The 49,991-nt window shown below is 60.3% G+C and carries 48 protein-coding genes (1 of these 48 only partly in view); 18 read left to right on the forward strand and 30 right to left on the reverse strand.

Features of this window, described 5'->3' with window-relative positions:
* A protein-coding gene (locus HV770_RS28390) for an ABC transporter substrate-binding protein (protein ID WP_175164876.1) crosses the window boundary here: on the reverse strand, positions 1 to 599 show its 5' portion. It extends 193 nt beyond the left edge of the window; only the first 599 of its 792 coding nucleotides appear in the window; its start codon is at positions 597 to 599; its stop codon lies off the left edge, out of view.
* A 342-nt stretch (positions 600 to 941) separates the two neighbouring features.
* On the opposite strand from HV770_RS28390, the gene HV770_RS28395 reads away from it, so the two are divergent.
* Both HV770_RS28395 and HV770_RS28400 read left to right on the forward strand, forming a co-directional pair.
* Entirely contained in the window at positions 942 to 1,937 is a 996-nt protein-coding gene (locus HV770_RS28395) for a succinylglutamate desuccinylase/aspartoacylase family protein (protein WP_175164877.1), read from the forward strand.
* Between the two features lie 366 nt (positions 1,938 to 2,303).
* Positions 2,304 to 3,173: a LysR family transcriptional regulator gene (locus HV770_RS28400; protein WP_175164878.1), complete on the forward strand. Its 870-nt coding sequence runs from the start codon at positions 2,304 to 2,306 to the stop codon at positions 3,171 to 3,173.
* A 55-nt stretch (positions 3,174 to 3,228) separates the two neighbouring features.
* Here HV770_RS28400 and HV770_RS28405 read toward each other — a convergent pair whose 3' ends face one another.
* Together HV770_RS28405 and HV770_RS28410 are read right to left on the reverse strand one after the other, a co-directional pair.
* Entirely contained in the window at positions 3,229 to 4,215 is a 987-nt protein-coding gene (locus HV770_RS28405) for a zinc-dependent alcohol dehydrogenase family protein (RefSeq protein ID WP_175164879.1), read from the reverse strand.
* Between the two features lie 174 nt (positions 4,216 to 4,389).
* Complete coding sequence (locus HV770_RS28410; RefSeq protein WP_175164880.1) at positions 4,390 to 4,962, reverse strand: NAD(P)H-dependent oxidoreductase; 573 nt, start codon at positions 4,960 to 4,962, stop codon at positions 4,390 to 4,392.
* A gap of 330 nt (positions 4,963 to 5,292) precedes the next feature.
* Here HV770_RS28410 and HV770_RS28415 point away from each other — a divergent pair, with 330 nt between their 5' ends.
* Together HV770_RS28415 and HV770_RS28420 are read left to right on the forward strand one after the other, a co-directional pair.
* Positions 5,293 to 6,207, forward strand: coding sequence for a helix-turn-helix domain-containing protein (locus HV770_RS28415; protein ID WP_175164881.1), 915 nt, complete (start codon positions 5,293 to 5,295; stop codon positions 6,205 to 6,207).
* A gap of 134 nt (positions 6,208 to 6,341) precedes the next feature.
* Complete coding sequence (locus tag HV770_RS28420; protein ID WP_175164882.1) at positions 6,342 to 7,931, forward strand: ATP-binding protein; 1,590 nt, start codon at positions 6,342 to 6,344, stop codon at positions 7,929 to 7,931.
* Positions 7,932 to 7,935: 4 nt separating this feature from the next.
* Here the strand turns inward: HV770_RS28420 and HV770_RS28425 are convergent, their stop codons facing one another.
* From HV770_RS28425 to HV770_RS28435, 3 genes are read right to left on the reverse strand one after another with little or no spacing between them, the layout of a single operon-like run.
* Positions 7,936 to 8,949, reverse strand: coding sequence for an XdhC family protein (locus HV770_RS28425; protein ID WP_175164883.1), 1,014 nt, complete (start codon positions 8,947 to 8,949; stop codon positions 7,936 to 7,938).
* A 12-nt stretch (positions 8,950 to 8,961) separates the two neighbouring features.
* Complete coding sequence (locus HV770_RS28430; RefSeq protein WP_175164920.1) at positions 8,962 to 9,669, reverse strand: HD domain-containing protein; 708 nt, start codon at positions 9,667 to 9,669, stop codon at positions 8,962 to 8,964.
* Between the two features lie 25 nt (positions 9,670 to 9,694).
* Positions 9,695 to 10,672 carry an aldo/keto reductase gene (locus HV770_RS28435; RefSeq protein ID WP_175164884.1) on the reverse strand — a complete coding sequence of 326 codons (978 nt, stop codon included), beginning with the start codon at positions 10,670 to 10,672 and terminating at the stop codon, positions 9,695 to 9,697.
* 277 nt (positions 10,673 to 10,949) lie between these two features.
* Here HV770_RS28435 and HV770_RS28440 point away from each other — a divergent pair, with 277 nt between their 5' ends.
* From HV770_RS28440 to HV770_RS38955, 4 genes are all read left to right on the forward strand, one after another.
* The gene (locus HV770_RS28440) at positions 10,950 to 11,282 is read left to right on the forward strand and encodes a hypothetical protein (RefSeq protein WP_175164885.1); all 333 of its coding nucleotides are present in this window, start codon (positions 10,950 to 10,952) and stop codon (positions 11,280 to 11,282) included.
* A gap of 144 nt (positions 11,283 to 11,426) precedes the next feature.
* Entirely contained in the window at positions 11,427 to 12,368 is a 942-nt protein-coding gene (locus HV770_RS28445; RefSeq protein WP_175164886.1) for a LysR family transcriptional regulator, read from the forward strand.
* A 20-nt stretch (positions 12,369 to 12,388) separates the two neighbouring features.
* Positions 12,389 to 13,405: a LysR family transcriptional regulator gene (locus tag HV770_RS28450; RefSeq protein ID WP_246291239.1), complete on the forward strand. Its 1,017-nt coding sequence runs from the start codon at positions 12,389 to 12,391 to the stop codon at positions 13,403 to 13,405.
* A gap of 164 nt (positions 13,406 to 13,569) precedes the next feature.
* Positions 13,570 to 14,088: a DUF4148 domain-containing protein gene (locus HV770_RS38955; protein ID WP_246291242.1), complete on the forward strand. Its 519-nt coding sequence runs from the start codon at positions 13,570 to 13,572 to the stop codon at positions 14,086 to 14,088.
* A gap of 58 nt (positions 14,089 to 14,146) precedes the next feature.
* Here HV770_RS38955 and HV770_RS28460 read toward each other — a convergent pair whose 3' ends face one another.
* Together HV770_RS28460 and HV770_RS28465 are read right to left on the reverse strand one after the other, a co-directional pair.
* A complete protein-coding gene (locus tag HV770_RS28460; RefSeq protein ID WP_175164887.1) occupies positions 14,147 to 14,449 on the reverse strand; it encodes a hypothetical protein in 303 nt (100 codons plus the stop codon).
* Between the two features lie 160 nt (positions 14,450 to 14,609).
* Positions 14,610 to 15,347 (reverse strand): SDR family oxidoreductase, encoded by a 738-nt coding sequence (locus HV770_RS28465; RefSeq protein WP_175164888.1) that lies wholly within the window; start codon positions 15,345 to 15,347, stop codon positions 14,610 to 14,612.
* A gap of 174 nt (positions 15,348 to 15,521) precedes the next feature.
* Here HV770_RS28465 and HV770_RS28470 point away from each other — a divergent pair, with 174 nt between their 5' ends.
* A complete protein-coding gene (locus HV770_RS28470; protein WP_175164923.1) occupies positions 15,522 to 16,169 on the forward strand; it encodes a DsbA family oxidoreductase in 648 nt (215 codons plus the stop codon).
* Between the two features lie 63 nt (positions 16,170 to 16,232).
* Positions 16,233 to 17,579 (forward strand): MFS transporter, encoded by a 1,347-nt coding sequence (locus HV770_RS28475; protein ID WP_246291258.1) that lies wholly within the window; start codon positions 16,233 to 16,235, stop codon positions 17,577 to 17,579.
* Positions 17,580 to 17,673: 94 nt separating this feature from the next.
* On the opposite strand, the gene HV770_RS28480 is transcribed toward HV770_RS28475, so the two are convergent.
* Positions 17,674 to 18,354, reverse strand: a complete 681-nt coding sequence (locus HV770_RS28480; protein ID WP_246291261.1) for an alpha/beta fold hydrolase — start codon at positions 18,352 to 18,354, stop codon at positions 17,674 to 17,676.
* A gap of 283 nt (positions 18,355 to 18,637) precedes the next feature.
* Positions 18,638 to 19,189 carry a hypothetical protein gene (locus tag HV770_RS28485; protein ID WP_175164891.1) on the reverse strand — a complete coding sequence of 184 codons (552 nt, stop codon included), beginning with the start codon at positions 19,187 to 19,189 and terminating at the stop codon, positions 18,638 to 18,640.
* 664 nt (positions 19,190 to 19,853) lie between these two features.
* On the opposite strand from HV770_RS28485, the gene HV770_RS28490 reads away from it, so the two are divergent.
* Together HV770_RS28490 and HV770_RS28495 are read left to right on the forward strand one after the other, a co-directional pair.
* The gene (locus HV770_RS28490) at positions 19,854 to 20,105 is read left to right on the forward strand and encodes a hypothetical protein (RefSeq protein WP_175164892.1); all 252 of its coding nucleotides are present in this window, start codon (positions 19,854 to 19,856) and stop codon (positions 20,103 to 20,105) included.
* A gap of 75 nt (positions 20,106 to 20,180) precedes the next feature.
* The gene (locus HV770_RS28495; protein ID WP_175164893.1) at positions 20,181 to 21,218 is read left to right on the forward strand and encodes a LysR family transcriptional regulator; all 1,038 of its coding nucleotides are present in this window, start codon (positions 20,181 to 20,183) and stop codon (positions 21,216 to 21,218) included.
* Between the two features lie 72 nt (positions 21,219 to 21,290).
* Here HV770_RS28495 and HV770_RS28500 read toward each other — a convergent pair whose 3' ends face one another.
* The 4 genes from HV770_RS28500 to HV770_RS28515 all read right to left on the reverse strand — a co-directional run bounded on the left by HV770_RS28500 (position 21,291) and on the right by HV770_RS28515 (position 25,545).
* Entirely contained in the window at positions 21,291 to 22,745 is a 1,455-nt protein-coding gene (locus HV770_RS28500) for a sodium:solute symporter family protein (RefSeq protein WP_217468655.1), read from the reverse strand.
* Positions 22,746 to 22,768: 23 nt separating this feature from the next.
* A complete protein-coding gene (locus HV770_RS28505) occupies positions 22,769 to 22,996 on the reverse strand; it encodes a DUF3311 domain-containing protein (RefSeq protein ID WP_343048340.1) in 228 nt (75 codons plus the stop codon).
* Positions 22,997 to 23,125: 129 nt separating this feature from the next.
* Positions 23,126 to 23,674: a cupin domain-containing protein gene (locus HV770_RS28510; protein ID WP_343048339.1), complete on the reverse strand. Its 549-nt coding sequence runs from the start codon at positions 23,672 to 23,674 to the stop codon at positions 23,126 to 23,128.
* Between the two features lie 179 nt (positions 23,675 to 23,853).
* A complete protein-coding gene (locus HV770_RS28515; protein WP_175164895.1) occupies positions 23,854 to 25,545 on the reverse strand; it encodes an ATP-binding protein in 1,692 nt (563 codons plus the stop codon).
* Positions 25,546 to 25,766: 221 nt separating this feature from the next.
* Between HV770_RS28515 and HV770_RS28520 the strand changes: the two genes are divergently transcribed.
* On the forward strand, positions 25,767 to 26,213 hold the full coding sequence (locus tag HV770_RS28520) for a hypothetical protein (RefSeq protein ID WP_175164896.1): 447 nt from the start codon (positions 25,767 to 25,769) through the stop codon (positions 26,211 to 26,213).
* 25 nt (positions 26,214 to 26,238) lie between these two features.
* On the opposite strand, the gene HV770_RS28525 is transcribed toward HV770_RS28520, so the two are convergent.
* The 14 genes from HV770_RS28525 to HV770_RS28590 all read right to left on the reverse strand — a co-directional run bounded on the left by HV770_RS28525 (position 26,239) and on the right by HV770_RS28590 (position 39,983).
* The gene (locus HV770_RS28525) at positions 26,239 to 26,874 is read right to left on the reverse strand and encodes a glutathione S-transferase family protein (protein ID WP_175164897.1); all 636 of its coding nucleotides are present in this window, start codon (positions 26,872 to 26,874) and stop codon (positions 26,239 to 26,241) included.
* 53 nt (positions 26,875 to 26,927) lie between these two features.
* On the reverse strand, positions 26,928 to 28,139 hold the full coding sequence (locus HV770_RS28530; protein ID WP_217468656.1) for an MFS transporter: 1,212 nt from the start codon (positions 28,137 to 28,139) through the stop codon (positions 26,928 to 26,930).
* A gap of 69 nt (positions 28,140 to 28,208) precedes the next feature.
* Positions 28,209 to 29,171, reverse strand: a complete 963-nt coding sequence (locus HV770_RS28535) for an MBL fold metallo-hydrolase (protein ID WP_175164898.1) — start codon at positions 29,169 to 29,171, stop codon at positions 28,209 to 28,211.
* Positions 29,172 to 29,264: 93 nt separating this feature from the next.
* Positions 29,265 to 30,008 (reverse strand): SDR family oxidoreductase, encoded by a 744-nt coding sequence (locus HV770_RS28540; protein WP_175164899.1) that lies wholly within the window; start codon positions 30,006 to 30,008, stop codon positions 29,265 to 29,267.
* A 294-nt stretch (positions 30,009 to 30,302) separates the two neighbouring features.
* Positions 30,303 to 30,935 (reverse strand): hypothetical protein, encoded by a 633-nt coding sequence (locus HV770_RS28545; RefSeq protein WP_246291246.1) that lies wholly within the window; start codon positions 30,933 to 30,935, stop codon positions 30,303 to 30,305.
* A 45-nt stretch (positions 30,936 to 30,980) separates the two neighbouring features.
* Positions 30,981 to 31,763 (reverse strand): molybdopterin-dependent oxidoreductase, encoded by a 783-nt coding sequence (locus HV770_RS28550; RefSeq protein WP_175164900.1) that lies wholly within the window; start codon positions 31,761 to 31,763, stop codon positions 30,981 to 30,983.
* 3 nt (positions 31,764 to 31,766) lie between these two features.
* Positions 31,767 to 32,363 carry a cytochrome b/b6 domain-containing protein gene (locus tag HV770_RS28555; RefSeq protein WP_175164901.1) on the reverse strand — a complete coding sequence of 199 codons (597 nt, stop codon included), beginning with the start codon at positions 32,361 to 32,363 and terminating at the stop codon, positions 31,767 to 31,769.
* 117 nt (positions 32,364 to 32,480) lie between these two features.
* Positions 32,481 to 33,308, reverse strand: coding sequence for an oxidoreductase (locus HV770_RS28560; protein ID WP_175164902.1), 828 nt, complete (start codon positions 33,306 to 33,308; stop codon positions 32,481 to 32,483).
* A gap of 157 nt (positions 33,309 to 33,465) precedes the next feature.
* Positions 33,466 to 34,755: a cytochrome c gene (locus HV770_RS28565; protein ID WP_175164928.1), complete on the reverse strand. Its 1,290-nt coding sequence runs from the start codon at positions 34,753 to 34,755 to the stop codon at positions 33,466 to 33,468.
* A gap of 35 nt (positions 34,756 to 34,790) precedes the next feature.
* Positions 34,791 to 37,055 (reverse strand): xanthine dehydrogenase family protein molybdopterin-binding subunit, encoded by a 2,265-nt coding sequence (locus tag HV770_RS28570; protein WP_246291249.1) that lies wholly within the window; start codon positions 37,053 to 37,055, stop codon positions 34,791 to 34,793.
* 1 nt (position 37,056) lies between these two features.
* On the reverse strand, positions 37,057 to 37,512 hold the full coding sequence (locus tag HV770_RS28575) for a (2Fe-2S)-binding protein (RefSeq protein WP_175164904.1): 456 nt from the start codon (positions 37,510 to 37,512) through the stop codon (positions 37,057 to 37,059).
* A gap of 65 nt (positions 37,513 to 37,577) precedes the next feature.
* Complete coding sequence (locus tag HV770_RS28580; protein WP_175164905.1) at positions 37,578 to 38,210, reverse strand: response regulator; 633 nt, start codon at positions 38,208 to 38,210, stop codon at positions 37,578 to 37,580.
* A complete protein-coding gene (locus HV770_RS28585; RefSeq protein ID WP_175164906.1) occupies positions 38,210 to 39,058 on the reverse strand; it encodes a sensor histidine kinase in 849 nt (282 codons plus the stop codon). Before HV770_RS28585 ends, HV770_RS28580 begins: the two co-directional genes overlap by 1 nt.
* A gap of 13 nt (positions 39,059 to 39,071) precedes the next feature.
* Positions 39,072 to 39,983: an SDR family NAD(P)-dependent oxidoreductase gene (locus HV770_RS28590; RefSeq protein WP_246291252.1), complete on the reverse strand. Its 912-nt coding sequence runs from the start codon at positions 39,981 to 39,983 to the stop codon at positions 39,072 to 39,074.
* Positions 39,984 to 40,152: 169 nt separating this feature from the next.
* Here HV770_RS28590 and HV770_RS28595 point away from each other — a divergent pair, with 169 nt between their 5' ends.
* The 3 genes from HV770_RS28595 to HV770_RS28605 all read left to right on the forward strand — a co-directional run bounded on the left by HV770_RS28595 (position 40,153) and on the right by HV770_RS28605 (position 45,758).
* Entirely contained in the window at positions 40,153 to 43,062 is a 2,910-nt protein-coding gene (locus HV770_RS28595; RefSeq protein WP_175164907.1) for an ATP-binding protein, read from the forward strand.
* Between the two features lie 338 nt (positions 43,063 to 43,400).
* Positions 43,401 to 44,513 (forward strand): alkene reductase, encoded by a 1,113-nt coding sequence (locus tag HV770_RS28600; protein ID WP_175164908.1) that lies wholly within the window; start codon positions 43,401 to 43,403, stop codon positions 44,511 to 44,513.
* A gap of 300 nt (positions 44,514 to 44,813) precedes the next feature.
* Positions 44,814 to 45,758 (forward strand): LysR family transcriptional regulator, encoded by a 945-nt coding sequence (locus HV770_RS28605; protein ID WP_175164909.1) that lies wholly within the window; start codon positions 44,814 to 44,816, stop codon positions 45,756 to 45,758.
* Positions 45,759 to 45,863: 105 nt separating this feature from the next.
* Here HV770_RS28605 and HV770_RS28610 read toward each other — a convergent pair whose 3' ends face one another.
* A complete protein-coding gene (locus HV770_RS28610) occupies positions 45,864 to 47,312 on the reverse strand; it encodes a catalase (RefSeq protein ID WP_175164910.1) in 1,449 nt (482 codons plus the stop codon).
* A gap of 63 nt (positions 47,313 to 47,375) precedes the next feature.
* A complete protein-coding gene (locus HV770_RS39850) occupies positions 47,376 to 47,828 on the reverse strand; it encodes a DUF3331 domain-containing protein (protein ID WP_175164911.1) in 453 nt (150 codons plus the stop codon).
* Between the two features lie 417 nt (positions 47,829 to 48,245).
* On the opposite strand from HV770_RS39850, the gene HV770_RS28620 reads away from it, so the two are divergent.
* Together HV770_RS28620 and HV770_RS28625 are read left to right on the forward strand one after the other, a co-directional pair.
* Complete coding sequence (locus HV770_RS28620; protein WP_246291263.1) at positions 48,246 to 49,565, forward strand: Nramp family divalent metal transporter; 1,320 nt, start codon at positions 48,246 to 48,248, stop codon at positions 49,563 to 49,565.
* 119 nt (positions 49,566 to 49,684) lie between these two features.
* The gene (locus HV770_RS28625) at positions 49,685 to 49,912 is read left to right on the forward strand and encodes a type 2 periplasmic-binding domain-containing protein (protein ID WP_175164913.1); all 228 of its coding nucleotides are present in this window, start codon (positions 49,685 to 49,687) and stop codon (positions 49,910 to 49,912) included.
* The last annotated feature ends 79 nt before the right edge of the window (positions 49,913 to 49,991 follow it).

Here is a 49,991-nt window from a genome sequence, read left to right on the forward strand (position 1 = left end):
CCGTTCGCCTGGTTCAGGAAGCCCAGACTGGCGGCCGTCGCATCGACGAAGGTGGCATCGATACGGCCCGCCACCAGGTCGTCGTACGCATGGTCCTGCGTCTGGTAAGACTGCACGTCCACATTTTTCGGCGCCCACATCTGAATGGCGTACTGCTCCTGGATTGAGCCTTGCAGCACCCCGACCTTGTGGCCGGTCAACGATTCCGCACTCGGCAGCAACGCGCTTCCTTTCTTCGCCACCAGTTGGGCGGGCGTCAGATAGAGCGGGACTGTGAAGTCCACCTGCTCGGCGCGCTTTGCATTGATGTTCATCGCGGAATCGATCGCGTCGAACTTCCGCGCTTTCAGCGCCGGGATGAGACCGTCGAACGAATTTTCGACCCACACACATTTCGCCTTTAGCTGTGCGCAAAGCGCATTGCCAAGGTCGATATCAAAACCTTGGAGCTGCCCACTCGCCGTTTTGGATTCAAACGGGGGATAAGCGGCTTCGACGCCGAACCGGATAGTCGCCAGACTCTTTACCTGCGCCGGAATCGGAAACGCGCTCGCCAACAATGCAAAAGCGGCTATCGCACGTAATGCCTGCTGCTTCATGATCAACCTCACTCTTTCTGGGGAAGACCCCAAATATCTTTGTATCGGTTTCGGCAGCATCTCGGGATAGTCGGCGCGACGTGAAGGGCGGCTCATCGCGCGGCCGGCAGGTGTTGTCAAATCTGTACCACTCGGTATAGACTAGACTTTCTTGTACAGAAAGTCAAACACCTTTGATCAGAGCGTATTCGACTCGCCGCGGGATTTGCAGGGGATCGTCAGCGAATGCGTCCGTGCCCCTCGCTGTCGGGCGTGCCGTCGATCTGGACTTTTTGTCTATTTTTTGAAGCATAGGCAGCGCGCCGCGCGCAGGCCAACCACCCAAACCGTGATGGAGGTTCTATGGGGCGCCTTAACATCAACTGGGAACGCGACGGTCGTCAAGCCGCCTACCTCGAACTGCCAAGCTCGACCAACACGAGCGCGTGGCAAAACTTGCGAATACCGGTTTTTTATTTCAGACGTGGCGATGGACCCAGAACGCTTCTGATTGGCGGTAGCCACGGCGACGAGTACGAAAGTCAGGTGGCATTGTCAAAGCTTGCGCACACCCTCGACCCGCACACACTGATCGGTTCGATTCTCGTCATCCCGTCGCTGAATCTGCCTGCGGCACTTGCGGGGGCGCGCCTGTCCCCAATCGACGGAGGCAATCTCAATCGTGAGTTTCCCGGTGACGCGCGAGGGTCTGTCACGCAGCGCATGGCTCACTTCGTTAGCCATGAACTGGTGCCGCGTGTCGACAGCGTGGTCGACCTGCATTCGGGTGGACGCACCCTCCGGTTTCATCCCTGCACCTTCGTTCACGGACAGGCAGACCCGGCGCGCACGGCGGCCTTCCTCGCCGCGGCCAGGAGTTTTCGGGCGCCACTGACCGTCATCCTTCGGGAAGACCATGCGGACGTCATGCTGGACGATGTCGTGGAGCGCGCGGGAAAGTTAATGTTAGCAAGTGAGCTTGGTGGAAGTGCCCTGGTGACACGGGATACTGTCCACCTCACATCTGAAGGCCTGCGGCAGCTTCTACAGCATCTAGGGCATATGAGTGGCGCGCAATCGTCGCCTACAACCGTAGCGCCCTCAAGGGTGGTCTGCGTGCCAGGGCCGGAATACTATCTGCATGCAGATGACACCGCACTGTTCGAGCCCGTACTGGAGCTCGGAGAAGCCGTTCGGGAGGGTGCTGTCGTCGGCTTTTATCACTACATCGACCGAGTAGACCGTGCGCCCGTTCCGCTGTACGCCCCGCGGAGTGGCCTGCTGTTGTGCGTCAATGGACAGGCATTGGTCCATCGCGACGACGCGGTCGCCGTAATCGCGGTCGACTACGAGGGCTAACCGTCTTGCCTGGCGCGTCGTTTTTTTATGTGGCGTTCCGATCTTTGCGCCGGTCAACGTCCGCATAAGCAGCATCGCCTTCAGGCGGTTGCTCGGCCTTTTCAGTCAGCTGGCAGCGGGTAAAGGTGCGTCCGGTCCGCTTGCGCCTGCGGTTCTGCGTCGAGGCAAAAACCTGCATCAGAAAAAGCTCAACCCTTTTAATAAGGCAAGTCGTCGCTGTACGCGATCCGATACAACCCAATCAGGCAATGCCCGCGAGCGCATCAGCAATATCGGCATCGCGTGCCGAGGCCATCAGATCATCGCCTGACGCCAAACTTGGATTTTCGGTACGATAAGTCGCCTGTCGCACGAGCAAACATTCCTATGAACGAAATGACAATGGATTGGGGCGATGTCCGCGTGTTTCTCGCGATCGCCCGTTGCGGCACACTCGGCGCCGCCGCGCGCCAACTGGGGCAGACCCAGCCCACCATGGGGCGCCGGCTTCGTGCGCTCGAAAGCGCGGTCGGCCAGGCGCTGTTCCAGCGCACCGCCGACGGCTTCGTACTGACCGACGAAGGCACTGCGGTGTTGAGTTTCGCGGAGCGAATGGAAGAAGAAGCGCTCGCGTTCACACGTTCGCTCGCAGGGACCACGCAGCACTTGACGGGGTCGCTGCGCGTGTCGTCCTCGGACTGGTTCGGCATTCATGTGCTCACCCCCGTGTTCGCCGCGTTTCTCTCGCGGCATCCGCAGCTCTCGATCGAGTTGGTCACCGATTCGCGACGCTACAGTCTTTCACGCCGTGAAGCGGATCTCGTGTTTCGCATCACGCCGTTCGACGAACCCGATGTCATCCAGCGAAAGATCATGGATCTGAACTACGCGCTGTACGGGCACGTCGACCTGGTTGCGCCGCAGGCCGGCGATGGCGCAGGGCAGTCGCTCATCACGATGGACAGCGCCTTTGAGGCCTTGCCCGATGTGACGTGGATCCGCCGCATGCTGCCAAATGCGCGGGTCGCGTACGCCAGCAACAATCGTGGCGTCCAGGCGCGCATGTGCGCCGAGAACGGCGGCTTCGCGGTCCTGCCTTGCGCGCTTGGCGACAACACGCCAGGCCTGCGGCGCATCGACCTCGGCGAAACGCCGCCGGGCCGCGAGGTCTGGCTCGGCTACCATCGCGACCTTCGTCGGCTGGGGCGGTTGCGGGCGTTGATCGACGTTGTCGTCGACAAACTCGCCAACGCGTAATTGACATCTGGCCGCCGCTGAAATCACTTACGATTGCCGACCCGCGCGGCCAGCGTCACTCGATATCGACGACGATCTTGCCCCGCGCGCTGCGATCGGTGATTGCGTCGTACCCTTGTTCCGCCGAGCGAAGATCGAAGCGGCGCGAATCGAGCCGCGGCGTCAATTGACCCGCTTCGGCAAGGCGCGTCGCCTCGCCAAGCATCTCGCCGTGATGCGCCCGATTCTCGCCGGTCAGCAGCGCATGCAGGGTGAACACTCCGGAGTAGGTCGCCTCGCGAAACGACAGCGGTGCAAGTGCATGGGTGCCCCAGCCGAGCGCGCTGACGACATGGCCAAAATGCTTGACCGCCGCGAACGATGCATCGAGCGTCGCTCCGCCGACCGTGTCGGCGACAAGATCGAAACCCGCGCCGCCCGTATGCTGGGCGACGTATTGCTCGACGTTCTGCGCGGCGTAATCGATCGGCGTGGCGCCGAGGCGCGTGAGCTCGTCGTGATCGCGCGAACTCGCCGTGGCGAACACCCGCGCCCCGAGCGCCCGCGCCAGTTGCACCGACACGTGACCCACCCCACCCGCACCGCCCTGGACAAGCACGGTCTGACCGGCCTGAAGCTTCGCGCGATCTACGATCCCCATGTAGGCGGTGATGAATGCCAACGGCAGCGCGGCGGCTTCGCGCATCGACAGATTGGAGGGCTTCAGTGCAAGCAGATCTGCGTCGACCGCGGCATATTGCGCGAGCGAACCCTGGATGCCGCCAACGCCGCCCGTCATGCCGTAGACCCCGTCGCCAGCTTTGAAGCGGGTCACGCCAGCGCCCACCGCCTCAACCACACCGGCCATGTCGATGCCGAGCACCAGCGGCAGCGGATGTTTTGCGTGGGCGGCGCCGCCTGCGCGGATTTTTGTGTCGAGCGGATTCAGACCGGCTGCCGCGATGCGCACCAGCACCTGGCCGGACAATGGCTCGGGGCGCGCCAGGGCGGTGAGTTCGAGCGGTCCGTTGTACTGGGAGAGAACGAGGGCCTGCATAGTCATGGTGAACGCTCCTTGCAAATACCGTTAAAGGGAAAAAGCAGATGAAGCGAATGATGAGCTATGCAGTTGAGATTGACCATTTACAAAATAGCATAGCAACCATGCATTAGTGAATGGCGCCAACGTACTGAGCGCTGCCCTTGCCGCTCTGGCCAATCAGGACAAGTTGACGCGTCAATCTCCCGAGGCAATGCTCCTGCTTCCGACGTTGGCGTAGTCGTGCCGCTTATGCAGATGGTCCACGTAGTCCAATGCATTCCTGTAAAGCACATCTTCGGGAATGGTGTGATTGGCACCGTGCATCACAAACGTTGGTAACGGTCGCGCCTTTATGAACCGAATCGTTTGCTCGAGCGGCCGGAGTAATTCATCCAACGTATGGCCAAGGCGGCCATTCTTCTGATAGGCGTCAGCGGGACTACCGGTCGACACAGCAAATCCGATTTCTTTCCGTGCTAATCTGTTACCGCCCGGACCGTAAGCCCAGCCATACAGAAATACATCGTCAATCCATTTTTTCAGTAACGGCGGAACGCTGTACCAGTAGACAGGAAACTGCAAGATGATTCTGTCGTGTCCTGCCAATAACATTTGTTCGCGCGCTACATCGATATTCCAGTCTGGATAAGCCTGATAGATGTTCTGCAAGGTGATTGTTTCCGGCCGCTTGTGAAGCTCTGAGGCCCACACCGCGTTCACCTGCGAGCTTTCAATGTTCGGATGAGCCAGAACCACTAATGTGCGCATTCGCCAATTCCTCAAAAAATTTTAAACAGCGTTCCCGCCGGCTAAAGCGCTGTCACACTGAAAGAGTAGATGGTCTGCCCCGAAGCTTGCCAGTCAAACGATGTGAATTCTCGTGACGTCCATGTGGGAAGTCCATCCAGAGTTTGCTCGGAGTCCGAGCATAGGAACACCCGTGAGACAGGTGAGGTTTCTAAATAATCCGCTACTGGTAAAATCTGTCTCAGACTGCTGTGTGCGAAGCAGGATGCGGGAAGACTGGATACTATCTTTCCGTGCTCAAACGCCTCGAGCGCGACAATTGACTGTGTGAATTGGAGGTTGGAGATGGGTGTGTACGGCGACCAGATTGGCAGTCATTTTCGCGTGCAAAAACCGCGAACGCTAATAAGCCGTGGCCTCAGCCATGCGACTATCGCAGTCACGGAGTTGCGCTGCGATGCACCCGATCACGGCATGACAACGCCGATCGCACCGGAAGACGCGTTCGTCGTCGGATTGCAGTTGCGCGACTATTCCGGCGACCTCTGGCTTGACGGAAAGTCCGCGAAGGTTAAACCCATCCATCGCGGACAGATTGCAGTCTACGATCTCAAGGTCGACACCCAAGCCTATCTACGGACGCCCTTTCACTGCCTTCAGTTCTACCTGCCGGGACAGGGACTGACGAGCCTTGCGGAGCAGAACGGCGCAAGCTTTGATCGCGACCTGAACTGCGCGCTCGGCGTGACGCTGGAGGACCCAATCTGGATGCAGATTGCACAATTGATGATGCCGGCGCTGGAGGCACCCGAACAGGCAAATCCACTCTTCCTCGATCATCTTTCCCTGGCTTTGGCGGCGCATTTCGCCAGCAAGTATGGCGGCATGCATATGAGCGACCGGCTCGTGCGCGGCGGCCTCGCACCCTGGCAGTTGCGTCTGACCAAAGAAATGATGGCGAACAGGCTCGACGGAAATGTCTCGTTATCGGAAATGGCGCAGGCGTGCGGTTTGACGCCCACCTACTTTGCTCGAGCATTCAAGCAAAGCACAGGATTACCGCCGCACCGTTGGCTGCTTATGCAACGTCTTGAGAAAGCCCGAGCTCTGATGGTGAGCTCCGCAATGACGCTTCTTGAGATTGCCTTTGCGTGCGGCTTTGCCGACCAGAGCCATTTCACTCGTGTGTTCACCCGCTATTATGGAGTGACGCCGAGCGTCTGGCGCCGGTCTCACCACGGTCGCGAGTTGAAGACAATGCACTGACGAAAAGGTTGTTTTCACCGAAAAGTCATCACTTTCGACAACCACAGTAGAACATTTACGAAACCTACAAGAGGGATAAGAACGTTCCAGTTACCGCAGGAATGTTCAAGCGACCGAAAAACCCCGCAGGTACGATGATTTCGTCCAAATCCCGCGTGTCCGAGCCCATGATCACCGAGCCACAAGCCATGTTCCGCTTTGGGTCTCTCACCGTTGCACCGTCGCGTCGGGTATTGTCCTGCGACGGCAGGCCAGTGATTATCGGTAGCCGTGCGCTGGAAATCCTGATTGTCCTGCTCGAGTACGCGGGTGAACTAGTCGACAAACGTACGTTGATGAAGCGCGGCTGGCCCAGCACTGTTGTTGAGGAGAGCAATCTGCGTGCGCAGATTGCCGCGCTGCGGCGCGTCATCGATTCCGTAAGTCAGGACATCGGCGTAACTGGCGAGTTGATCGCCACTGTGCCAGGGCGCGGATATCGGTTTTGCGGTCCAGTGGCAATCGTCCCAGAATTGCAACCCATTCGCTTTAACCAACGGACCGGCATTCCACGACGCCTCAGTCGGGTGATCGGCCGCGACGACGCCATTCGCGATATAAGCGAACGGCTTCACACTTGCCGCTTCGTCACAGTCACCGGGCATGGCGGGGTCGGCAAATCGACGGTCGCTCTGGAGGTCGCGGAATTTGCAGAGCACACCTATTGTGGGGGAACGCTCTACCTCGACCTTTCGTCGGCAAGCACACCGGAAGACGTATCCACTTCGCTCAACCTGGCGGCTGGTCTCCCTTCCACCACGGGTGACCAACTTTCTGGAACGATCGCCGCCATTTGCAGCCAGGAAGTGCTTGTTGTTTTGGACGGTTGCGACCACGTCGTACACAGTGCGGCGCTCCTCGCCGAAGCGATTCTGCAAACCTGTCCGAAAGCGCGGGTACTCGCCACAAGCCGAGAAACCCTACGCGCCCAAGGAGAACACATCTGTCGACTCCCTCCGCTTACTGCCCCACCCATTCACGTGGAACCAATCTCGGCTAGGAACGCGAGCCGTTACCCCGCAGTAGAGCTGTTTGTCGAAAGGCTGACCTCGAACATGCACGACTACGCACTGACCGACGACGACGCGCCGATGGTTTCTACCATCTGCCGACGCCTTGACGGTATTCCGCTCGCGCTGGAATTTGCCGCAGGTCGCGTCGATGTCTTCGGTATTCCGGGCACATTAGCGCTCCTCGACGACCGTTTCACGTTGATGTCGCTGGGTAGACGTCATGGCCTTGAGCACCATCGAACGCTCGATGCGTTGCTCGGCTGGAGCTACGACGCCCTCACACACCAGGAACAGCTCGCGTTACGCCGGCTTGGCATCTTCGACGCCCCTTTTCCGCTCAACGCCGCGTCCTTCGTCTTAGCCGATGCGTCGATTGCGGCTGACGACGCCTATCTCATCGTTGCGGCGCTGGTTGAAAAGTCACTGGTGACTGCCGAGAATATGGGCACAAAACCCACTTACCGTTTGCTTGATGTGACGCGCGCTTACGCGCGGGCACGGCTCGTGGAAACAAGCGAGCTGGACTCCACCAAAGCCAGACTTGAAGTCTGGCTGACGAGGCATGGACAGAAGCAGGGAGCCGCCGTTCCGGCGCAGGAGGATACTCGCTGCGCAATGCAACGGTGCACGGGAGCGGGCGTTGCTGCGCTTCAAGGTCTACCAGCCGGATGATCAGCTACTCTAACCGATCGGAGATTGCCAAAGCAACTGAAGCCTTACCTACTTCGACATCGACCGCTCGTACAACGTGAACCTTGTTTTTGCAGGCAGTCACTTCGGCGAGAATCGAAATCGCGATCTCCGCCGGCGTGCGGCTGCCGATATAGAGTCCGACAGGGCCATGCAATGCACGCATTTCCTCGGTCGAAACGCCGAACAATGCGAGCCGCTCGCGACGCGCCGTGTTATTACGCCGGGAGCCTATCGCGCCAATATAGAAGGCGGGGGTCTTAAGGGCCTCCATCAATGCGAGATCATCGAGTTTGGGATCGTGAGTCAGTGCGATGATCGCCGTCCGCGAGTCCGGACGCATCCCGGTCACCGTGTCGTCGGGCATGGTGCGCATTACGCGCGTGTTGGGCACGTTCCACTCGTCGGTGTATTCGGCCCGCGGGTCGCAGATCGTGACGTCATAGCCCAGACCGACCGCAATCGTTGCGACGTAGCGGGAAAGGTCGCCCGCACCAATCAACAACATCCTATAGCGAGGGCCGTGCACGGTGCGGAGCGCTTGTCCGTCGAACCGCAATCCCTCATCGCTGTCCACTGCAAGGATCTCAACTTCGCCCGTTGCCATGTCGAGCCGACGTGAAAAAATCCGCCCCTCCTGCATGGCGTCAACGAAACCAGCTATGACATCCGCGGTGAGAAGTGGCTCAAGCACAAGCCGAACGGTACCGCCGCAAGGTAGCCCGAAACGGTGCGCTTCATCGGCGCTTATACCGTACGAGAGCAGTTGCGGGCGTCCTTGAGGTATGCCTTCCCGCCTTACGCGCTCGATCAGATCATCTTCGATGCAGCCACCCGAGACAGACCCGGCCGCCCTGCCGTCGCCCCGGATCGCGAGCATCGATCCTTCCGGGCGCGGCGACGAACCCCATGTCGAGACCACCGTGACGAGCAGTACACGATTCCCGCTTTCAAGCCAGCGCAAGGCATTTGACAGCACCTCTCTGTCCATACTGTCCATCGGCGTTTCCGTTCAAACAGCCGGCACATCGCCCGGTGATGCGTGATGTCCGCAACCGGGGTGATGAACGTGCGCCGCGCTGTCGTCCCACTGCGAGCCGAGGATAATCTGGCAGAAATTGAGCCGCTTGTAGCTCGGATCGCGCAACTCCAGCACATCAGCCTTGACGTTGCCGAACGTGGTGTCGGGTTTCGTGATGGTGCCCTGCGCGAACGCGTCGATAATGCCGTTCTTGAAGTCGTGCTCGCGCGGGTGCGCAGCGACTACATTCACACGATCCTGTTCCGCGAATTCTGAGTACCCAAGGCCCAGCACATCCATTTCGACACCCGCGGTAACCAGCGCCACCACAGGTTTCAAATGCCCCGGCACGCCCGGCGTCGTGTGTAAAGCGATCGAAAGCCAGACCTGCTCGATGTCGTATTCGCTGGCTCCGTACTGCCGCAGGAAATCCCCCGCGGCATTCGCTCCGTCCACTTCGAAACGATCGTTTTTGCTGCTGTAAGCCGGCATCAATCCCATGTCATGGAACATCGCGCCGATGTATAGCAGTTCAGTATCGTAAGCGAGCCCTTTGCGATTTCCGACCAGTGAGCCCCACAGGAATACACGCCGTGAATGGTTGTACAACAGGTCAGTCTCCGTGTCGCGTACCATTTCGGTCGCCGCGCGCGCCATCTGGCTGTCCGGAATCGCAATGCCGGCAATGGTCGTGGTCATGAGTTTCTCCAGGTAGGTACTTGGCTTAGAAGCCGACGTGAGCGTGTGGAATGTAGGAACGTTCGAGTAGCGCAATCTCCTCGCCGCTCAGATCGAGCGAAAGGGAGGCAACAGCATCCTCGAGATGGAGCGGCTTCGACGCCCCGACGATTGGTACGGTCACCTCACGCTTTTGCGCGACCCACGCCAGTGCGACCTGTGCACGCGGAACACCGCGTTCGCGCGCCACCATGGCAACCGCTTCAATGACACGTCTATCGGCATCGACTGTCTGACCGTAAAGGGACGCACCGATTTCATCGGTCCTCTCCCGTTCGGTCGGTTCGTTCCAGTCCCGCGTCAGACGGCCACGAGCAAGCGGGCTCCACGGCATCACGGCCAGCCCCTGGTCAGCGCACAATGGGAGCATCTCGCGCTCCTCCTCGCGGTTTAGCAGATTGAGGTGGTTCTGCATGCTGACGAATTCGGTCCAGCCATGCAGCCTTGACGTGTACAGTGCTTTCGACAATTGCCAGGCAAACATCGACGACGCACCGATGTAGCGCGCCTTCCCAGCTTTCACCACATCGTGGAGCGCTTCGAGCGTCTCTTCGATCGGGGTCGTGGCATCCCAACGATGGATCTGATAGACGTCGACGTAGTCTGTGCCGAGCCTGCGCAAGCTGTTGTCGATCTCAGAGAAGATAGCCTTGCGTGACAGTCCCGCGCCATTTGGTCCCGGACGCATCCGGTTGTTCACTTTCGTGGCAATAACCACTTCGTCGCGCGTCGCAAACTCCTTGAGCGCACGGCCGACAATTTCTTCAGATGTGCCATCCGAATAGACATTCGCCGTATCGAAGAAATTGATGCCCATATCGAGCGCCTGACGGATAAGCGGGCGACTGGTTGCCTCGTCGAGGGTCCACACGTGGTTGCCTCGCTCGGCTACACCATAGGTCATGCATCCAAGGCATAGGCGTGACACATCCAGCCCGGTCCTGCCGAATTTCACATAGTCCATTTCGTATCTCCATCAATGCCGGGATTCACTTTGCGAGCGTGTATCGCCAGATCGCGAAGCACATTCTGGACGACAGACCCTCTTCCACACAGTGAATCCTCGTGAAATGCCGTGAGTCCCTGCGCGGCGGATAAGTTCACAGGCGGCCTGAAAGTCGAAGCGCGTCGTTTGATGTGACGTCTTTTTACAAGGATTTACTAGAAACGCGTCTAGCGGTCGACCAGACTTGCCCTGACTGCGCGATTAAGCGCATACGAGACATCAAGTAGAGGTCGCAATGGACTATGACTCAGCGATGAACCGCATGGCACCGTCGAATCCTGACGATGCGTATCTGCACTACCTCAGCAGCGCCACGCCGAATTCGCGACGCACAGCGAATCCGGCGTTGACCTATCTGGCAGCAGCAATCTCCCTGTGGTGTCTGATCGAATTTCGTTGGGAGGCGCGATGGGAATTAGGGCAGAGCGATCACGGAGTGCGGATTGCCGCGCTTGTGGTGTCGAAAGCCATCGTAATTGGTCTCGGACTAGGCGTGGTGGCCGGACGCCCGGCAATGCGCATGGCATTTCTATTCCTGTGCGTCATCAGCGCGGCTTGTCTCGTTTGAAGCCTCCCCCATGTTTACCACGTATCGCGACCGTTTTTCCTGTTGTCACTGGCCGAGTGTGCGTTTAAGACGGGTTTCGTCGTCGCCTTTGCGCTCGACGTTACCGATGTTCAGTAAGGAGTTGCGGTGAGCCCAATCGAAGCGATGCGCGTCTTCTCCACGGTGGTCGAGAGCGGGTCGCTTAGCGCAGCCGCCCGATCATTGCACATGTCAACAGCGCACGTCTCCCGTGCGGTCCAAATGCTCGAACGCCGTATCGACACGCCTTTGCTGGAACGCGCTGGTCGCCGAACCCGGATCTCCGAGTTCGGTCGGGCATACGCGCATGGTGTGACGCCGATGCTCGCTTCGCTGGATGAATCGGCAGTCAGGCTCGCGCACGCCAGGCTTGCAGACGGTGGCAGACTTCGCATCGGCGTCTCAGCGGCACTGGCATCTACAGTCCTGCTGCCGGTGCTGGCCGATTTCCGGACAAGATTCCCTGCAATCGAACTCACGCTGACCGACGCGCCGGAACGCGCACTGCTGGACGGTTCCGCTGACTGTGTCTTGACCTACGACGCACCCTCCGAAAACTCCCTGGTCAGCCGTTCGCTGGGGAAAGTGCCGCTGGCGTGCTGTGCCAGCCCGAAGTACATCGCTTACGCGGGTCTGCCGGGCCATCCTGCGGAGATTGCGGCTCGACATAGCGTGGCGCTTCGGATGACCGGCACGCCGCGCCGCCCACAGTCGCTTACGTTCCAGCGCAACGGCGAGTGTCTGAATCTTTGCGGCGCGATCAATGTGGCGATGGACGATGACGCAACGCGGATCGCAGCGGCGGTCGCGGTCGCGGGCGTGGGCGTGATACAGGCACCCTATGTATTGCTACGCCAACAGCTAGCCACCGGCGCACTCCTGCCCTTGCTTGACAACTGGTGGCCATCGATCAGTGTGCAGTTGTTGTACCAATCCGATCGTCACATGTCGCGACGACTGCGCGCGTGGATCGACTGGTCGATACTGGCCGTGGGTGCTGCGCTAGAAGCACCGCGACCGCAATTCGGCCTGGCCGCCATAGGGACCGTTTTCGACGCGCCCGATTAGCGCCACTTATTAGGAGCGCATTGAAAACGAATTGGCTAGATGCGCCCGCAGCATCCTATATTGCCTGGCTTTGCGGCACCGGCCGCCACTCAAAACTTCATCCTATCTACAGAATGGACCAGCTAACCGCAATGAGGGTCTTCGTCCGCGTGGTCGAGGCCGGAAGCTTGACCCGTGCGGCCGAGTCTCTCGGCATCCCCACAGGTACCGTTTCACGCACGCTTCAGCAACTCGAAACCGCCCTTGGCGGGCGTCTGATCAACCGTACCACCCGCTCAAATAGTCTGACCGACGATGGCTTCGCGTACTACAGCCGGTCGCTCGGCGTACTGGCAGAAATCGACGAAATGGCCACCCTGATCTCGCAGGCAACACAACGCCCCAAAGGCAAGATGAAGGTAAACATGCCATCCATGATGGCCAATAGCCTGCTCATCCCAGCACTGCCGCAGTTCTTCGAGAAGTATCCCGACATCGAAGTCGAAATGGGACTCACAGACCGCCCTGTTGATCTGGTTGAGGAGGGTGTGCATTGCGTGATCCGGGTTGGCGAGCTCGGCGACTCCGGCCTGATCGCGCGCCGCATCGGCAACGTGGCGCGCCTGACCTGCGCGTCGCCAGCGTATCTGAAGCGCTGCGGAGAACCAAAAACGCTTGACGATCTGTCCCAGCACGTCGGAATCAACTACTTCTCAAGCAGCACGCAGCGGGTGCGCGGTTGGGACCTCGAGGTAGACGGCAAACTTCACACGGTTACGATGAAAAGCCAGATCACAGTCAACGATGCGACTTCCTATGTCAATTGCAGCCTCGCCGGCCTTGGAATCGTAAACGCCTCGCGGTATGCACTCGATCCGTATCTCACTCGCGGTGAGCTCCGCGAAATACTCACTGACTACCCGAGTGCGTCAATGCCGGTTTCAGTGCTCTACTCGCCGAACCGACACCTGCCGCTGAAAGTCCGGGTATTTATCGAGTGGGTTGCGGAGCTATTTCAGCAGGGACCGGCTCTGCAAGCCGGAAGGCTTGCGAATTGAAGCCTGACTGCGAAACGCCACCTTAGGCTGGTTATACAAGGTCGTTTCCTGAATGCTGGCTCCGTGCTTTCTTTACAGCTGCGCCCTTTCAGCCTGCTCGAACAATGCGAGAGGGCTACTGCCAGCCTTAGACGCCCGCTCAGGGTTTCCGCACAGTGGTAAGCATGCGCGGCATCACCCCCGTCATGTCGGCTGAACAACACTACTACACATGTCTGCTGCGCCTAGCCGCTTCAACTTCATTAGCAACGTTTATCGTCAACCCGACCCGAACGAATTGGCCCACCATGACCGCATTCCTTATAGTTCATCTCAGGGACAGCACAACGTTGTCCTCACCAACCAAGGAGCTGAACATGAAGAACGCTATTGCCACTCTCGCTTTCGCCATCGGTGCGGTCGCAGCATCTTCCGCGTTTGCTGACGAATCGCTCACGGTTTCGCGCGCGGAAGTACGCGCTGAACTGGCGCAAGCTCGCGCCGCAGGTTCTTTCAACACGGCGGACACGCAGTACCCCGCAGGTTTCGCAAACGTACCTGCCGCTACGCTGCGCACTAGGGAAAAAGCACCCAGCGAGCATCGCACATTCGCCGAACGCGTTCATGCGCTGAAGACCAAACTTGCCCACCCCGCCACCGGCCAAAGCATCGGCAACAACAGCGATCTCTATCTGCACAGCTAATTGCGATCATCGACACAGGCACGCGAACCGAAAATCTTCTCATCGAACGCGTGCCACCTCAGTCCGAAAAGGTCTCACCATGAAGGCGATAATCGAACGTCAATTGCAGCGACCGGAGTTCTTTATTCCGCTCGCATCGCTGAGCTGGCTGATGATTTCTTCGGACTTCAATCTCGGCAAGATCGCGCTGGTCCTCGCCATCCGCGGCGGCAGGAATCTGCTTAACGTCCTGACCCGGTAACGCGCGCTGCTTCAATGTCCAGAGCGCGCGAATGTGCTCAACGGCGGGATCGACACTACGCGCCTTACACATGCCCGCACCATCCGTCTTCAGCCAACTCACCCAACGCAGAATTCGCATGAGCCGCTTCCCGCACCTCGCGATATGTCACCATATGTTCAATGAGAAGGACGGATCGCGACGCCGTTCCACACGTCAGCGAGGTGATGATCAGCGCGCCGAACCTTCGATAACACAATTCGACGCGCTAGCACCGGCCAAGCTTGGACTTCCCGCTCCCTCAAGGCAACTGGGCGGTAGGCCGGACAATGATTTCGTTGACGTCGACTTCGGCCGGCTCGCTGATCGCGAAAGCCACAGCGCGCGCTATCGATGCGGCTGGAATCGCCATCTTGCGATACTCGTTCATCTGATTACGTAACTGATCGTCCGAGATGGTCTCGGCAAGTTCAGACTCGACAGCGCCTGGCGACACGATCGTGACACGAATCTTTTCACCGACTTCCTGGCGCAGTCCCTCAGATATTGCCCGTACGGCGAACTTCGTGCCGGAATAGACCGATACGTTAGGGCGAACGTTATGTCCCGCCACCGATGCTAGGTTGATGAAGTGGCCACCGTCCTGTTTCAGGAAGACGGGCAGCGCGGCAGCGATTCCGTACAGCACGCCCTTGATATTCACATCGATCATCCGCTCCCACTCGTCGACCTTCAACTGGTCGAGACGCGATAACGGCATCAATCCTGCGTTGTTAAGCAGTACGTCAAGCCGGCCGAATCGACGTTGGGCGAAAGAAACGAACGAGGCGACGCTGTCGCGATCGGTCACATCGAGCGCTTGGTAGACGGCTTCGCCGCCCTCGGCGCTGATCTGCGCCGCGAGGGCGTCAAGCCGCTCGGTGCGGCGCGCACCAAGCACCACCTTGGCACCCAGCGCCGCCAGATGCCGTGCAATCGCTTCGCCGATCCCGCTGCTCGCACCGGTGATCGCAACAATCTTGTCCTGAATATTAGGCATGACATTCTCCGAAAGAAGGAGACTTGATTGTGGTCCGAGCTCCTTTTGGCGGCCAATTCGAAGAGAAACGCAATGTGATAAGCGTGGGTTATGGCGCGATCTCGCCGTTCTAATTGGGAAGCGTCGAGGGCGAAGTCGATAATCTGTTCACTCGTTACGAAATGGATGACCATCATGGCAAAGCTTCTCAAGATCGATTTTGTTTCAGACGTTGCGTGCCCGTGGTGCGCTATCGGTTTGACCGCACTCGAACAGGCGATTGAGCGTGTGGGCGACGAAGTCGAAGTCGACCTGGTATTCCGCCCATTCGAACTGAATCCCTACATGTGGCCTGAAGGCCAACCGGTGAAGGACTACATGGTCGGCAAGTACGGCAGCACAGATGAACAGATCCGCCAGAATCACGCGATGATCACGGCCCGAGCCAACGCAGCGGGCTTCGCCATTCGCATGGACTTGCGCACACACGTGTACAACACGTTCGACGCACACCGCCTGCTGCATTGGGCAAAGCTGGAAGGTCATCAGCGCGCCGTGAAAAAGGCCCTGTTTCAAGCGTATTTCGTGGAAGGTAAAAATTCCAGCGATCACGATGTCCTGGTCGAAGCGGCCGGACGCGCCGGGCTCGACGTTGCCCGAGCCCGTGAGGTGTTGAGCAGCGGCGAATATGCGGCCGACGTGCGAGGACTGGAAGAGCGGTATGTGAACATGGGTATCCGGTCTGTGCCGTCAATCATTTTCAACGAGCAACACCTTGTATCGGGCGGCCAACCCGTCGACGTGTTCGAGCAGGCGATCCGTCAAATCCTCGCAAAGGAGTGACACGTCATGAACACCGTCTCAGACCCGCAACGCCAGGAGGTCGCCGAAGACGTCGGCGAATCGATGTCTTCCAACAACCGCAAGGCAATGGGCGCCGTTTTGCTCGCTGTCGCGCTCGCGAGTCTCGACACAGCCATCGCGAACACGGCGTTGCCGCAGATCGCCGCGGACCTGCACACCACGCCCTCAGCGTCGGTGTGGATCATCAATGCCTATCAACTTTCGATGGTGGCGACGCTGCTGCCGTTCGCGTCGTTAGGCGAGCGCGTCGGCCACAAGCGCGTGTTCATCGGCGGGGTGTCAATCTTTCTGATCGCGTCGCTGCTATGCGCGCTCGCCCCGTCACTGAATGCGCTAACAGCGGCGCGCGTGCTGCAAGGCGTCGGTGCCGCTGCCGTGATGAGTGTGAACGTCGCGCTGATCCGTTTTCTTTATCCCGCCCATCGGTTGGGCCGCGGTGTCGGGCTCAACGCGTTGGTAGTGGGTGTGTCCTTCGCAGTGGGTCCAACCGTGGCGTCGCTGCTACTAGCAATCGCATCGTGGCCCTGGCTGTTCGCGATCAATATTCCACTCGGGCTGCTCGCGCTCGCCTTCGGCTTGCCGAACCTCCCCGCTACACCAAAGCGCGACGCGCTCTTCGACCCGCTCGCCGCATTGCTCAACGCAGTGGCCTTTGCGGCATTGATCTTCGCTCTGGGCCACGCGGCGCAGCGGGCGAGCTGGCAAACCGTCGTCATATCGCTCGGCGTAACGCTCGCCGCCGGTGTCCTGCTGATTCGCCGCGAGGCCGGTCACCGGGCGCCGATGCTGCCGATCGACCTGTTTCGTCGGCCGATGTTCGCGCTTTCGACATTCACCGCAATCTGCGCTTTTGCCGCACAGGGTTTGGCATTCGTGTCATTGCCGTTCTTCTTCGAGAATGTGCTTTCACGCAGCCAGGTCGAAGCAGGATTCCTGATGACGCCATGGCCAGTGATGGTGGCAGCAATCGCACCCATTGCCGGGCGCCTGTCGGACCGCTATTCGCCGGGTGCGCTTGGCGGCATCGGGCTCGGCCTGCTGTGTATCGGCATGACATTGTTGGCGTTGATGCCGCCCCATCCGAGCGTGCTCGACATCTCCCTTCGTATGGCGCTGTGCGGCCTTGGCTTTGGATTTTTCCAGTCGCCTAATCTGAAAGCATTTATGGCAAGCGCGCCGCCTGAGCGTAGTGGCGGTGCGAGCGGTGTGATCGGCACCGCACGCTTACTGGGTCAGGCGACCGGCGCCGCTCTGGTTGCCTTGAGTTTCGGCATTGCTGGACATCACGGGCCGGTCCTGGCGCTTGCGTGGGGAGCCGGTTTCGCTGCGGTAGGCTGCGTGGCTAGCGCGCTTCGGGTGATGGGCGGCAAGGTGAGCATCAAACATTAGATACCTACTTCAGGAAGAGCGGCAGTCCGGCGGACGCTGAGCGGCCGCCTTCTGCGCCGTGAAGCGAAACGATGATCCTACAGGTATCGACTATTTAGCGGCTGGCCTCTTCAATGACCGCTGCGACTGCGCCCGGTTTCGCGAGCATCGCGACGTGGCTGCTGTCGACCTCGGTGACGTGAGCACCGATCTTTTGTGCCATTGCCCGTTCGAACGTTGCCGGAATCATGCGGTCGTTGCGCGCTACCACCGCCCACGACGGCCGGGTCTTCCATGCTGCTGTCGTGACCTTGTCCTGCAAGCAGTGACTCTGCCATGAGCCCTGGGTCGCGGCGAGCGTCCGCGCGGTAGCCGGCGAAAGGTCCTGAGCAAAATACGTCGCCACGGCGGCGGGCGTCAAGGTAAGGAAGCCTCCTTCGTCGGGCACGAGGCTCTTCGCATATGGCGGCGGCGGAGCGTCTTTGGTGATGTCGGCGATGGACTCACCTTCAGCGGGAGCGAAGGCTGCTACATAGACCAGTGACTTTACCTTGTCGTTGTTGCCCGCCTCCGTGATGACAACACCGGCCCAGGAATGGCCGACAAGGACGACTTGGCCCGGCTGCGCATCAATGACGCGTTTCGTCGCAGCGACGTCGTCGGCGAGCGACGACAACGGATTCTGCACCGCGACCACTGTGTAGCCTTTCTGCTGCAGGATCGGGACGATCTTGTCCCAACTGGAGCCATCCGCGAACGCTCCATGCACGAGTACGATCGACGGCTTTGCAGACATTGCCTCGGCAACGGAGTCGCCTGAGCCTGCGGCGCGCGCAGGCGAAATCTGAAGAAAAACCGGCAGCAAGGCGGCTGCGACATACGTGGCCGATTTGCGCAAGAAAAGAGAATTCATGGATGTGCCCCACATAGTTATAAAAATGCTGCACGACCGGTTCATCTCGAAGGAATGGTCTCTCGACACGATCGACGGGAAGCCGGGCAGCACAGGCCATTGTGGTGACACACGATTCGAGCCGCGAATGAATCGCTGTGAATTTGTGTGGGGACACCGAATGCGTTCAGGAAGACGCACCCAGCGTCGAGTCCGCAATAATCGAGCGATAGCGGAGTTCGACGGAGTTGAGCTTCGTCGACGAGCGGCGCGTGTGGGCAAGCCATTCTCCGAGCGCCGTCGAGAACGCACGGATGAGCGCCTCCGGTTCGAGCCATACCCGGTCTTCGTCGCGGTCCTGGTACTGCCGATAACCTTGCAACGCAGATGGAAGGATCAAGCGGATTCGGCCGCCGTTGGCAGGAAGCGCCGGGAATCCGGGTCGCAGCGAGTCGCGCAGTACAACCAGATCGTTGGCACTCACGTATAGCGACGCAAGATCGACGTACACCGTCAACCAACCGCTGACTGCGTCGGCGTCTGGATACACATCGTCATCGTCCCCGTCCAAGTAAATCACTGCGTCGACCAGCTGGAATAGCAACCTGAGGCTCGCGACATACTGCCGGTGGTTGAACAGCAACCTTATCGGAACTAGGAAGTCGTCGTGAATCTGTCGGGACAGCGTAGAAGGCGAATTACCGGTAACCGGCGTGGGAGAGGGTATGGCGTCGGTCATAAATGGCAAGGCTGTCAGCGGGAGTACTTCCCTGTATTGAGCCAGAACCAAACGCGTGGCGCGGTGCAATTTCGTGAATTTCCGTGAATTGTCCGATGCCGGGGGGTCGCTCTCCCCTAGGTTTTGGCACTCGTCGCGACAATTCAGCCATGCGCGAGACGAAGTTTACAGACTAATTTCTCGCGACACCTTCGTGCAGTGAAAGTGAACATCCTTCGACATCAATGCCGCTCCGCACCTCGCCATGAGTCCCCACCACCAACAATCCGGATGATCCGCGCCGTGGATCATTCAAACGTAACCCCACCCAGAATGCCAACAGTTACGCTGCACACGTGTTTAGTCGATCGCCCCCATCACGGCCTAAACGGGCTGCGCATCCACAGTCATAAATTTCACGTCGGCCATTGCCAGCTTGGCTTCCATGGGAAAACTTCACAGTTTTCACAACGTTTTTTAAATTTAATTTGACGTGCAGTCCTGCTGCACATATATTTCGACTCACTGCACACAGCATAGTAGTGAGGGCAGATCGAGTGCCCATCAGTCGATCGGCTTTGCGTACCGGAATGCTGGTCCGGCCAAGCAAGTGGCTCGAGCAAGTTATCGAATTTGTGCAGTAGTAGTGCATGTTCCATACAGCCACACCGATTGGAGAACTTAAATGCAGTCTGGAACCGCCTTGGACTTTGAACGCCTGAAAGCTTGCGTGCGCGCAAACAGCGATGATGCCGCAGTGTGGCGCTGGTACTCCGACATGATGGAAGACCGCCGCATCGAGTGCCTCTGCGTCAATGGCAATTGGGCGGTCAAGCTCGACGGCCGCGAGATTGCCGCCGACCGCTCGTTCGATCGGGCTGCAAGACTGTCCTACGCGACATCACGCGCACTGATCTCGATCGCTGCAAACGGCTGATAGACCGCCATCCAATTACCGACGTCGGCGTAAAAACGCGCGCGTCCAAAGAATAAGGAGTCAGCCGTGGATCTATTGCATGCGATCAAGGTATTCGGCAAGGTGGTCGAGGAAGCGTCGTTTTCAAAGGCTGCCAGTGCGCTAGAGCTCTCCACGTCGAGCGTGACGAAGACCATTCAGAATCTCGAGGATCATCTGCGAATGCGGCTGATTCTGCGGACCACGCGCAAGGTCGCCGTGACCCCAGAGGGCCGCGAGTACTACGCTCAGGCGACCCGGATCGTACAGGATCTGTATGAGGTGGAGCGCTCGTTGAAGGGCGAGCGCAATGTACCGGCCGGACGCTTGCAGATTGGCGTTGCGCCGGTCGTCGCACGTCTTCTGCTCGTGCCGGCGCTGTCCAGTTTTCAATCACTTTTCCCCGACATCCAGCTCGAGATGAGCATCGGAGAACGCCCATTCGACGTCGAAAACGGGGAGGTGCAGTGCGCAGTCACGTCCGTAGCACCAACCAGCAGCGAAGTGGCCGTGGATCAGATCGGCGAACTCGCGCTGGTCACATGCGCGGCTCCTCAATACATTGACCACTTCGGCATGCCACACAAGCCGTCAGATTTGCGTGACGGACATATCGTCGTCCGCTGCGCCCCGCATGAGCGCCTCGAAGGCCAAGGGCTGCTGCTCGACCAAGATGGTGAAGCGGTCCGAGTACCGTGCGATTGTCGTCTGATGGTCAGCGACAGCGATGTCCAGCTAGCTGCGGGCCTGGCCGGCCTTGGCATCGTGCAATTGCACGAGGTGGCCGCACGCGACCATTTCGCCGCTGGAGGCCTCGTACCGCTTCTCGACGCCTGGCGCCCGGCGCCCCAACCGCTATATCTGGTCTCGACGGCAGCGCAACAGGCCAGTCCACGGGTGCGGGCGTTCAATAGATGGGTAACCGAGCTTGTGCGAGACCCGCTGGCGTTCGGCCGTATCTCCGCCGGGCCGGCGCCGCGCAAACTGCGCAGCGAGTTCGGCAATAACGCGCCGCACTCCCTCGAACAGGTGTGGGCTGGCATGTCCACGTCGTTCATGGAACGCAGCGCATTGGGCCAAGCCAGCGCGGCGTAACTACTCCGGCGCGGCGAGGTTCGCGCAGCGCGAGATTGAACCAGAACTACTGCTCATCGTGCAAGCTGCGCGTTATCGTCCGACACGATGTGCGTTTGCACACAGTTCAGGTGCTCGCAGAGTAATCGCAAAGCTGAGCCCAATCACGACCAAGGCATTGACAAGCATGGCCACGAGGCCCGGCACGCACTGCGTCATATGGGCGGCCAGCCATTCGCGCGACGCCGGTGCCAGCAGAATAAAGAGTCCTGTAATCAGCCCCGCCAGCACGGCAACAGCCTGCGTTCGCCGCCACGCAAGGCCCAGATATACACCGGGAGCAAGCATACCGATCGCCGAGTACGCGTCCAGCAGGACCTCGAATAGCGAATCGCGCTGTCGCAATGACAGCCACGCAGCCAGCGCGGCAATGACTACCATCGCAAGACGGGAGACACGCAAGGCCGCGCAGGACGACTCCCCGGTTGTCCAACGCGCTGCGATATTGCGCGTGAAGATCGAACTTGCCGCGAGCAGCAACAAAGTACCGGGGACCAGCGCAAGCAGAATGCAGGTGGCGGTGAACAGGCCGGCCAGCCACGGCGGATATCGAGCGACGATAAATTGCGGAAGCGCCGCATTGAGATCCCCGCCAGCGGGCGTCGTACCGGCGACGAGTGCGCCAAGACCTAACACAATGATGAAGAAATACGCGAGTGCATACACGGGCTGTAGCGCGGCGTTGCGCCGGATCAGTTGCGGATCGCGAACCGCATAGAACATCTGGAACAAATGCGGGAACATCCAGTTCGCAAGACCGATTTCCAGCGCTGCCGTCATGAACCACCATGACGTAGTGGGTGCACCGGGTTCGCGCCCGGGCAATACCGTGATGCCCGGGGCCCGTTCTCGAGCCAGCGCGAAAACATCGGCAAGCGAATGCGCCCCTACGTTGTGAGCAAGCGGCACGCATAACATCACTACGACGGCCAGCATCAGTACATCTTTGATCGCCGCAGCAACTGCTGCCGGACGCAGCCCGTGGAATACCCCAAACAGCACCATCAGTGCGGCCGCGCCGACTACGGCCAGGTCGCGCGGAACGCGTGAACCGAACGCAATGTCGACGACAAGACCCAACGCAACCAGTTGGATCTGGATATAAATGACGATGCCGACGATCCCCACACCTGCGACCACGCCGCCGAGCCATGGCGCACGATAGCGCGACGAGAAGAAGTCTGCCTGAGTAACGAGACCCGCGCGACGCCCCGCCGACCAAATGCCCGGCCCAAGCAGGTACGCAAGCGCATAGCTCACCGACACGGAACTGAAGGCGATGTACGCGGGCGCCCCGGATGCCCATGCCATACCCGAAATTCCGAGTACTGCAAAGGTGGTGTACATCTCGCCGGCATTCATGAACCAGAACAGCACCGGCCCGATCATCCGGCTACCGACCGCCCAATCGCTGAAACTGGTGGCACGATGGTCACGCCCATAAATCGTCGCAGCGACGAGAGTCAGCGCGACGACCGCCGCGATCACTGCGGCCATGGTCTCACGCGGGCTCAATGCACCACTCCTTCGCCTCTCTCGCGCGCATCGACTCGGCAGTCGATCGCGTAGACGAGCCCGAGCACGCCGCCGCTGAGCAGCGTCGCCAGCATTTGCCAGAACAAGGGGAAAGGAATGCCGAATGGCTCTAGCGTACTTGCATTTGCAAGTGGCATGAGGCCCGCGTGAAAAACGAACGGAAGCACTAGCATGGTCCGATGAGGGCGCCGGCGTAGAGTCATGAATATCGGGCAAGCGTCACGAAGAACACTGACCGCGTCGAATCGCGGCTGCTTTTGCTTCGCGCGCAACCACTCGGGTCGCTGCGTTTAGCAGCGGCCGATTATCGCACAGGCTTTCCGATATTCAATTTACGGACTGGGAGGCGTCACCGAAAGAATGACCTCGGTTTGCTGGTCGGAACAATTACAGTAGCGGTGCGGCAAGCGGGCGTCGAACGACACGCTCTCACCCGCCAGCAGATCGTAGTTCACGCCGCCGATTTCAGCCCTCAAAACACCAGCCACCACGTACGCGCATTCGGACGACGGGTGCCCGCGCGGCTCTGCCGCCGACTCCTGCCCAGGTTCGAGTACGGCGCGCAAGACCTCGAGCTGACCGTTGCCCCCCGTCAGACGTTCGTAGCTGACACGGCCTTTTGCGGCCATCAGCACGGTGCGGCTGCCTGGCTTGCTGATCCACACCGATGGCAAAGCTGGATCCGCGAACAGCGACGCAATCGACTGGCCGAACACACCTGCCAGCCGGCGCATTGTTTCCAGACTGGGGTCTGTTACGGACCTCTCCACCTGGCTCAACAAGGTAGGCGAAACGTCGGCCAGACGTGCAAGCTCCCGCAGCGACATGCCGTGTTCGGAACGCAGTTCCCTGAGTCTCTCTCCAATCATTTCATATCCCATACGCAACCGAAAGATGGTTCGGTGCGACGAGTCTATGTGTTGCTGGACTGCACGTCAAGCAACGTTTTCCCCGCACCCAATAGTTACGCGCCAAGGCTCCTCCAATCCACGGCGGGCAATTAGAGCCCAGCCCGAGCGTTCTTCGTGCAGCGTGCGCCATATGCGGGACCGCGACACTGCTAATCACCGCGCTTTTCCATGTGCAGTCGCAATGCACAAGCATTGGAAGTCTTTGAGCCATCAATATAATTTCGGGCAACGTGGTGTGGATGCAGCCAGTCCTCCGCTGTCCGGTGCAACACGCTAGCGGTCCAGCGCGATGCGAGCCCACCTGTGAAGGGCGCAATCTGCGTCGCGCCGTGCGCGGAATGTCTCATAGCAGGGCTCGCCATGATCGTCATCGCGGTCGATTCAGACGATGCAGTGACCGCGGCATGTGCTTGTACGGCGCGGAGGCCCTGAAAATCGGAATCCGCACTGGACAGAAACGCTCGTTCGAAAGTCGGCACGCGATAGCGTACAAAACCGCGCGAGCATTCTGCTATCAGCCGGGACTGGTTGACCAGCCGTCCGATCGCAGCCGCCACACAATCCGGTGGACACGGGCGCGCGCAAGCCTGCAGTTCGCCCTGCACCGCCGCTTCGGCAGCCATCGCGCACGCGTCGGTCAATGTGAAGTCACCGCGCCACGCGGCGAATCGCTTCAGCAAAGTTCGTTCCGGATCGGCAAGCAGATCGCGCTGCCACTCGATCAGCATACGCAGAGACGAGTGGCGCTCCACCGGCACGCGACGGGACAGATCCAGCAGTTGTCGCGGCTGCTGCGCAAGCGCGCAAAGGCCACCGACACCGAACGCCTCAACGTGCCCTGCAAGCAGTTCAATGACGAACGGAGAGCCCTCGATGTGCCGGCAAAGGTCCGCAAGCAGTGGGACCTCGCTATCGTCGAGACGGAAATCATGACGTCGCGCGACCGCGTGGTCGATGAACATTCGCCACGCTGGAGATGCGCTCAGCGCGGCGTGATCCGAGGTTCCCGCGTCTGGTACCGCGAGTCCTCCGATCCGGAAGACATGCTCTCCTTCCGCGCGCAATGCCTCGCGACTCGCGATCAGGAACGCGCCCCGCGCGCCCACACTCAGACTGCGCTCGACGATATGCGCCACCATATCGGTCACCCGCTCGCAACTGTCGATCAGTAGTAGCGCTTGTTGGGTGGCGAGCTGCAACGCTATGTCGTCGGCTGACGCACGCAACGATAGGGGTAATCCGCACGACGCCGCAATTGCATCGCGCACATCGGCAAGCGTAGCGGCTTCAGAAAGGTCGACAAACCGCGCGCCGCCCGCAAAGGTGTCCTGAAGTTGGCGCGCGACCTCAACAGCAAGCCGAGTCTTGCCGATGCCGCCGGGGCCCGATACGGTCACGAAACGCCGCAGCACAAGCGTTTCCGCAACCCGCCGTACATCCGTGTCGCGGCCGTGCAACTTATCAGCGTAGGCCGGCAGCCGCCTGGCGAGCATGGTGTCGCCAGACTCTTGTGTCAAGGCGTGCGTAACCGGCGCAATGAACCGGTAACCGCGGCCTGGGACAGTCGCCAGCATATTCTGCCCCTCCCCGCTGTCCCCCAAGGCGAGTCGAAGCGCCGCAATTTGTCCGCGCAGATTGCTTTCGTCTACAACGGTGGTCGGCCACACGACTTCGATTAGTTCGCGCTTACTCACGACCTCGCCCGCCCGGCGAATCAGCGCGAGGAGCAGATCGAATGCACGTCCGCCAAGCGCAACCACCGTGTCGTCGCGATAAAGACGAAATTGCTGTGAGTCGAGGCGATAAGAACCGAAGAAATAGCAAGCGCCAACTGATGTCATCGCAATGTCCCTGACAGGAAGAGCAAAAGCTCGATGACGTCAGTGTGCGCAACAACGGATTGTCCTGCATGGGGAAACATCGCTACGCATTTCTTGGGCAACGCGAACAATCGCATGGGACCACAGCACGCGAATTCACAATGATTAACTTGGGTAGTAGGCGGTTGCTCGTCCAGACTGGACAGCATCGACTCACCATGCAGGAACTACCGGAAACCACCATGAACCTCGACGAAACGCTCGACCAACGCGTGCGCAATGCTTACGACGACATTCACGACCTCAGTCAATACTCACTGCGCGTGACACATCGCCGCGATCGTGCCTCCTCACGCCATATGATAGTCGTGCCCATCGCAGCGGTATGTGCGTGGTCGCTACTGGAAACGCGATGGGAATTGAGCCCGTCGGACGGCTCGATGTTGATGCTCGCCTTGGCTGTGGCCAAACTGATACTGCTGTGCTCGGGAGTCGCAGCCATACTCGACGTACCCAATGCTCGCCCGCTGTTCGTCTTTCTTTGCGGCGCAAGCCTGATGGCGGTCGCCTCGGCGCTCCCGTTCGAATACACCGCATCGCGCGAACTGTTTGGCCTGTCGCTGATCGAGTGTCTGTTGAAAGCAGCCGTCGTTGGGCTCTATGCATTCCGCCGCCCACAGCGCCGCTGAATGCGATAAAAGTACACCGGGGAGGTCAAAGCTTCGGCAATACCATGCCGCGCTGCACCGCCGGTCGCTGACCGATGCGTTCAAGCCAGGCCCGTACCGACGGTTTCGTCTCGAGCATCGGCAGCACATACTCCTGCATCAGCGTAGTCGCAGTGACGGTCCAAGGATACGCGGCAATGTCCGCGATCGTGTATTCGTCTCCGGACAAATACAAATGTTTCTGCAATTGACGGTCCATCACTCCGAATAGCCGGTTAGCCTCTTCACGGAACCGTTCAATCGCAATCGGCAGCCTGTCGGGCGATCGCACGCCGAAAAAACCTAACTGACCCAACATCGGGCCGAGCCCACCGACCTGCCAGTTCAACCATGACAGCGTCCGGTAGCGCTGAGCGCCCGTGAGAGCCAAATACTGGCCACTCAGGTCTGCCAGATACGTCAGAATCGCGCCACTTTCGAAGAGCGTCAGCGGTCCACCTTCGGCATCCTCATCGACAATCGCCGGGATCTTGTTGTTGGGCGAGACTTCGAGAAACGCAGGTGCAAACTGCTCGCCTGCCGACAGATCGACAGGATGAATCTGGTATTGCAAGCCTAACTCCTCGAGCATGATCGCAATCTTGCGACCATTCGAAGTTGTCCACGTATATAGGGTAATCATTTCACAAATCCGGTATGACGGACGGCCATCAGGCCGCCCGCGAGTGTCGTGATTCAGTCGCCGCTCAATCGCCTGCGGACGAACACGATCGCCAGCGCCGCGCTACCCGCAAGGAACGCTGCAAATACAGTGGCAGCCGCTGCCATCCCGATAGCGTCCACCAGATAGCCCGTTCCGACTGCAAACGCACCTGCCGGAACATACGCACCGAAGTTCAGAATCGAATTGGCTTCCGCGCGCCGATCGTCTCGCACATGTGTGCCGATCAGCGTCAGGCCGCCCAGTTGTCCAAGTCCCTGCCCAGCTCCAGCAAATACCGCCGAAGCGATTTGCAGCACCGCTATCGACAGGTTGGCGGCAAGTGCGAGAGAAACCATGGATGCAATGCTTGCCAATGCACCAAGCACGAGAATCGTCCTCACATGCAGACTACGCACCGCGAACTGCACGGCTGTCGCCGACAGGAACATCAGGCAGACCATGCCGCCCGCCACCAGCGGACTATGAACGTGTAGCAGCCGCGAGAGCAGCGACGGGCCGAGCGCCGCTACGAACGTCGTCGCCGAAAGTCCAGGAGCGAATACTGCTACGCCCAGTGCTAGGTGGATCCGGTTTTCTGCCGGCACTGACGGTAGATGCATCGACCCTACGACCGCCGCAGGACGCGCCAGCGGCAACAGCGCCGCTACGCCGAGGCCACTAGCAAGCACGAGCCCGAGCAACGCATAGGTCCCACTGACCGGGTGGACGGAATACTGCGCGAAAACACCCGCCAGCAGCGGACCGAGACCAGCTCCGAGAACCATCGCGACGGATGCCGCGAGCGAAGCAAGGCGTCGACGCGTCGGACCGCCGACATCGACGACGCTCGCCATCCCGGCCGACACGATCACGCCCACGGAGATGCCCGTCAACAGACGCGCAATCCCCAGCGTGACGACCGAAGACGCTGTCGCAAACAGGACGCACGCGACTAGCGCCGTGAGCAACCCAGGAATGAGCACGGGCTTGCGTCCGATGCGATCCGACAATTGTCCCGCCACCAGCAGCGCAACGAGCAAGCCCACGATGTAGGCTGCGAAGACCAGCGTCAGCGTGCCGGAGGAAAAGCCGAGTCGCTGCTGCCAATGCACATACAGCGGCGTCGCCGAGTTCGACAGCATGAATACCGCAGTGACCATCCAGGCGGCGGACCACATGCGCCGTACGGGATGCGTTTCGGGGACGGCACGCGCACTGCGCGCCTCAGCAACACCGCTTGTCATCACAAACTCCATCGGAAAGGTGAGAACCGGCGCGCCCAACCCTAAGTGGGCACGTCGGCGAACGAAGCTTTACTTACGGCTCGACGTGTAGATATGCACATGCTCCGCGCGGTGAACCGGGCCGAACTCGAGCGGCACCCATGCGTATCCATCGCCCTCGATCCGAACACGGCCCATACCCGGGAACGGCAGATGGGCCGCGCTGACGATCTCTCCCGTAGACGCCGCTTCGGCGAGAATCGCACGGCGCGTTGCGACCGATGCCGTGGTGTCGACGTCGAATTCGATGGCGATCTCTGGCCGTGCGAATTGGAGCGCCTGGTTATGGATCGCATCCCCCCAAGTGAAGAAGCGCTCGCCCTCCGACGTGAACACGAACCCGGTATGGCCAGGCGTATGTCCGGGCAACGGCATCGACCGGACACCCGGCGCGAGCATGTCCCCCGCTTCGAACGTCTTGAAACGACCTGCCTCGATATACGGGGCAACCGAGCGGCGGGCGATCTGCGTCACCTGAGCCACGGCATCCGGCGCGCGGAGTTGCGGATCATCGCTCAGCCAGAAGTCTGCTTCACGCTTGGCAACGTAGATATCGGCATTAGGAAAGGCCCGCGAGCCGTCGGCCGCAATCAAGCCAGCGACGTGATCCGCGTGCAGGTGGGTCATCAGTACCGTGTCGATCTGCGACGGTTGATAGCCCGACGCGATCAGGTTGCGTTCGACCCAGCCGAGGCTTTCACCAAACGTATCGGCCGCGCCGGTATCGACAAGGATCAGGTTCGAGCCCGTGTTCACTACATAGATGTTTCCCGAGCCCTGAATGGCCGGTGCATTGATATACATCTTCTGCAGTAGCGCCTGGATTTCGCTATCCGGGGCATGCATGAACAGGTTGCGGTCGAAATCGACGTAGCCGTCATAGAGCGCGGTGATTTCGAAATCCCCGACCGCGATCCGGTAATAGCCCGGCACCTGGGTGTTGATCTTGGAAGGCACGGGTGCGTCGATCGAGCGGGTCAGAATGTTGGTCATGGTACTTCTCCTTGATGATTAAATCAGGCGCGAAACGATGCGTTTCGGCACTTGTATATGAAAAGGAAACGTGATGGCAGTAAGCGCTACAAGTCAGAATTCCTGCACTGTCGGGCGCACGATGATGTCGTTGATGTCGACGTCGGCCGGCTGCGAAATCGCGTATTCGATTGCACGCGCAATGGTGTCGCTCGGAATCGCAACTTTGTAGAACTGCTCGAGACCTTCGGAGCTAGCTTCATGCGATGTGCCCAACTTGAGCTCGGTTTCGATTGCGCCAGGGGAAATCGTCGTCGTACGGATCGAGCCGCCAACCTCCTGACGCAAGCCCTCCGAGATTGCGCGTACGGCGAACTTGGTCCCGCTGTAGACCGTGCCACCCGGTGCGAACACCTTATGTCCGGCAATCGACGCGACGTTGATGAAATGGCCGCTGCCCTGCTTCTGGAAAACCGGCAGCGCCGCAGCGATGCCGTACAGCACACCCTTGATGTTGATGTCGATCATGCGATCCCATTCGTCGACCTTCACATCGCTGAGCGGTGCAATCGACATCAGACCGGCGTTATTGATAAGCACGTCGAGACGGCCGAATCGCTCGATAGCGAAACGGGTGAGTGCTTCCACGTCGGCACGCGACGTTACGTCAGCTGCGAAGGCTTCCGCCATCCCGCCAGCGGTGCGAATCTCTTGCGCGAGCGATGTGAGCCGCTCGACACGGCGCGCTGCAAGTACAACGCGCGCGCCGTTCTTCGCGAGACGCCGTGCGGTCGCCTCGCCAATGCCGCTGCTCGCGCCGGTGATGACGACTACCTTGGTGTCGACGTTGTTTTCCATGATCGAAATCCTGTCCGATGAAAAGCGTTGGAAGTGCAATCGATGTGCAATGTGCCGCACACCTTGAACTGAGCAAACGACCTGTTTTCGCGGTGTGTCGAAACGTCGTTGCATGGATTGCATTCTGGTCGCGCGGACCGGGACGCGCCAATTAGATCGCCCAGACCGATTGATTAGGCACGGTTATGGATAGCCGCCACGTTCGCATAGGCGCTCAGGTTCACGTTCTTCCAGGCGAAAAAAATGCGCCGACCAGGTCGACGCATCACTCTCTGCGGCTACTACAAAGCCATCTCAGATAGGCGGCGCGACCCCGTCTTTTTCGACAACCACATTGCGAGCCTCCAGCTTTCCATCGCTAGCTGGCGCCGCAATGACGAATACCTTCTTACCCGCGACGAGGTCAGCCGGCGAAGCTGGCACCAACGTGACGATCGGCACGGTCGGCGGCACGGTAATCTGATTCGATCCGCCTTTATAGGAAAGCTTCAGGTCGCGTCCACTGGTGCCTGTTACCACAGTGTCGACATTCGCGTTCGTCATCGTGCTGTGCGCCCCAAGATCCCATCCGTAATGTCCCTCGCCAGTTCCGCGCGCCGCTTCGGGAAAGACGACGACCTCCAGCGCGGTCATCTTGCCGTCAACGCCAGTCTTCGACGCAATGCCTACATACGAGCCGGGCTTGATGTCGGCAAGCGCCACGGGTTTGACCGTTAGCACCGGCTGCGCCGGCTTGAGGCTGATGGCAACAGTGTCGCCGCTACGCCGATGCACCGTGAGCGCGTCCGAAGTTGCGGATACGATGTCACCGCGGATACGCGCCGGAGCACCTGCACCTTGTGCGAAAGCGGCGGGCGCGATTGATGTCGTCACGATCGACGCCAGCGTCAATGCCGCCATGACGCCGCTCCTGTTTTGTTTCTTCATCTCTTGCTCCAAAAAAACTGCGCACGGCGCAGCAAACAGTGAAATTCACGAACCGCCGAACCAGTTATAACCCTGGTTTTCCCAGTAACCACCCGGATAGGTGTTGGTCACCGAAATCGCCACGATATGTTTCGGGTTCTTGTAGCCCAATTTGGTCGGCATGCGCAGCTTCATGGGAAATCCGTACTTCGGCGGCAATGTCTGGCCGTCATAACCGAGCGTCAGCAGCGTCTGCGGATGCAACGCAGTCGGCATGTCAATGCTGGTGGAATAGTTGTCGGCACATTCGAAGGCGACGTACTTCGCTGACATGTCCGCTCCGGTGCGTGCCAGAAACTGCGAAAACGGGATGCCGTCCCAACGGCCGATCGCGCTCCAACCCTCAATGCAGATGTGACGCGTGATCTGACTCATTTGTGGCAACATGCGGAGCTCGGCGAGAGTCCACTGCGTCTTGCCGCTAATCAGGCCTCGTACTTCCAGCTTGTATGTCGCTCCATCGATCTGCGGGACGTCGTCGATATCGTAAAAGGCATTGAACGGAAATGGCCGCGTAATCATCGCTTCGGAATACGTGGGCGCTAGTCTGCGCGGATCGAACAGCCAGCCTTGCATCCTGTCGTTAAACCGGGAGATGTTGCGCAGCATCGCGTCGACTGATCGTTCATCGGTGAGGCTACAACCGGATAGCAGCGCCAGGCCACCCAGAGTCAAAATGCGTTTGCCAAGCGCACGGCGCAGCGGGTCGGCCATTTCACGGCTGACGTCTTTGATAATCGACCGTGCGTCGAGCGCTGGCTTGCGTTTATCACGCACGATAGAGGCCATCGGTTACTTTCCTCGAATCATCGTCAACAAGGACCGCGGCACGATCGCGACCATCACGACATGGACTGCAACGAATCCGACCAAAGTCCCCATTGCAAAAAAATGTACAACCCGTGCATCGTCGAATCCGCCGAACAGATCGCGCAGGAAAGGAAGTTGCACCGGCTTCCAGAGGGTGAGCCCCGAGGCAATCAGCAGCGATAGATCGAATAGCACGAACAGGTACGCGAGCTTCTGCACGGCGTTGTAGCGCGATAGATCGTCATGAGAGAGCCTGGCGGCAAGCGCGGCACGCAAGTCAGTCCGTATGCTCGCCGGTGTGAGCGGGAAGAAGCGTCGCCGCCAGCGTCGAGTTAGCGTATTGGCGATGATATACAAGGCCAGATTCAACGCGAGCAGCCACATCGCCGCGAAATGCCAGAGCAACGCGCCACCAAGCCACCGGCCAAGCGTAATCGATGCGGGGAAACGGATCTGTCCAAAGATAGGCGACGCGTTGTACACCTGCCAGCCGCTTGTGACCATCAGCACGACGGCGATCAGGTTGATCCAATGCCAGATTCGCAACCACAACGGGTGAACAGCGACGCGATGCGTCATGCAGCCTCTCCTTTCTCTCCATGGCGTTGCCTGCAACGCGAGATCGACGCGGCGGCACACCATCAACCGGTGTGCCGCCCGCGGCTTGCATGCAACTCAAGGCGTGCGCGCGCCGTGTCAATCGAAGTTCGTCGCTGAGGCGACCGGTTCCCAGGCAGTCACTTCCTGGCTGAACGTATCGAGCTTGCAGCGGATAAACGCGAGCGCGTCCGTCCCCAAGGGCAGATGGACCGGCGGCTTCGGCGAATCCACCAATGTCAGGATGGCCGATGCTGCCTTGGCCGGATCTCCCGGCTGCTTGCCGCTGCGTTCCGCACGAGCTTTCCGCAACGGTGCGAAGAGCGGCTCATAGTCCGCAATGCTTGCACTGCCCCGGTTCATCGAGCGTCCAGCCCATTCGGTGCGGAATGCGCCAGGCTCCACCGCCGTCACCCTGATGCCGAGGTCCGCCACCTCCTTTGACAGCGCCTCACTAATCCCTTCGAGCGCAAACTTGCTTCCGTGGTAGACGCCGAGACCGGGAAACGTGACGATCCCGCCCATCGAGGTGATATTCACGATATGGCCGCTGCGTCGCGCCCGCATATACGGCAAGACCGCCTGAATCGCCGACACGGCGCCGAATACGTTGACGTCGAACTGCTTGCGGTATTCATCGAGCGGCGTTTCCTCGATCGTGCCTTCATGACCATAGCCCGCGTTGTTGACCAGCACGTCGATCGGGCCGAAACTTTCTTCGACCAGAGCCACTGCCCGGCGGGCGTCATCATGCCGCGTCACGTCAAGCCGCACACCCAGCGACAGCCCCGGCTTAAGCGCATCGAATGCCGCGCGTTGTTCTTCGCTGCGCAGTGTTCCGGCCACACGGTCCCCGCGCTCAAGTGCCGCTTCAGCAAGCGCCCGCCCAAAACCACTACTTACGCCCGTAATAAACCAGGTTTTCATCTCACTTCTCCTGTGGAATCCGCGCGGACTAAGCTCCGCGCGACAGGGGCAGTGTCGTCGAACGGCCGTGCGGCTCCCAATTCGAAATGACCGTAGTGCTGATAAGCGGCTCTAATCGGCACGAAAGCCTTGTCCAGCAGGGCTCACGCCGTCACCCTCAGGGTTGGGCCGTTGCCTTGCGAAGCTTCGTGACCTCGGCGGCATCGACTGCGGGAGCGCGGTTGTTCCAGTTGCCGCGCACGAAGGTCAGGACGTCGGCGATCTGCTGATCGTCCAGCACCGGGTGATAGCGCGGCATCGGATAGGCGGCCTGCAGACCGCCGATCATCAGCGGCCGGGTTCCGTTCAGCGTCACATTGATGAGCGAAAGAGGGTTGGGTTCGAGCACATTCGGATTACCTGCGAGCGGCGCTAGCCAAGGGGCGGCTCCTCGCCCGTCGGCTCCATGGCAATGCAGGCAATACGTCGTGTAGATCGTGGCGCCAGGATGCCCCGCCGGCCGACGCAGCAGGCCCGCAGTATTCTTCAGATCGGTCGCATTGGGCTTATAGGGCTTCCATGGCGGGCCTTCTTCCGCCCGCGCGGCTGGCAGCGATTTGATGTAGTGGGCTATCGCTCGCGAATCGACATCGCTCAGCGCCTGCGTACTGTTGTTGATCACGTCGGTCATCGATCCGAAGGCGGTGGCATGTGCGTTTGCACCGGTGCGCAGGAATACGCTCAGATCCTCTTCACTCCACCGGCCAAGGCCCGTGTTCGTATTGCCGGTGAGATTCGACGCGAACCAGTTGTCGACCGCGGCGCCGCTAAGGAATGCATGTCCGCCGTCATCGCTTGCCTTTTCCTGAAACGCGATCCCGCGCGGCGTATGGCATGCGCCGCAATGGCCGAGGCCCTGCACTAGGTAGGCGCCACGATTCCATGAGGCGTCCTTGTCCGGACGCGACTCATACGGCTTTTTGTCGAGAAAGACCATGTTCCAGAATTTCAGCGGCCAGCGCATGTTCAGCGGCCACGGAATGTCGGAGACAATGTTGGGTTGAGCGACGGGTGCGACGCCCCGCATGAAATACGCGTACAGCGCCTTCATATCGGCATCGCCGACTTTGGCATACGACGGGTAGGGCATCGCGGGATACAGGTTGTGGCCGTCTTTCGCAACACCTTCGCGCACCGCGCGGATGAAATCCGCTTCGCTGTACGTTCCTATTCCGTGTTTCGCGTCTGGCGTGATATTGGTCGAATAGATACGACCCATCGGAGTCGCCATCGGCAGGCCACCCGCAAACGGTTTGCCTCCCGGCGCCGAGTGGCAGGCAATGCAATCTCCCGCTTTAGCCAGATAGGCCCCTCGCGTTACGAGGCCCCCGTCGCCCTGTGAGAGGGCGGGCGTCGAAAAGAGCGCGATGCCGAACACATAGAGAAAGGTCAGCGCAGCGCGACGCATCGCCTGGATAAAAGTTGAATTCAATCTGGTTCTCCTCACGCGGACTCTGAGGTCTGCAACTGATTGCCTACCGGCAGGCGTCGCACCCGCCGCCCGCTAGCCGCGAAAATCGCGTTGACAAGCGCCGGAGCGACGGCGGCCGTACCTGGCTCACCCATACCACCCGGCGCTTCGCTGCTGGCGACAATATGCGTGTCGATATGCGGTGCTTCGTTGATGCGCATGACGCGATAGTCGTTGAAATTGCTCTGCTCCACGCGGCCGTTCGAGAAAGTGATCTGGTTGAACAGCGCGGCGCTGAGACCGAAAATTGCGCCGCCTTCCACCTGCGCCTGGACCGTGTCGGGATTCACCACCTGTCCGCAATCGACGGCGCACACAACCCGTTCCACCCGCACTTCGCCGTTGTCCACCGAAACCTGGACGACCATGCAGAAGAAACTGCCGAACGCATTCATCACTGATACCCCACGGCCGCTTCCCGTCGGCAGAGAACTGCCCCAGCCGGCGGCCCGTGTCGCGACATCGAGCACATGCAGCAAGCGCGGCGAACGGCCGAGCAGCGCGCGTCGGTACGTGACCGGATCGGTCTTGGTTTCGTGCGCCAGTTCGTCGATGAAACCCTCGACGACGAACGTACTGCGCGTCGGCCCGACGCCCCGCCAGAATGCTGTTGGCACACCTCGTGGCTCCTGCCGCACGTAGTCGACGAGTTGCGCGGGAATGTCGTACGGCAGCTTGTCTGCGACCTCCACCGCGTCCGGATCCAGCCCGTTCTTGAACCAGGCCGGCGCCCAACGCGCGACAATGGAAGACCCGGTGATCCGGTGAGTCCACCCGGCCGGTTTTCCGGACGAATCCAGCGCAGCGGCAATGCGGTCGTAGTAATACGGCCTATACATGTCGTGCTGAATGTCTTCTTCACGGGTCCACAGTACTTTCACCGGAGCGTTGACCTGTTGCGCAATCCTGACCGCCTGCATCAGGACATCGACCTCCAGCCTGCGTCCGAAGCCTCCACCAAGCAGAGCGTTATGCAGGACTATCTGACCGGGCGGAAGGCCGGTGATTTTCGCTGCGGCATCCACGACACGAGTGGGCACCTGCGTGCCGCACCATATTTCGCAGCGGCCATCGTGCAGATGCACGGTGCAGTTCATCGGCTCCATCGTCGCGTGCGCGAGGAATGGCAATTCATATACCGCTTCAATCTTGCGAGATGCCTGGCTGAATGCGGTCGCCACGTCGCCGGCCTTGCGAGCCACCGCGCCCGGCCGTTGCGACGCGCGCTGCAGATCACCGACCAGCGTCCTGGTCGTCATCAGGGCGTTCGGGCCTGGATTCCATTCGATCGCCAGCGCACTAGCCCCCGTTTTGGCTGCCCACGTATGCGTACCGATGGCCGCGACCGCGTTGTCGAGGCTGACGATCTGGCTTACACCCGGCACCGCCCGCGCCACCGTGTCGTCGACCCGCGCAAGAGAGCCGCCAATTACTGGGCAATTGACCACCACTGCGTACACCATGCCGGGCGGTCGAGCGTCGATACCAAACCGGGCGACGCCATTCAACTTCTCCGGAGAGTCGAGCCGCTTCACCGGTTTGCCGATGATCGTGAACGCCGACGGTGACTTCAGCACAATCGACTTCGCCAAATCGGGAGTCATCGCCAGCGAAGCAGCGCACTCGACCAGTTGACCGTATGTCAAGGTGCGGTTACTCGCCACATGCCGCACCACTGCGTTGCGTGCGACGCAACCCGCAGAATCGACGCCCCATGCCTGCGCAGCTGCCTGCAGCAGCAGTGTTCTGCCAACCGCCCCGGCTCGCCGCATCGGCTCCCACATAGCCCGCATCGATGTCGACCCGCCCGTGACTTGCATGCCAAGCAGCCCGTCCGCGTATAACGCGGCGTCGGGTGGTGCGTGCTGGAGCGTGACGTTATCGAGCGGCACTTCCAGTTCTTCGGCAATCAGCATCGGGATTGACGTGTAAACGCCCTGGCCCATTTCGACCTTCGGTACAACGATAAATACGTGCCCTTCCCGATCGATCCTGATAAATGCGTTCGGCGCTAAGTCACCTCCCGGCGCGGGTACCCGACCGTCTCCACCTATGACGCTGCCGGCGGAGCGAATCGCCGCGGTGATGCCGCCGCTTGAGGTTGCCTCGGATGCGCTGTTTGCTTTGAAACTCACGCCGAGCAGCAAGCCGCCGCCCGCAGCAACCCCCACGCTCACGCCAAGCTGCAGGAAGTCGCGCCGGCTGAACGATCGCCTGTCCAACAGTCGTGTGGCCATATCAAGCGCCCTTTGCTGCTTGCTTGATCGCCGCGCGAATTCGCACATAAGTTCCACAACGACAGATATTTCCGGCCATGGCTGCGTCAATGTCGGCATCGTTAGGCGCTGGGTTCGATGCAATCAGTGCTGCCGCGGACATAATCTGGCCGGATTGGCAATAGCCGCATTGCACGACGTCGATGTCGAGCCATGCCTTCTGAACCTTCTGACCGGCCGGCGTCGCGCCGATCGCCTCGATCGTCGTAATCCGCCGGCCGCCAACCGCCGCGACAGGCGTCACGCAGGAGCGGGCCGGCTCGCCATCGAGATGCACGGTGCAGGCTCCGCACTGAGCAATCCCGCAGCCGAACTTCGTGCCGGTCAGTCCGACGATGTCGCGTATGACCCAAAGAAGCGGCATTTCCGGTGGAGCATCGACGACGTGCTTCTGCGCGTTGATGGTTAGTTCAATCATGGTCGGTTTCGTCGCCTGAAGTGTTTAGAAAGGATGTTTGCCGCGACCTGCACGCGTCGGCCGGATCATCCCAGGATGAGTCCGCGTGTACGCGCGATCAGCACCGCTTGTGTGCGACTCGACGCTTTAAGCTTGTCGAATGCACTGGATACGTGTTTCTTGACGGTGGCCTCGCAGATCGCCGCGCGCGCGGCAATCTGCTTGTTCGAATGGCCAAGCGCCACGCGTTGCAAGATGTCGAGCTCGCGCAACGTGAGCCTCGGTTGCTCGACTCGCGATGCCAGCTTCGCCGCGACCTGATCGGGAGGTGCGTAACACTCGCCACGCGCGACCGTCTCCAGGCAGTCCAGAAGCGTCTCGAGCGAGGCTTCCTTCAGCAGATACGCGCGAGCGCCGGCATTGAGTCCACGGTAGATGTCCTCTTCACCGTCGAAAGTCGTGAGAATCACGATCCGCGACTGCGGGTCGATTCGACGAATCTGCTGGGTCACCTGCACGCCGCCATAGTGCGGCATCCGCAAATCAGTCAGCACGATCCGCGGGCGATGGATACGGAATTGAGCAACCGCCTGAATACCGTCGTCGGCCTGGGCAATCACGTGAAACCGGCCCGTCGACTCGAGCAACGCGGCGATACCGGCGCGGACCACGCGGTGATCGTCTGCCAGCAAGACAGTAATGGCTGTCGACGCACTCATCAGCGGGCCTCATCCGAATAGGGCACCGTCACCGTGATGCGTGTGCCTCGTCCCGGGCTGCTAATCACGTCGAGTTGAGCTCCGATCAGATCGGCACGCTCATGCAAGCCGAGAAGACCGAATCCGGAAACGGGCTGGGACATGTCGAACCCGCGCCCGTCGTCCTTGACCTCGACCAGCAGGCCGGCGCTGCCGTCGACGATCGTGCATTCCAGCGTGTCGGCCTGCGCGTGCCGCATCGCGTTCGTTGCGGCTTCGGATACGATCATCGCGATCTCATGAACGACGTGAGCGGACAGCAATAGCACCTCATGCCGCGTGTCGAAGTACACGGATGTGCACGTTGCGCGGGCGACGCTGAGAGCAAGACACTCCCTGACGGGCCGTATCAAATCACATGTGCCGTCGGCACCGCACCCGGGGAGTGCCATCGTGGGGTCGCGCAGCTGACGCATGAAATCGTTCAGTTGCCGCAGCGCGCTCGATGCCGCAGCGAGTGCTTCGTGAACAGGGTCGCTCTCTTGCGTACCGGCATCCTGGCACCGTCCTGTTTGCAGCGCCTTCATGGAGGCCACGCGCAATTGCGCGACGACACCGGTCAGCCCTTGCGCGAACGTGTCATGAACGTCTCGCGCGATCCGCGAACGGTCTGCCTGGAGCGCGCCAGCAATGAGTGCCTGCGTCCTCATATCCGTCAGGGGCGAGGCAGCCGCCCGTGCACGGTCGATCGCGCGCCCGTCGTTCTTCGCAAAGTCGCTGATCGACTCGCGCCCGAACGAACGCAACGTCCGATCGAGAGACGGCCAGACAGGCTCGGCACCGGCGTCCTGCACGATGGAATGACTCATGACTGTTCCCCTGTCAGTCCGCCTGCGCGGACAACGAAACGCTTTCCCAAGCGGTGATTTCGGCTTTCAGCGCGGCTATTTTTTCCCGTACCCATTGCACGGCGTTCTCTCCAAGCAGCAAATGAGCGGGCGCGGCGCCGGTCCTGAGCGCCGCGAGCAACGCGCGCGCTGCGCGGCCTGGATCAATCAAGTGAGACTCCGTCACGGCCACCGCCCGCGATGCGCCGAGTGCCCATGCATAGTCCGCGTGAAGGGTCGACGTCTGCGTTCGTGCCGGGACGCCCGACGAGAAGTCCACGGTGACCGAGTCGCCTGAGGCAGCGGGGTTTGAATCGCCGGTTGATGGCTCGCTCGTCCGTCCGTACCCTGGCCGCAAGCCGCCTATCTCGACAGCAGTCACGTCGATTCCGAGCAGTTTCAATTCCTTGCGCAAACTCTCTGTGAGCCCTTCGAGCGCAAAGCGGCTTGCGTGGGAGAAGCCGAAACCCGGGAGTCCGACCAACCCGCCGATCGTCGTCACATTCACGATCTGGCCGGCGCGGCGTCGCCGCATCTGTGGCAGAATCGCCTGAATCAGAATCGTCGGCGCAATCAGGTTGACGGCCAGTTGGTGCTCCAGGGCCTCGATCGGCGATTCTTCAACCGTTCCTGCATGCAGGCAGCCTGCGTTGTTGACCAACACGGTGATTGGCCCTGCCTCGAGTTCGATCCGTTCGACGAGCAGTGCGATTGCGCCTTGATCGGTCAGGTCGAGCAGATAACCGTGCGTTTGTCCCGGTGCCAGCGCCTCGAAGGCCAATCGCGCGGCTTCGTTACGTACGGTGCCGGCTACTCGGAATCCCTCCTCGAGCGCCGCCTGTGCGAGTGCACGGCCAAAGCAGGAATTAGCTCCGGTGATTAGAATGGTCCCGCTCTGCGACATCATGCCGAAGCTCCCTATGGTTCCCACCAGGCCGATTCGGCTGACTTACCGGCGCCTCGAGGACTTGCTGCGAGTATGCGCATCACCCGGGGAGCCACCAAAGTGAATCGTCGTGAATTTATGTGAGAGGGCGACAGAAAATTGCATCCAGACATGCGTAGGCCTTTCTGAAGTGCTAAAACGGTTCAACGGCATTTCGCCGCCACCAGTCAATCCGCCATCGATGTATCCGTCTGATATCTGTTTCGCATTCGGCGTATTTCGCCTCTTTCCTGCACAGCAAAGATTGCTGCGCAACGGCACGCCCGTCGCTGTCGGCGGCCGCGCCATGGATATTCTTCTGGCACTAATCGAACAGGCCGGACAGGTCGTGGACAGGGAAACGCTGACTAACCGGGCATGGCCCACCACCGTAGTGGAGGACAGCAACCTCCGGGCGCAAGTCGCCGCATTGCGGCGTGCACTGGGCGACACTGGCAGCCGGCAAGAGGGCGCTCAGCCGCTGATTGCAACTGTGTCGGGGCGTGGTTACCGGTTCACGGGCGTTGTAAGTCGCGATAGCGGCACTACGGCAACCGCTCTACCAGTGGCGATGGAACGTTTACGGGCAGAAACGTCGCCACCCTCCAGCGTCGCCCGAATCCGGGGCAACCTGCCAGTGCGCCTCACACGCATGGTCGGCCGCACGGAAGCGGTGTTCGCTATTGCAGGCAAGTTGCGCGATCGCCGCTTTGTTACCATCACCGGACCCGGCGGCATCGGCAAGACCACAGTCGCGCTGGCCGTCGCGTCGAGCTTGGCCGGCTCCTATCCCGACGGCGTGTTCCATGTCGATTTCGCACCTCTGACCGACCCTCGCCTGCTGCCGGGGGCGCTGGCCGCGGCACTTGGAATCGCACCAGGTAACGTAGCACCGGAAGTCGCGATCGGTCACCACGTCGAGAACCGGCGGATGCTGATCGTGTTCGATTGCTGCGAGCATGTGCTCGATGCGTCGTCGTTTCTTGCCGAATCCCTGCTCAAACAGTCGCCCGGCTTGCATCTGATAGCAACGAGCCGTGAACCGTTACGCGCCGATGGCGAGCAGGTCTACAGGCTCGCGCCCCTCACGTCGCCCCCGCCCGACGTCGAGCCGTCTGCGGAACAGGCATTGGCTTATCCTGCCGTGCAACTGTTCGTCGAGCGGGTCACCGCCAACCACCATCAGTTCGAACTCACCGACCCGGAAGCGCCGCTCGTGGCGGATATTTGCAGGCGCCTGGATGGCATCGCGCTGGCGATCGAGCTAGGTGCCGGCCGTGTGGACGCGTTCGGCATTCACGGCCTCGCCACGCTGCTCGATGACCGGTTCCGCTTGCTGATGCTTGGCCGCCGAACTGCGTCGCCGCGCCATCGAACGCTCGCGGCCATGCTCGACTGGAGCTACCAGTCGCTGCCGGAGCGGCAGCAGGTGCTGTTGCGTCGCCTTGCATTGTTTCCGGGCACATTCGCCTTCGATGCCGTGCGCGCGGTAGCAGGCTCGACGATCGACGAAGGAGGGCTGATCTTCCTGCTCGCCGACCTTGTCGGAAAGTCGCTGGTTTCCGCCGACGTCGCCGGCCCGGTCCCGCGCTACAGGTTGTTGCACATCACGCGGGCCTATGCCCTGGATCGGCTGAACGATGCAGGGGAGACACGCGAGGTCGCCAGGTTCGCAGCGCGGCATCTGCTGACCCTGTTGAAGCAGCACGCACACACGGCGGGGAAAGAGGTGAATGGCAGTGCCGCGCATAGCAGCCCAATCGCATGGGAAATTGACAACGTTCGGGCCATGCTGGACTGGGCCTGGTCCGACGATGCTGATGCGTCGCTCGCGCTCGAACTCACCGCTGCTACCGTTCCATTGTGGTCAACGCTGTCCCTCTTCGGCGAGTGTTCGCGCTGGGTGGATCGGGCGCTCGCAACGGATCCGCACACGACACTCACCCGCTCCAGTCTGGACTCTGCGCTTCAGCTTGAACTATGGCGCGCACGCGCGGCCGCACTGACGCACCGCGACGGAGGTGGCGAGGCCATGCGCGCCGCGTGGCAGGAAGTGTTCGTCCGCGCTGAGCAGATCAACGACATGGAGCGACAGGTCCAGGCGTTGTGGGGAGTATGGGCCGCACAGCGAAATGCCGGCGACTATGGTTCAGCTTTTGAAACAGCGCGTCGCGCCGCTTTGCTGGCTGCCCACACCGGCAACGCCGCGCATGTGGCGCTGAGCGACCGGATCCTCGGAACGACCCATATGTACAGAGGCGAGTTCGAGGAAGCGCAGTCGCGCCTGAAATCCTCGATCGAGTATTACTCGACTGTCGAGCCAGTGAAGCGGATAGGCGAGCTGCAATTCGACCAGCTCGTCGTTGCTCGTGCGTTCGATGCACAGGTTCTCATGTTGCAAGGCGATATGGAGGAAGCGCTGGCCGCAGCCGCGAGTAATCTCGACGACGCGCTGGCAACCGACCATCTCCCTACAGTCGTCTATGCCCTGGCGCAAGGCGCCTGCCCCGTTGCCCTGTACACCGGCAATGCAGAAATCGCCGAGCGGTACGTAGCCATGCTCCTGCACGATACGTCCCAAGCCGGCCTCGAAGCGTGGCATGAAGTCGCACAGTTGTTCGCTGGCATGCTCGCCGTACTGCGGGATGGTTCGACTGTCGGGTTGCCGGTGCTCAAAGCAGCTCTCGAAGCCGTCGCGCCGATCGGCCAAGGGCCGATATATTCGCTTGCGCAGATGGCATACTGCGACGCGTTGTCCCGCTCCGGCGACGTGGCGAATGCTCGCATCGCGGTTGACGCCGCGCTTAAGCGCGCGTCGCGCAGTGACGAAGCGTGGACGATTCTGGAGCTTCTTCGTATCAAGAGCGAGGTTCTGTTTCAAGATCCAGCACTGCATCCCGAAGTTGCACGCGCTGCCGCTGAAGCCCGCCTGTTGAGCGCTCTCGCTATCGCCCGCCGCAACGGCGCAGGGCTCTGGGCCAGCCGGTGCGCCGATAGTTTGATCCGGCTCGCACACGCGCGCGAACCGTCAGCGCTGCCACTGACAGACAGCGAATCCTGACAAATTAGCGGAGCACGTTTCCTTCTTCGTCCGAACCGATCAGTCGAGCTGCCTTGCCTTCTGACCGGCAGCCCCCACTACTTTCGACTGATGCCGCGGGTCGCGGCGTTCTCCACGCTATATCCGTATCGCGCGGGATCCGCCTGCTATACCGATACTTATCAATACCTGTCGCGTTTCTAATTGGCCCGGTGTATTGCGCCTCGCCACAATGCTTTCCATCGGCCGGCACCCTACACCCGGAAGTGGAAACCGGCGATACGCAAAAGCAAACCTGCGCCGCGCAAAGCGTGCGTCGCGGGCTCATCCAACGAATACGCGACAAAGGAAATACTGACATGTCATCCCACACGCTTTTCGACCCGCTGAAGTTGGGCGCACTGGAACTGCCGAACCGAATCGTGATGGCTCCGTTGACGCGCATGCGTGCCGGCGCAGAAGGCGCACCGACCGAACTGAATGCCAAGTATTACGCACAGCGTGCCTCGGCCGGACTCATCGTCACTGAGGCGACGCAGATTTCCCAGCAAGCCAAGGGCTATCCGGGCACGCCGGGCATCCATAGCGACGCGCAGATTGCCGGCTGGCGCAAGGTCACCGATGCGGTGCACGCACGCGGCGGGCGAATCGTCCTGCAGTTGTGGCACACGGGCGCTATCTCACACCCGTCGAACCAGCCTGATCATGCCCAACCGGTAGCACCGTCGGCGGTGCGACCCACAGTGCAGGCGTTGACGAGCGACTACCAGTGGGTGGACTCGGTCATGCCCCGCGCCCTCGCCATCGACGAACTGCCGGGCATTGTGGAGCAGTTCGCGAACGGCGCACGCAACGCGAAAGCGGCCGGTTTCGACGGAGTGGAAGTGCACGGAGCGAATGGCTACCTCCTCGACCAGTTCCTGCAAGACCGCAGCAACCATCGCACCGATGCATACGGTGGCTCGTTCGAGAATCGCGCGCGCCTGCTACTCGACGTGCTCGACGCGGTGATCGCGGTATGGGGCAAGGACCGCGTCAGTGTACGCCTGTCGCCCCACGGCACCTTGAATGATCCGGGCGACAGCAATCCGGTCGGTCTTTTCACCCATGTGATCGGAAGAATAAGCGAGCGCCGACCGGCCTATCTGCATCTGATCGAGCCCCGCGGAAGTCTGGCCGGCATGGTGGATGAATTGAACGACACTGCTCCCGATAACGCCAGGCTGTTCCGCACCGCGTTCGCAGGTCCCGTCATTTCGGCAGGCGGGTACACGAAGGCCTCGGCGAGCGCCGCAGTAGAGGAAGGCCGCGTCGACGCCGTCGCCTTCGGCCGCTATTTCATCGCCAATCCCGACCTGGTCGAACGTCTGCAACAGAATACGCCGCTTAACGCCTACGACCGCCCGACTTTCTACGGCGGCGACGCGACTGGCTACACCGACTATCCGGCGACGAGTACTGTCGACGCTTGACGTTCGCCGCTACCACCCGTTGCAAAGCGGACGGGGAACGGACGCTGATTCCACCAACGCGTTTTGCGTCTGGTGGATTCATGCATTCCTTGACGGTCCGTATCTCGCCCGACTGAACCACAGCCTGCTTTCCCGGCTTCGCTCCTCTGCGACGCCTGTCGTACTCCCTTCGTCTACCGTCGTACCTCACTCCACACCACCCCGCTTGGTCACCCGGTAGAATCAAATCTGGTTACCGGATTGCGCTGTACCGCATGTAGCCCGCCCTTAAAACCCGCTGTCCATTTTGCCGAGGCCTTCATGCGAGGAGTCGAACTCCGCCAGCTGCGCTACTTTTCCATCCTCGCGAAGGAATTGCACTTTGGCCGCGCGGCCGAACTGGCCTTCGTCACGCAACCCGCGCTCAGTCAGCAGATTGCCAAGCTGGAAGAACTGGTTGGCGTGCAGCTCTTCATGCGCGATCGTCGCCAAGTCATGCTCACACCTGCTGGCGCAGCGCTACGCGACGGCATCGACAAAGCGTTTTCGCAAATCGAACTGTCGCTGCGTCTAGCCCGCGAAGCCGGCGACCACCAGGAATTCGTCGTGTCGATCGGACTCGTCGAATACACTAACTTGCCGTTCGTGCCCCCATCGCTGATCCGTCTGCAATCGCTGTATCCGGACGTGAAGATCGTGCGCCACGAAATGAACGCGGCGCAGCAATACGAGGCGCTCCTGAAGCATCAGATCGACGTCGGCTTCGGTGTGCCGGTGGTCCCGCTGCCGCCCGGCGGCGAACTTCGCGGGGAGCCGCTTGTCAGTTCGGGCTGGGCGTTACTGATGCGCGATGATCACCGGCTTGCGTCACTCGATCGCTTGCGGCTCGATGATCTGGCCGCGGAAAAGCTGATCATCTTCAGCCGCAACGTGAATCCGCCGCTCTACGACTCGGTGGTGGACCTTTGCCGCGGAGCAGGCTTCACACCGCATTTCGTCTACGAAACCATGCAGGCGCAGATGGGCATGACACTAGTCGAGCAAGGCTTGGGCGTCATGCTCGGCGCGACCTATGTGTTTGCGTCGTTGCCAGCAGGGCTACGCTGCGTGCCGATCGATGGCTTCAATGAACTGACCGTGCACCAGTTCTATCGTGCCGACGAAGCGAACACGTTGATTCTCGACTTCATCGACGTGGCAAACGAGGAAGCGCGGCGAACGCAACTGCGCCTGAATGCAATGGCGGGAACGCCAGAAGGCGCGTAGCGCCAAGACGTACGGAAAGCGGAGCCACGCCGTCCGGCGTGGCAAGGCAAAAGAAAAAGGGACGTGCGCAGCGCGCGACGTCCCTTTTTCTTGCCTGAAGACCGGTTATCGACCGGCGAGTTCTTCCGCAGCTTGAATCGCTTTGGCCACGCCCGCACCATAGGTCGGGTCAGCCTTCGTGCAATGTTCGATGTGGCGCTGCTGGATAGGTTTAGACACGCCGGTAATGGCGCGTGCGGTGTTATCAAACAGCATCTGTTGCTGCTCTGCCGTCATCAGACGAAACAGTGCGCCAGGCTGCGAGAAATAGTCGTCGTCCTCACGATGGTCCCAATGGTCTACCGCCCCTTGCAAAGCGAGCGGCGGTTCGCGCAGCGCGCGCTGGTCAGCCCACTCACCACGCGAGTTGGGGTTGTACGAGGTTGTGCCGCCACTATTGCCGTCAACCCGCATCAGACCATCGCGGTGATAACTGTGCACTGGACATTTCGGTGCATTCACCGGAATCTGGTTATGGTTGACGCTCAGACGGTAGCGCTGCGCATCTCCATACGAAAACAGCCTGCCTTGCAGCATGCGATCGGGCGAAAAGCCGATGCCCGGCACAACGTTCGCCGGGTTGAACGCAGCCTGCTCTACATCGGCGAAATGATTTTCAGCGTTGCAGTTCAATTCGATCACGCCTACTTCAATCAGCGGATAGTCCTTCTTCGGCCAAACCTTCGTGAGATCGAACGGATTGAACTGGCACGTCGCCGCTTCCTGCTCGCGCATGATCTGAACATAAAGTGTCCAGCGAGGAAACTCACCACTTTCGATGCTCTCGTACAGATCGCGATGCGAGCTCTCACGGTCCTTCCCGGCGAGCGCCTCGGCTTCGGCGTCGCTCAGATTCTCGATGCCCTGCTGGGTACGAAAATGGAACTTCACCCAGTGCCGTTGGTTATCCCCATTGATGAAACTGAAAGTGTGACTGCCGAATCCGTGCATATGACGGAATGACTTCGGCAAGCCTCGGTCGCTCATGACAATCGTCACCTGGTGAAGCGCTTCGGGCAGCCCCGTCCAGAAATCCCAGTTGCTTTCCGCGCTGCGCAATCCTGTCCGTGGGTCGCGTTTGATCGCGTGATTCAGGTCAGGGAAATTGAGCGGGTCACGAAGAAAGAAAACCGGCGTATTGTTGCCGACCAGATCCCAGTTGCCCTCCTCCGTGTAGAACTTCAGTGCGAACCCCCGGATGTCACGTTCCGCATCGGCGGCACCGCGCTCACCAGCGACCGTCGAGAAGCGCGCGAACATCGGCGTCGTCTTGCCGATCTCCGAAAAGATCTTCGCGCGCGTATAGCGCGTAATGTCGTGCGTCAATGTGAAAGTGCCGAACGCTCCTGATCCCTTTGCGTGCATACGTCGCTCGGGAATAACCTCGCGATCGAAGTGCGCCAGCTTCTCGAGAAACCAGACGTCCTGCAACAGCGCGAGGCCCCGCGGACCGGTAGTCTGGATATTGTTGTTGTCGACTACCGGAGCACCGAAAGCCGTCGTGAGTTTCTTCATAGATCGTCCTGGCTGAAGATGATAAGGACGCCAAGTGGCGCCCGCTAGATAAAGCGCAACGAATTATTCGAACGTACGTGCGTGAATCATCGCGTCAACGTTGACGGGCAACCAATGCCCGCGACTGCGCGGGCGGTACACAGCATCCCCCCGGCGGATCGCGACGCCACTTACAGCGCAAACACCAGACTGTCGAGCGATACAGCGCATCCAGACCTGATCGCCGTAGTGACACGCCGTGCAACGCCAACTGAGCGTCACCGCCGCGCTGGAAAGACGCTCTATCAGGGTAACGACTGGCGCAGATCGCGCAGAATCGCCGGAGTGTCTTGCGGTACGTAAGCGCTGGGTTCCCTCTAAATTTTCTTGTCCCGGCCATGCGTCACCGGAGGACAGAATCCTCAGGAGTTGCAGCGTCTGACTCCATGCATCCCGCGTCCATCCGCTAGTGACAGCTATCGCACATCCATTCGCGTGCCTGCGCGAGGCGGAAGACAAAGTTTCCGATGCATTCATCGATCACCTCAGTGTGAATTCGGTCGGTTGGAGCGCATCAGTACCGTGTTACCGACGCAATCTCGTTGTATTCGACCCACTTCGCAGAACTCGGGCTTCTGCGCAGGAGCCATGAATCGATCGTAGTCCCACGAATGAATTAAGGCGCGTGAAATGTCGTGAAATGACGCAAACCGTGAGTCTGAACGATCAACCGCCGGATCTGTGTTGCATTCGATTCGCGCCGCTTATCGAAATGCCCAGCATTTCCAATTGGCTCCGCGCGTCCCACTCGGAGATGATTCAAGCATCCGCCTGGGTCTTTTCGGTCCTACCTGCACGAGCATGTGGAACGCCGCCCAGTTCATCCCGTCTCTTCGCCAGCGAGCCATCATGGAACCTGTATCGAACTTCTTCCCAGACGCGCAGCGCAACGGCATGCGTTCGTCGGGTCGCCGTGGTATCTCATGGATGAACTATGCAGGAGCCGGCGCTCTGGTTGCGGTCGGCTATATGGATCCAGGCAATTGGGCAACCGCGCTTGCCGGGGGAGCTCGATATGGATATCGACTGCTCAGTGTGGTCGCATTGGCGAGCCTGATGGCAATGCTTCTTCAATGGATTGCCGCACGCGTCGGCGTGGTTACGGGGCGCGACCTCGCGCAACTGTGCCGCGAGCGTTTTTCGCGGCGCACCACACTGGCGCTGTGGATTGCAAGCGAGGTTGCAATCGTCGCTTGCGATGTCGCTGAGGTCGTAGGTAGCGCGGTGGCCTTGCAACTGCTGCTTCACGTCCCACTATGGGTCGGTGTCTTGCTGTCGGCGCTCGGCACACTTGGCATGCTGGTGCTCCACGGACGCTCCCGCTCGCTCGAAGCGACGATCACTCTGTTGCTATTGTTCATCGCCATATGCTTTGTTGCACAACTGGCCCTGGCCGGACCGGACTGGAGCGAAGCCGCCCACGGCCTTGTGCCTTCGAGCGAATTGGTGCGCGATGCAGGCATCGTCTGGCTTGCCGTCGGCATCGTCGGGGCGACGGTGATGCCGCACAATCTTTATCTGCACTCGGCGCTCGTAAAAAACCACGGTCTGGAAGACGCAAAAAGCACATTCGCAATTGCACGCGGCAAAACTGCCGCGCTGCTCACGCCACTGGAGACGGCCGAGACGCGACGCAAACTGACCGCGACTCTCCGCGCTGTATCCATCGACACGCTCGGGTCGCTGTCGTTTGCTTTCGCAATCAATGCGTCGCTTCTCATCGTTGCCGCTGCCGTCTTCCACGCCAGCGGACACACGGACGTCAGCGATCTCAGCGAAGCACACCGGTTACTTGCGCCGCTGGTCGGCTCCCATTGGGCAAGCCTGCTGTTCGCCTCCGCCCTGCTTGCGTGTGGGCTTAACTCAACGGTAACCGGCACACTCGCGGGACAGGCCGTCATGGAGGGTTTTCTGCAACTGCGTCTGGCCGCCCCGCAACGGGCGCTCGTGACGCGCGCTCTGGCAATCGGACCCGCTCTCGCAGCAGTGCTTATCTGGGGCGAACACGGCTCGGCCAACCTGCTCATCGCCAGCCAGGTGGTACTGAGTCTCACGTTGCCGCTTGCGGTCGTGCCGTTGATCCGCTTCGCAGCCGATCGTACGTTGTTGGCCGATTGGAGACTGCGCGGTGTCACGTTATGGCTTGCGTGGATGGCAGCTGGCATCATCGTGCTGCTGAATATCGTACTTCTCTGGCAAAGTGTTACTGGATGATAGGCACTAGCCCCTGACGTCCGTCGGTTCACATGCCGCCCGATTCGGTGTGATGTTCCGGATATGCAGATGTTGAACCCGGCACCGCCCAAACGACTCAAAACTTCCAGGTAATAGACATGAGCACTGTTTCTCCTGAAACTATCGCCGCCCTTGCCCCGCACGGCGTCCTGCGCGCCGCCATCAACCTCGGCAACGCAGTGCTGGCGCAACCGGGCAATAGCACACACGGCGATGCGGCACCGACAGGCATTACTCCCCAGATTGCCTTTCGTCTTGGCGAAGAATTGGGCGTGCCGGTCCGCCTGGTGCCGTGGCGGATTCAACCGGTGGATGCAACACACTAGAAGCTGCGTGAGCAGTGGGAGTGTTGCAAATGAAACAGCGACGCCGGATTTATTACAGTGAGGCGCAGAAAGCACTGAT

The sequence above is a fragment of the Paraburkholderia fynbosensis genome, from assembly GCF_902859935.1.
Classification (GTDB): Bacteria; Pseudomonadota; Gammaproteobacteria; order Burkholderiales; family Burkholderiaceae; genus Paraburkholderia; species Paraburkholderia fynbosensis.

Coding starts and splice junctions, on each gene's coding strand:
- HV770_RS28600 (WP_175164908.1), top strand. CDS start 43,401: ATGTCATCCCACACGCTTTTCGACCCGCTGAAGTTGGGCGCACTGGAA.
- HV770_RS28590 (WP_246291252.1), bottom strand. CDS start 39,983: ATGATGTCGCAGAGCGGGACCATTCTAATCACCGGAGCTAATTCCTGC.
- HV770_RS28515 (WP_175164895.1), bottom strand. CDS start 25,545: ATGACATCAGTTGGCGCTTGCTATTTCTTCGGTTCTTATCGCCTCGAC.
- HV770_RS28525 (WP_175164897.1), bottom strand. CDS start 26,874: ATGATTACCCTATATACGTGGACAACTTCGAATGGTCGCAAGATTGCG.
- HV770_RS28530 (WP_217468656.1), bottom strand. CDS start 28,139: ATGACAAGCGGTGTTGCTGAGGCGCGCAGTGCGCGTGCCGTCCCCGAA.
- HV770_RS28430 (WP_175164920.1), bottom strand. CDS start 9,669: ATGACCACGACCATTGCCGGCATTGCGATTCCGGACAGCCAGATGGCG.
- HV770_RS28545 (WP_246291246.1), bottom strand. CDS start 30,935: ATGAAGAAACAAAACAGGAGCGGCGTCATGGCGGCATTGACGCTGGCG.
- HV770_RS28400 (WP_175164878.1), top strand. CDS start 2,304: ATGAACGAAATGACAATGGATTGGGGCGATGTCCGCGTGTTTCTCGCG.
- HV770_RS28580 (WP_175164905.1), bottom strand. CDS start 38,210: ATGAGTGCGTCGACAGCCATTACTGTCTTGCTGGCAGACGATCACCGC.
- HV770_RS28505 (WP_343048340.1), bottom strand. CDS start 22,996: ATGACTCTACGCCGGCGCCCTCATCGGACCATGCTAGTGCTTCCGTTC.
- HV770_RS28570 (WP_246291249.1), bottom strand. CDS start 37,055: ATGGCCACACGACTGTTGGACAGGCGATCGTTCAGCCGGCGCGACTTC.
- HV770_RS28535 (WP_175164898.1), bottom strand. CDS start 29,171: ATGACCAACATTCTGACCCGCTCGATCGACGCACCCGTGCCTTCCAAG.
- HV770_RS28490 (WP_175164892.1), top strand. CDS start 19,854: ATGCAGTCTGGAACCGCCTTGGACTTTGAACGCCTGAAAGCTTGCGTG.
- HV770_RS28475 (WP_246291258.1), top strand. CDS start 16,233: ATGTCTTCCAACAACCGCAAGGCAATGGGCGCCGTTTTGCTCGCTGTC.
- HV770_RS28460 (WP_175164887.1), bottom strand. CDS start 14,449: ATGCGAATTCTGCGTTGGGTGAGTTGGCTGAAGACGGATGGTGCGGGC.
- HV770_RS28410 (WP_175164880.1), bottom strand. CDS start 4,962: ATGCGCACATTAGTGGTTCTGGCTCATCCGAACATTGAAAGCTCGCAG.
- HV770_RS28435 (WP_175164884.1), bottom strand. CDS start 10,672: ATGGACTATGTGAAATTCGGCAGGACCGGGCTGGATGTGTCACGCCTA.
- HV770_RS28405 (WP_175164879.1), bottom strand. CDS start 4,215: ATGACTATGCAGGCCCTCGTTCTCTCCCAGTACAACGGACCGCTCGAA.
- HV770_RS28620 (WP_246291263.1), top strand. CDS start 48,246: ATGCGTTCGTCGGGTCGCCGTGGTATCTCATGGATGAACTATGCAGGA.
- HV770_RS28470 (WP_175164923.1), top strand. CDS start 15,522: ATGGCAAAGCTTCTCAAGATCGATTTTGTTTCAGACGTTGCGTGCCCG.
- HV770_RS28565 (WP_175164928.1), bottom strand. CDS start 34,755: ATGCGTCGCGCTGCGCTGACCTTTCTCTATGTGTTCGGCATCGCGCTC.
- HV770_RS38955 (WP_246291242.1), top strand. CDS start 13,570: ATGCGCGGCATCACCCCCGTCATGTCGGCTGAACAACACTACTACACA.
- HV770_RS28585 (WP_175164906.1), bottom strand. CDS start 39,058: ATGAGTCATTCCATCGTGCAGGACGCCGGTGCCGAGCCTGTCTGGCCG.
- HV770_RS28560 (WP_175164902.1), bottom strand. CDS start 33,308: ATGAAAACCTGGTTTATTACGGGCGTAAGTAGTGGTTTTGGGCGGGCG.
- HV770_RS28520 (WP_175164896.1), top strand. CDS start 25,767: ATGAACCTCGACGAAACGCTCGACCAACGCGTGCGCAATGCTTACGAC.
- HV770_RS28480 (WP_246291261.1), bottom strand. CDS start 18,354: ATGTCTGCAAAGCCGTCGATCGTACTCGTGCATGGAGCGTTCGCGGAT.
- HV770_RS28425 (WP_175164883.1), bottom strand. CDS start 8,949: ATGGACAGTATGGACAGAGAGGTGCTGTCAAATGCCTTGCGCTGGCTT.
- HV770_RS28575 (WP_175164904.1), bottom strand. CDS start 37,512: ATGATTGAACTAACCATCAACGCGCAGAAGCACGTCGTCGATGCTCCA.
- HV770_RS28625 (WP_175164913.1), top strand. CDS start 49,685: ATGAGCACTGTTTCTCCTGAAACTATCGCCGCCCTTGCCCCGCACGGC.
- HV770_RS28485 (WP_175164891.1), bottom strand. CDS start 19,189: ATGACCGACGCCATACCCTCTCCCACGCCGGTTACCGGTAATTCGCCT.
- HV770_RS28550 (WP_175164900.1), bottom strand. CDS start 31,763: ATGGCCTCTATCGTGCGTGATAAACGCAAGCCAGCGCTCGACGCACGG.
- HV770_RS28440 (WP_175164885.1), top strand. CDS start 10,950: ATGGACTATGACTCAGCGATGAACCGCATGGCACCGTCGAATCCTGAC.
- HV770_RS28610 (WP_175164910.1), bottom strand. CDS start 47,312: ATGAAGAAACTCACGACGGCTTTCGGTGCTCCGGTAGTCGACAACAAC.
- HV770_RS28395 (WP_175164877.1), top strand. CDS start 942: ATGGGGCGCCTTAACATCAACTGGGAACGCGACGGTCGTCAAGCCGCC.
- HV770_RS28420 (WP_175164882.1), top strand. CDS start 6,342: ATGATTTCGTCCAAATCCCGCGTGTCCGAGCCCATGATCACCGAGCCA.
- HV770_RS39850 (WP_175164911.1), bottom strand. CDS start 47,828: ATGAATGCATCGGAAACTTTGTCTTCCGCCTCGCGCAGGCACGCGAAT.
- HV770_RS28510 (WP_343048339.1), bottom strand. CDS start 23,674: ATGGGATATGAAATGATTGGAGAGAGACTCAGGGAACTGCGTTCCGAA.
- HV770_RS28605 (WP_175164909.1), top strand. CDS start 44,814: ATGCGAGGAGTCGAACTCCGCCAGCTGCGCTACTTTTCCATCCTCGCG.
- HV770_RS28555 (WP_175164901.1), bottom strand. CDS start 32,363: ATGACGCATCGCGTCGCTGTTCACCCGTTGTGGTTGCGAATCTGGCAT.
- HV770_RS28445 (WP_175164886.1), top strand. CDS start 11,427: ATGCGCGTCTTCTCCACGGTGGTCGAGAGCGGGTCGCTTAGCGCAGCC.
- HV770_RS28540 (WP_175164899.1), bottom strand. CDS start 30,008: ATGGAAAACAACGTCGACACCAAGGTAGTCGTCATCACCGGCGCGAGC.
- HV770_RS28465 (WP_175164888.1), bottom strand. CDS start 15,347: ATGCCTAATATTCAGGACAAGATTGTTGCGATCACCGGTGCGAGCAGC.